Raw genomic sequence first — 55,875 nt, forward strand, 5'->3', positions numbered from 1 at the left:
GCGCGGCCCTGTCCGGCGGCCGGTGCGCGGCCCTGGCCCGCGGCCGGCGTGCGGCCCCGGACCATGAGGCGGGTGCGGCCGGTGCGGATCGAGGTGTCGATGACCTCCTGCGGGGTGGCCGAGGCCGGCACCGAGACGATCTCGTCGACCGGGATCACCAGATCCGCCAGCGGCGACTCGGGCGCCTCCAGCGCCGCCCGGAGCAGCTGCACGTCGGCCTCCTCGATGAGCCCGAGCCGCCGCGACTCGTCGACCAGGTCGCGCAGCTGCTCGGGGGTGCGCGACACGCTCATCGCGTCCCTGGGATGGACCCCGATCATGCGCAGCAGCAGGTTGGTGACCGAGTTGAGCCCGGCCAGCACGGGCCGCACGATCGTGGTGAACGCGCGGAACGGCGGCGCCAGCAACATGACCGAACGTTCCGGCCGGGCGATGGCCCACGACTTGGGCGCCATCTCGCCGATCACCATGTGCAGGAACGTCACCAGGGCCAGCGCCAGCACGAACGCCACCGCGTGCGCGGCCGTCTCCGGCAGTCCGAGGTCGTGGAACACCGGGGTCAGCGTCTGCGCGATGACCGGCTCGGACACCAGGCCCAGTCCCAGCGAGCACATCGTGATGCCCAGCTGCGCGCCGGCCAGCATCAGCGACAGCTCGCGGATCCCGGCGACCGCCGAGGCCGCGGCACGGCTGCCCTGGGCGGCGGCGCGCTCGACGCGCGGGCGCTTGGCGGCCACCAGCGCGAACTCGGCCGCCACGAAGAAGCCGTTGCCGACCAGCAGGAGCAGGGTGAGCGGGATGCCGACGGAGAGGTTCATCGGGCGGCCTCCCCGGGGTCGAGCTCGTCGGATCGCAGCCGGATCAGCTCCGGGACGTGCCGGTGGACGGTCAGGACCTCGATCGTGGCGCGGCGCGGAGGGTCGTCCAGCCGCTGCGGCGGCACGTCGACGGTGACCCGGTCGCCCGGCTCGGCGACCCGGCCCAGGTGTTTCAGCATCAGGCCCGCCACGGTCTCGTAGTCGCCCTCGGGGAGGGCGATGCCGGTCTCGTGGGCGACCTCGTCGACCCGCAGCCCGGCGTCGGTCGTCCACCATTCGCCGCGCCGGATCGCCAGGTCCTCCTCGACGTCGTTCTCGTCGGCGATCTCGCCCACCAGCTCCTCGGCGATGTCCTCCCAGGTGACGATGCCGGCGAAGCCGCCGTACTCGTCCACCACGCACGCCATCGGGCCGCCCTGCGCGCGCAGCTGGGACACCGCGTCGGGCAGCGGCAGCGAGCCGGGGAGCAGCAGCGCGGGCAGGGCCAGCTCGCGCACCACGGTGCGGGCCGAACGTTCCGGGCTGAGCGGGATCAGCTCGTCCAGCCCGACCGTCCCGACGACGTCGTCGACGCTGTCGCCGACCACGGGATAGCGGGTGTGGCCGTGCGCGGTGATGACGTCGCTGAGCTCGCTCGCCATCGCCGCCTCTGGCACCGTCACCACGTCCACGCGCGGCACCATGACCTCGTCGACGGTCCGCTCGGAGAACGCCAGCGCCCGTTCGAGCAGCTCGGAGTGCCCGGCCTTGAGGTGCTCGCCGGACTCGCCGATGATGTGGCCCATCTCCTCCAGCGTGGCGCCGTGGTGCAGCTCCTCGACCGGCTCGATGCCGACCGCCCGCAGCAGCCTGTTGGCCGAGGCGTCGAAGAGCTTGATCAGCGGTGCCGCCAGCATCATGTAGACCAGGGTCGAGGCGGCCAGCGCGCGGGCCAGCGTCTCCGCCTTGGCCAGCGCCAGGTTCTTGGGGAACAGCTCGCCCAGCACCATCTGGATGACCGTCGCCAGGGCGAACCCGGCGGCGACCGCGGTGCCGCCGACCGCCCCCTCCGGAATGCCGGCCGCCCGCAGCGCCGGGGCGATCAGGTCGGCCAGCGCGGGCTTGGCGATGAAGCCCACGACCAGGGCGGTCACGGTGATGCCCAGCTGGGCGCCCGACAACATGAACGACAGGCGCTCCATCACGCGGACGGCGCGGGCGGCCTGCCGGTCGCCGTCCTTGGCCTGGTGCGCGAGCGCCAGCCGGTCGGCGGTGACGTAGGCGAACTCCTGCGCCACGAAGTAGCCGGTGGCGGCGGTCAGCACCAGGACGGCCGCCAGCCCGAGAACGACGTTCACCTGGCTTTCCTTCCCATCCAAGATCCTTCTTACCCCGTTCGCCGGGGCGCTCGCGCGGGTGACGGTTACCCGCCCCGCCGGGGTGGAATGAACGAGGGGCCACCACCCGCGCCCGCGGTGTCCCGATCCACCGAGCGAAGGGGCGACGATGCCCAGGCCGTTCGCGTCCTCTGCCGACCTCACCGGAAAGACGCAGACACTGGAGGTCCTGGCCGACGGGGTGTACGCCCTGACCGCCGAGGGAGACCCTAACGTGGGCGCGGTCGAGGGGGAGGACTTCGTCGTCTGTTTCGAGGCGCTCGCCACCCCGGCCGCCGCCCGCGACTGGCTGGCCGTGCTGCGCGGCCGCACCGACAAGCCGATCCGCTACCTCGTCCTGTCGCACTACCACGCGGTCCGCACCCTCGGCGCGAGCGCGTTCGGCGCCACGGCGATCATCGCGCACGACCGCACGCGCGCGCTCATCGCCGAACGCGGCAAGCAGGACTGGGAGTCGGAGTTCGGCCGGATGCCCCGGCTCTTCAAGGAGCCCGAGACCATCCCCGGGCTCACCTGGCCGACCATGACGTTCTCGCGGACCCTGTCGATCGACCTCGGCGGCGACCGCGGCGAGCTTGACCTCGCCTACTGCGGGCGCGGCCACACCGAGGGCGACATCGTCGCCTGGCTGCCCCGGCAGCGCGTGCTGTTCGCCGGCGACCTGGTGGAGACGCAGGCGGCGCTCTACACCGGCGACGCGTTCCACCGCGAGTGGGCGTCCGGCACGCTCGACCACCTGGCGGGCTTCCCGGCCGAGACCCTCGTCGGCGGGCGCGGCGCCGTCGCGCACGGCCGCGCCGAGGTGAGGGCGGCCGTCGCCCAGACCCGCGACTTCCTCGACGTGATGATCCGCGAGGTCTCGGCCGTCCGCGAGCGCGGCGGCGCGCTCAAGGACGCCTTCGGGGCCGTGCACGCCGCGCTCGCCCCCTCCTACGGCCGCTGGCCGATCTTCGAGCACTGCCTCCCGTTCGACGTGTCCCGGCTCTGGGACGAGCTGGACGGCGTCGAACGGCCGCGCGTCTGGACCGCCGAACGCGACCGCCAGGTGTGGTCCGAGCTCCAGGACTGACCGGTGCCCCCGATCGGCCCGGTGCCTTCGCTCGACCCGGTGCCCGCGATGGATCCGGTCGCCGTCATCGGCGCCGGTCCGGTCGGCCTGACGGCGGCGCTGCTGCTCGCCCGCTGGGGGCTGCCCGTGGTCGTCCTCGAACGGGAGCGGGAACGTTCGCCCGAGGGCTCGCGGTCGATCTGCCAGCAGCGCGACGTCCTCGACATCTGGGCGTCGGTGGGCGCGCACGCCGTCGCGGGGGAGGGCCTCGCCTGGACGACGGCCCGCACCTACCACCGCGACGCCGAGCTGTTCTCCTGGACGTTCGCCGCCGCCGAGACGCTGCCGCCGTGCGTCAACATCTCGCAGACCCGCACCGAGGAGATCCTGGCCGAACGGGTCGCGGCCCGCTCCGACCTGATCGAGGTGCGGCGCGGCCACGAGGCCGCCGGGCTGGTCCAGGACGGCGGCGGCGTGACGGTGCGCTGCGCGGCGGGGGAGGAGGTCCGGGCCTCGTACGCGGTGGCGTGCTCGGGCGCCCGGTCCGACGTCCTGCGCTCGGCGCTGGGGGTCGGCTTTCCCGGCGAGAGCTTCGACGACCGTTTCCTCATCGTCGACCTGCGCGCCGACCTGGCGGGGTGGGAGCACGAACGCCGCTTCTACTTCGACCCGCCGTGGAACCCCGGACGCCAGGTGCTGATCCACCCCTGCCCGGACTCCTCGTACCGGATCGACTGGCAGGTGCCGCCCGGCTTCTCGCTCGACGAGGAACGCGCGAACGGCGGCCTCGACCGGCGCATCCGCCAGATCATCGGCGACCGCCCGTACGAGGTGGCGTGGGCGTCGGTCTACCGGTTCCACTCGCGCGTCGCCGACCGCATGCGGGCCGGCCGCGTGCTGCTGGCGGGCGACTGCGCCCACCTCTACGCGCCGTTCGGCGCCCGCGGGCTCAACTCGGGCGTGCCGGACGCCGAGAACGCCGCCTGGAAGATCGCGTTCGTCGCGCGCGGCTGGGCGCCCGAGAGCCTGCTGGAGACCTATCACCTCGAACGCCACGCCGCCGCCCGCGAGAACCTCGACGTCACCGCCGCCACCATGCGCTTCCTGGTGCCGCGGACCGCCGCCGAACACGACCGCCGCCGCGCCGCGCTGGCCCGCGCGGCCGCCGACCCCGCGGCGGTGGGCGACGTCGACTCGGGGCGCTTCGCCGAGCCCTACTGGTACGCCGGGTCGCCGCTGACCACGCCCGAGCCGACCCGGCCGATCACCGGGCGCCCTCCCAAGGGGGCCCTCCAGCCGCCCGCGCCCGGCGTCATCGTCCAGGACATGCCCCTCGGCGGCGCCCACCTCCGAGAAGGCCCCCGCGAACGCCTGCGCGAACGCCTGCGCGACGGCATCACCCTGCTGCTGCCCACCGCGGACGGCAAGCTGGCCGCCGCCGCCAGGTCGGCCACCGCCGCGCCGGTCGGCGTGCTGCACGCCGACGAGCTCGGCCGGGCGGGCCACCCGGGACTGCCCGGGCCCGGCGAGGCCTGGATCGTCCGGCCCGACGCCCACCTGGCCGCGACGCTGCCGCACGCGACCGCGCCCGAGGTGGCCGCGGCCGTCCGGCGGGCTAGTGGGCGGTGATCAGCACGACCCCGGCGGCCACCACGCAGGCGGCGGCGACGCGGCGGACTCCCATCCGTTCGGCGAAGAACACCGCGCCGATGATCGCGCCCGAGATCACGCCGGTCTCGCGCAGCGCCGCCACCGAGGCCATCGTGCCGCGCGTCTGCGCCCAGAGCACGATCCCGTAGGCGGCCATCGCGATCAGGCCGCCGCCCAGGCCCAGCGCGCACTGCCGCCGGTCGAGCCGTTCCAGCAGCGAAGCCCGGCCGCGGATCGCGTAGATGAGCACGACCGTGAGGGGCGCCTCCAGGGCGAACAGCCAGACGATGTACGACGCCGCGCCGCCGGCGTCGCGGACGCCGATGCCGTCCAGGATCGTGTAGGCGGCGATCGAGACGCCGGTGAGCAGCGCGGCGGCGACCGCCCGGTCGTCCACCTCGCGGGCACCGGCCAGGGCCAGCACGGCCAGCCCGCCGCACACCGCGAGCACGCCCGCGAGCTGCGTCCAGGACGGCCGTTCGCCCAGCGCCACCGCCGCGACCAGCGTCACCAGCAGCGGCGCGCTGCCGCGGGCCAGCGGGTAGACCTGGCTGAAGTCGCCCAGCCCGTACGACTTCAGCAGCAGGCCCAGGTAGGCCAGGTGCACCAGCAACGAGGCGATCAGCCAGGGCCAGGCGGCGGGCGCGGGCGGGGCGACGAAGGGCACCAGCGGCAGGATCACCAGCGACTGGCCGACGCCGATCAGCGCGAACGAGGCCCACCGGTCGGCCCCGCCCTTGGCGATGGCGTTCCAGATCGCGTGCAGGATGCCGGCGAAGATCACCGCGAGGGAGGCCGTCATGAGATCACTCGACCCCGGATCTCGTACCGCGCGCAACCAGGGCCTGCCCACACCGCCCGTGGCGGGACTGGTGGGCCGCGCCGGATGAGCCCACTATGAGGTAACGGTTCCCCTCGCGCGGGAGAGTCCATGACCGACGTCAGCCGCCCCCGTCCCCGGCCCGTCTTCGACCCGGTCGTGCCCGCCGGCGACCGCGCGCTCATGGCCGCCGACCCCGACCGGCTGGTGGCGGCGAAGCTGCCGCGGCCGCCGCGGCCCCGGCCGGGGCTGCCGACGATCCTCGCCCGGATCGCCTGGATCCCGGTGTTCGCCTTCTTCTACGGCGTGCTGCCGGGTGGCTGGATCCGGGTGTTCTTCGGCTCCGCGCTCGACGACGACACCGTGTTCGACCGGGTGTTCCAGTGGGGGCGCACCGCCATGCTCGCCATGCTGATCGTGCCCGCCGTGCAGATGTCGCTGCTCTTCGTCGGCCAGGAGGGGCCGGCGTTGCTGCTCGCCGCCGCGGGCTTCACCGGCTGGACCGTGGGCGCCGTCCGCCATCTGCGCGAGCCCGCCTCGGGCCGCGCGGCCCGCGAGCACCACGGCCGCTACCTGCTGCCCGCCGACTTCGACCGGCCCGCCGCCCAGCTGCTCGTCCGCGCCCAGGGCGCGATCGACGCCGTGCTCGGCTCCACCGCGCACCGCGAGGGCCTGCTCGACGACGTCAACAACGCGGTCGTGCTCCCGCGGCAGGAATGGGAGATCGCCTGGGCGCTCGCCGAGCACACCCGGCTGCGCCGCGAACGCCGGCGCCAGCAGCCCGAACGGCTCAGCCCCGAGGTCCGCGCGCTGCTCGAACCGCAACACCGCGCCCTGCGGCTCTCCGTAGACGCGATCACCGAGCGCATCGAGACCCTGGAGACCTACGCCCGCCGGGCCCGGGAGGCCGACGACGCGTACCACGAGTGGCAGGTGGTCAAGGAACTGCCGGAGCAGAACGCGCGCTACCGCGACCTGCTCGCCCGTACCGTCGGCCACGACCTGGCCCGCGACGAGCTCGGCCGCCTGGCCGACGACGCGCTGCTCGCCGGGACGATGCTGCGCGACTCGGTCGGCACCGCGCTCCAGGCGGGCCGTGCGCTCACCGCCGACGAGGCCCGCCCACTATCCTGATGCCGTGGATCTTCGTACCGCCCGGCCGGGTGACGCCGCGGCCGTGGCCCGGATCTGGCTGGCAGGCTGGCGCGACGGCCACCTGGGCAACGTGCCGGACGAGCTGATCACCGCCCGCACCCCGGAGTCCTTCTCCGAACGCGCCGCCGAGCGCATGGACGACGACACCCTCGTCGCCGTCGTCGCCGGCGAGGTCGCCGGCTTCGTCATGGTCGTGGACGACGAGCTCGAGCAGGTCTACGTCTCCCCGGCGCACCGCGGCTCCGGCGTGGCCACCGCGCTGCTCGACGCGGGCGAACGCCTCGTCGCCGCCAAGGGCCACCCCCGCGCCTGGCTCGCCGTCGTCGGCGGCAACGCCCGCGCCCGCCGCTTCTACCAGCGCCAGGGCTGGACCGACGAGGGCCCCTTCGACCACCACGCCCCCGGCCCGGACGGCCCCATCACCGTCCCGGCCCACCGCTACACCAAGCCGGTCGCGCCGGGTTAGTCGCCGAGGCGGGACCAGCGTTCGGCGGGGACGGGCTTGCCGCGGCCCAGCAGGGCGCTGAGGCGGCTCGCGTCGTCGCCGGAGCAGGTGCGCTGGAGGACGGCGAGGATGGCCTCGCCGGGCCCGGCCTCCAGCACCTCCGCCAGCTTGGGGACGTGCTCGGCGCGGACCGTCCACACCCACTCGTACTCCCTGAGACCGGGACCGAAGGACTCGACGCCGCGGCCCAGGTCATGTCCTTCGATCACCAGGTCGCCGTCGTCGGTGAGACGCGCCGAGAGGTGGCGGGTGCCGTTCTCGTCGCGCACCGAGCGCAGTGTCACCCTGTTCAGTGCCGTGTCCTTTCATAGGCTTCGCCGGGATTGCCCAGTCTGGCGGTGGTGCATGGCGAACGCCACATTCCGCGACTATTGGACACTGTGTAGAATTGCGGTGGCGCGATCGACCCCAGGAGGCGTAGCCCATGACGGAGACCTCGGAGACCACCGAGACCGAACGGTCCCGCCCGGCCCCCGACCACGAGGTGGTCATCGTGGGCGCGGGCTTCGCCGGGATCGGCGCGGGCATCGCGCTCAAGCGCGCCGGCGTGCACGACTTCGTGCTGCTGGAACGGGCCGACGACATCGGCGGCACCTGGCGCGACAACACCTATCCCGGGTTGTCGGTCGACATCCCCTCGCCCACGTACTCGTTCGCGTTCGAGCCGCGGCCGACGTGGTCGCGGCTGTACGCCAAGGGCCCCGAGATCAAGGACTACGCCGACCACTGCGTGCGCAAGTACGGGATCACGCCGCACGTCCGGCTCGGCAGCCACGTGACGGCCGCCCGCTACGACGAGGCCGCCGACCTGTGGCGCGTCACGCTCGACGGCGGCACCGAGGTGACCGGGCGGTACCTGCTGTCCTGCCAGGGCGCGCTCACCACGCCGAGCTTCCCCGAGATCGACGGCCTGGGCGACTTCACCGGCCACACGATCCACACCGCCCGCTGGGACCACGACCACGACCTCACCGGCCGGCGCGTCGCGGTCATCGGCACCGGCGCCACCGCGCTCCAGCTCATCCCGGAGATCGCGGACCGGGTCGAACGGCTGGACGTCTACCAGCGCACCCCGATCTGGGTCTTCCCCAAGTTCGACCCGCGGCTGCCGCGCGCCGTCCAGGAGCTCTTCCGGCGGGTGCCCGTCACGCAGAAGGCGACGCGCTGGGTCACCACCGGCGCGGTCGAGATCATCGTCACCGGTGTCGTCCATCACCGGCGGGCGCGGCCGCTGGTCACGGCGGTCGAACGCCGGTGCCTGCGGCACCTCAAGCGCCAGGTGAAGGACCCGGAGGTCCGCGAGCGGCTCACGCCCCGCTACGGCTTCGGCTGCAAGCGGCCCTCGTTCTCCAACGACTACTGGCGCACCTTCAACCGCGGCGACGTCGACCTGGTCACCGACGGCATCGACCGGATCACCGCGACCGGGGTGCGCACCGCGGACGGCCGCGAGCGCGAGATCGACACCCTCGTCCTCGCGACCGGCTTCAAGGTCTTCGACATCTCGTTCCCCATCGTGGGGCGCGACGGCGTCGAGCTGACCGCGCACTGGAAGCAGCACCGGCGGCAGTCCTACGAGGGCGCCTCGGTGCCGGGCTTCCCCAGCCTGTTCCTGGTGCCCGGCCCGTACGGCAACATCGGGCTCTCCTGGTTCCAGATGATCGACGCGCAGATCCGGCACGCGACGCGCGTCATCACCGAGGCCCGGCGGCGCGGCGCCACCCGCGCCGAGGTGCGGCGGCAGGCGCACGACCGCTACATGAGCTGGGTCGGCCGGCGGATGCCGGGCACCGTGTTCCTCAACGGGGACTGCGCGAGCGCCAACAGCTACTACTTCGACGAGCACGGCGACGCGCCCTGGCAGCGCCCCTCCTCGGTCGTCGCCGCCCGCCGCCGCAGCCGCGAGTTCCCGCTGGACGACTACGCGTTCACCGGCGGCTGACGACGCGCGCGGCACCGGCCGCGACGGTCGTGGCGAGCACCCAGCCCGCCGCGACCAGGAGGTAGGAGAGCCACTGGTAGGCCCCGGCCGGGTTGAACGCGCGCTCCTGCCCGAGGTCGACGATCGGGATCAGCAGGTCCAGCGTGTAGACGACCGGGTTGAAGTGCGGCGCCTCGTCCCGCTTGAGCGGCGCCGGCGGCTCCAGCCCGTACACCACGCCGCCGAGCGTCAGCAGCACGCCCAGCCACAACAACGCCCGCCAGGGCTGGTAGCCGTAGCCCGTCGTGACGTCCTGCAACCGGCTCCACGCCCGGATCACCCGAGTCTCGGAGCTCTGCCGGTGCCGCTCCTTGGCATGCAGCACCTTGCGCGCGTCGGCGTTCTGCCCGGTCTCGGCGTAGTGCGTGGCGAGCTGCTCGTACGGCTGCGACTCGTACCCCTCGGGACCGCGCGCCAGCCACCGCAGCCGCTCGCCCGCCGGCAGTCTCGGCTCCAGCGCCTCGTACCGCAGGCCGGTCAGCACCAGCTCGTCCGGCCACGTCGCCGGATCGTCCCGCAGCACGCCGATCTGCGCGTGCGAGAAGATCACGCTGCCGTCGAAGGGCGCCGCGGGCGTCAGGGTGAGCTCGTCGGCCTGCAGCGCGTGCGCGTCGAACGCGGTGCCGCCCGAGGCCGAGATCCGGACGTCGGCCAGGTCGAGGAACCCGCCGACGCGCAGCCGCCGCAGCCGCAGCGAGCCCTCCAGGTCGAGCCCCCTGGCGTAGACGAACGAGCCGACCTCGGTCCGGGACAGGCCGACGGCGACGCCACCCGGGTTGCGCACCCTCATCCGGGTCAGCATCAGCCGGTTCTCGATCCGGCACGCCCGTATCACGACCTCGGCGCCCGCCCGCACTTCGCGGAGGTTGAGCGAGTTGGCGGACGTGGCGTCCAGCATCAGGCCGTCGGGCAGCGACGCGCCGTCGAGGTCGGCGATGCCCGCGATCGTCGTCCCGTGCAGGGTGACCTCTCCGGCCCGCACGTCGAGGTTTTCCGCGCGCAGGCTGCCGAGCGACGCCCCGCTGAGGTCCAGCGCCGTGCCGTCCGGACAGTCGAGGCGGGCGCCCGCCATCGTCAGGTTGGCGGCGAGCCTGGCGCCGACGAGCCGGATGGTGCCCTCCGCCGCGAAGCCGTCCCAGGCCCAGACCCCGCCCTCGGCCGCCAGGCCGCCCAGGCTCAACGCGACCCCGCCGGGGTTGCGGAACCGCGAGCCCGCCAGAACCAGGCTGGCGCCCACGTGCGCGTTGTGCGCCCGGAACTCGCCCTCGACCGTCATGTCACGGGCGTCGAGCCGCCCCTCGACGGTCATCTTGTCCGCCAGGACCGGGCCGAGGCGCATGCGGTTCATCAGCAGCGGCCCGCCGACGCGCGCCCCGTCCAGCCAGAGCCCGCCCCCGATCTCGGTCCCCTCGAGGCTGAGCAGGCCGTTCAGCTGGAGCCGCGAGCACACCAGGGCGGGCAGCCGGCACCGTTCGATCCGCAGGATGCGCAGCGTGGAGTCGACGAACTCGGCCTTCTCCTCGAACTCGCACTCCGAGCAGTGCACCCCGGCCTCGACGGTCGCGCCCTTCACCCGCAGCCGCCCGGTGACGCGCGCGCCGCGCAGCCAGATCCCGGGCGAGAACCCCGGGCGCGGCGGCACCGCCCCCAGCAGGAGCCGCGTGAGCACCTCGCCGCGGACCTCGGCGCCGTCCAGATCGACCTTCTCGCCGGCCGGGAACGCGCGCCACAACGCCCGTTCCGCCTCGTTCAGCTCGTTCTCGTCCACCGAAGAAAGGACGCCCGCCCTGACCGGGTGGTTCCTGTCGTCTTACTTTGGTTGCGTTTGACCAGGTCAGAGGGAAAACCGGTTGCTTCTCCCGGGGGCGTCCCGCTTACCGTGGAGGCTATGAGTGATCTTGAGATCCGGGAGGTGCCGGAATCCGGTCTCGGGCACGTCCTCGACCTGGCCGACCTGGTGTTCCACCACCGCACCGATGACGACGACCGGGAGCGCACCCTCTGGCTGCCGCGGCGCGGTGAGCGGATCGGCGCCTACGACGGCGACGTCCTGGCCGGGCAGCTGGTGGCGCTGCCGATGCGGCTGGCGGTCCCGGGCGCGCTGCTCGGCTGCTCGGCGATCACGATGGTGGGCGTGCTGCCCACGCACCGGCGCCGCGGCGTGCTGACCGCCATGATCGAACGTATGCACGCGGACGCGGTCGCGGCGGGCCGCCCGGTGGCGGCGTTGTGGGCGTCGCAGGCGCAGATCTACGGCCGCTACGGGTTCGGGCAGGCCGACCGCGCCCTCACCGTGGAGGTCGACACCTCGCGCCCGATGGCGTTCAAGGTGGAGCCCGACCCGCGGCCGCTGCGCCTCGTCGAGCGCGACCGGGCGCCCGAGGTGCTCGGGCCGATCCACGAGCGCATGCTCCGGAGGCGTCCCGGCGGCCTCGTCCGCGACCCGGAATGGTGGGACAAGGCGATCCTGCCGCGCGTGGACGAGCACGACGAGGGCGCGACCGAGCCGCGGATCGTGGTCATGGACGGCGAGCCGGGCGGCTACGCCGTCTACCGGACCAAGGGCGACGACGCGGGCGCGGTGGTGCGGCTCGACGAGCTGACGGCCGACACCGCCGAGGTCGAGGCCGCCTTGTGGCGGTTCCTGGCGTCGATCGACCTGACCGGCAGGATCCAGGCCGGCAGCAGGCCGGTCGACGACCTGCTGCCGCTGCTGGCCGCCGACCCCGACCAGGTCGAGCTCAAGGGCGACCGGGGCGCGCTGTGGGTACGGCTGATCGATCTGCCGGCCGCGCTGGAGGCGCGGGGCTGGGCTGCCGGAGACAGCCTGGTCATCGAGGTCAGCGACACCAGGCTGCCCGCCAACGACGGCCGCTGGCGGCTGACGACCGGCGCCGCGCCGCGCTGCGAGCGCACCGGCGACGACCCCGACCTGACCGTGGGCGTCGCCGAGCTCGGAGCGGTCTACCTGGGCGGCCTCGACGTGCGCAGGCTCGTCCGCGCCGGGCAGGTCACCGAGCACACCCCCGGCGCCGCCCAGCGCCTGCACGCCGCCCTGGAGGTCCCGCTGGCCCCCCACACCGACGACAACTTCTGACCTTGGCCGACGCGGCCGGGGAGTGAGCGCCGGGGGTGGGTAGATCTCCCCCTGTGAGGATTCGCAGGGGAGAGCGGCCGTCCAAGGACGCCGCGCCGGAGCGGTCGATGGACCCGCGGCCCGGCGGGTTCGAGCACGAGGAGACCCACGACAGCGTCGTCGACGCGGCCGTCTACGTCGACGGCGTCCGCAGCGCCTCGCCCGCGAGCCTGGCCGACACCTACCAGTGCCTCCGCGAGACCCCGGGCGGCATGGCGTGGATCGGGCTCTACCGGCCGGCCGAGGAGCAGCTGCTGTCGCTGGCCGAGGAGTTCGGGCTGCACGAGCTCGCGGTCGAGGACGCGATCGTCGCGCACCAGCGGCCCAAGCTGGAACGGTACGGCGAGACGTTGTTCGTCGTGCTGCGGGCCGCCCGCTACCTCGACGACCTGGAAGAGGTCGACTTCGGCGAGCTGCACATCTTCATCGGCAAGGACTTCGTCCTGACCGTCCGGCACAGCGAGTCGCCCGACCTCGCGGTGGTGCGCAAACGGCTGGAGGAGACGCCCGAGCTGCTGTCCAGCGGCCCGGAGGCGGTGCTCTACGCGATCCTGGACGCGGTGGTGGACGAGTACGCGCCGGTCGTCGCCGGGCTGCAGAACGACATCGACGAGATCGAGACCGAGGTCTTCCGGGGCGACCCGAGGGTGTCCCGCCGCATCTACGAGCTCTCCCGCGAGGTGATCGAGTTCCAGCGGGCGACCCGGCCGCTGTCGCCGATCCTCGGCGCGCTGTCGGCCGGGTTCGACAAGTACGGGGTCGACGACGAGCTGCGCCGCCACCTGCGCGACGTGGCCGACCACGCCACCACCGTGATGGAACGGGTGGACGGCTTCCGGCAGAACCTCCAGGACATCCTCACCGTCAACGCCACGCTGGTCGGGCAGGCGCAGAACGAGGAGATGAAGCACCTGGCCGAGTCCAGCAACGCGCAGAACGAGGAGGTCAAGAAGATCTCCGCGTGGGCGGCCATCCTGTTCGCGCCCACCCTCATCGGCACGATCTACGGGATGAACTTCGACCACATGCCCGAGGCGCACTGGGCGTTCGGCTATCCGTTCGCCCTGCTGCTGATGGGCGTGACCTGCGGCATCCTCTACTTCGTCTTCAAGCGCCGCGACTGGTTGTGACCGTCAGGGGCCGGAGAAGGCGGGCGCGGCGACGAGCACCTCGCGCGCCAGACCGGCGTCGCCCTCGATCTCGGCGGGCAGCGTCTCGGGCGCGCCGCGGCCACCGAGCAGGAAGCAGAAATCGACCACGTCGGTGACGATGTGCGCCTGGGCGTCGCCCGGCGCGTCCTCGCGCACCCTGCGCGGGTCGTCGACGCTCAGCGGCACCAGCCAGGTGCCGCCGCCCGGCCCGGTCAGCGTGACCCGGACGGTCCGCCCGCCGGCGTCCGCGCCGGTCGCGAGCATCGTCCAGGGCAGCAGGCGGGCGCACAGGTCGGCCATCGGGTGCAGGTGCCCGGCGACCGGCGGCGGCAGCCTGAGCTCCGCGGTGCGGGCCGCGTCGTCGGAGTGCACCCAGGTCTCCAGGCTCCGCCCCAGCATGGCGTCGCGCACCGGGACGGGAAGGCCGTCGGGCGAGGAGGGCGTGTCGGGTGCGACCCGGGTCAGGTGCCGGCACAACACCTCGGCCTGCTCGCGCCAGGTCTCCCGGGTCTCCTCGGGCGTCCGGGCGTCCTCGTAGGCCTGCATCTCGGCGGTACGTTCCAGCGCGTCACGGCCGCACATCGGCGGGCCCAGCACCGGCGCGCCCACGTCGTCGGCGACGAGCCCGTCCTTGGCGGTCAGGTGCGCGACGAGCTGCTGCAACGTCCAGCCCTCGACGACGGTGGAGGCCCAGTCGCCGGCGGAGGCGGAGGCGAGCACCGCGTCCATGGCCGCGACCCGGCCGGCGTAGGGCGCCGCCCACGCGACGGTCGCCGTCGCCGGACGGCGGCGGGCCCGCGCGACGCCGAGGAGCGGGGCCGGGGGAGGGACCTCGTCCCGTCCCGTGGCCTCTTCGAGCGCGTCCAGGTAGAGCCGTTCCACCGGATTCATCGCACCCCCTCCTCTGCCAGCATCCCCGCGAGCTGCCGCAGTGCCTGCCGTATGCGTGATTTCACCGTACCTTCTGGGAGGCCGAGCGATTCGGCCACCTGCCTGTAGGTGCGCCCGCCCCAGTAGGCCATCTCGAGCGCCTCACGCTGCTCGGTGGGCAGGCTCCGCACCGCCTCGCGCACCCGCACCGAGTCCTCGGCGTCCAGGACGGTGTCCTCGACCGGGTCGGGCTCGCGTTCGAACAGCCGCGGGCCCAGCTGCGACGCCTTCTTGCGCTCCTCGCCCCGGACGTGGTCGACCGACCGGCGGTGCGCGATCGTGGCCAGCCACGCGCGCAGCGTGCCGCGTGCCGGGTCGAACGCCAGCGGACGTTCCCAGAAGGTCAGGAACACCTCCTGGGTCAGGTCCTCGGCGATCGCCCGGTCTCGGGTGACGCGGACGCACAAGCCGAAGACGAGCGGCGCGAGCCTGTCGTAAAGCTCCGCGAGCGCGCTCTCGTCTCCGCTGACCACCCGCTGGTGCAGCAGCGCGTCATCGCCGGGATGCCCCATGCCGGCACCACACTCCCGTCGGTCCATGGCGCGGAGTCGATAGGACGACGAGTCCGAGTCCCATCACTCCGCAGGACCGAGCATGTCATCATCGGCGCCGGATGAGGAGAGTTCGCGGAACCACTCAGCGTACGGGCTAGCCGCGCGCAGGCCCTACGGGATAAGGGCTCGCGGCCTCAGAAGCGGGGCCGGACGCAGACGGGGGAGGGAGTGACCAGCGGTGCGCCGGCCGGGGTGAGGCGGGCGCCCTCGACGCGGAAGGCGGCCACGGTGCCCGACATCTGGTTGGCGACATAGAGGAGCCGTCCGCCGTCGGCGAACTCCATGTGCCTCGGCCACGTGCCACCGCACGGCACCGTCCCGGTCAGGCTCAGCGCCCGGCCGCCCGCGCTCGTGGTGAACACCGCGACGCTGTCGTGACCGCGGTTGGTGCAGAAGACGTGGCGGCCGTCGGGCGACACCAGGATCTCGCCGGGGTGGTTGGCGCCCGTGGTGCCGGCGGGGACCGTCGGGACGACCTGGCCGGGGCGCACCCGTCCCGAGTGCGGGTCGTAGGAGCAGACGGTGACGGTGGAGTCGAGCTCGGCGGCGACGTAGAACGTCCGGCCGTCCGGGTGGAACGCGAGATGCCGGGGCCCGGCACCCGGGCGCAGCCTGGCCCGGGAACGCGGCCGCAGCCGCCCGCTGCCCAGGTCGAGCCGGTAGGTGTGCACGGTGTCGGTGCCGAGGTCGGCGACGAGCACGTACCGGCCCCACGGGTCGGTGAGGATCTGGTGGGGGTGCGGCGACGCCTGGTCGGGGTGCGGCCCGGACCCGGTGTGCCGGACGACGTCGGACGCCGGGAGCGGCGCCCCGTCCGGCCCGATCGGGTGCACGGCGAGGTTGCCGCCGAAGAAGCTCGCGCTGAGCAGGAAACGGCCGCCGGGATGAAGGGAGAGGTGCGCGGGGGAGTCACCGTGCGCGGACTGCCGCCCCAGCTCGCGCAGCGAGCCGTCGTCGCCGATCGCCAGCGCGGCGACCTGGCCGTCCTCGACCTCGCTCGCCGCGTACAGCAGGCGGCCGCCGGGAGCGGCGGCCAGCCACGACGGGCGCGGGACGGCTCCGAGCGCGTCCTCGACGGTCAGGGCGCCCGACCCGTCCGCGCGTGCGCTGACGATGCCGAGCCCGCCGGCGTCGGTGTAGGTGCCGAGATAGACGCGGCGCGCGTCACGGCCGCCCTCCGCTGTATCAGGCGCCTCCGGGGTGTCCGGCGCCTCCGCCGTTTTCGCCTGGCCGATCATGGCCACTCCGTTCGCTCGTCTCCGCTCGCTCGTCCCGGGCCGGTCGCCCGCCCGGTCAGAGGCGCACGCGGTAGACGGTGGGCGGCCGGCCGGTGCGGCCCTGCTGCTGGCTGCCGATCGGCGCGGCTATCCCGGCCCGTTCGAGCCGCTTGAGCACCCGCCGCGCGGTGCGCTGCTGGACGACCAGATGCTCGGCGACGTCGTGCGCCGTCAGGCCGTCCGGCCGGTCGGTGACCAGCTCGCGCAGCCGGGCGAGCGTCTGCGCGTTGAGGCCGACCCGGCGGGCCAGCAGCGGCAGGCTCTCGGCGCCGCGCTCGGCCGGGGGCTCGTCGCCGCCGCCCGGCTCGATCACGATGTCGACGTCGTCGGCCATCGCCACCACGCCCGCCGACGTGCCGACCGACGAGGCCCGGCCGATGGCCCGCTTGGCCAGCGACTCGGCCTCGGCCGCCGTCCGGCCGACGCCGAAGCCGATGTGCACGCTCGGATGCCGGGTGGCGAGCCGGTCGAGCAGCGGCAGCCGGGTGAACTGCTCGGTGGCCTGCTCCAGCAGGCCGCGCGTGGTCACGACCAGGTGGCGTCCGTCGGGCAGCGGCGCCAGGCTGCCGCCCAGCGTCACCACGTCGGCCGCCAGGGTGTCGTCCGGGCCGGGCAGCTCGATCAGCCCGAGCGCGACCTGGGCGTCGCCGACCTGCTGCCCGACCGTGGTCAGTACGAGCGCCTGCAGCGTGGACCGGATCGAGAAGCGCGACGGGGCCAGCCGCACGGTGTGCATCTCGGGCTCGAGCACGTGGTAGGCCGAGCCCAGGCAGGTGATGGCGACCCGGGTGTCGTGGCGTTCGCGCGCGGTGCGGTGGAACGCGGCGATGTCCTCGGAGGTGAGGCCCGACTTGTAGGGCAGCACCTGGACCTGGTCGGTGGGCAGCTTGGCCTCGGTGAGCGTCTCCATCACCTCGGTGCGCCGGAGCGTGTCGACCGAGATCCGGGTCACGTCGTGGCCCAGCCGCAGCAGCTCGACCAGCGCGCGCAGCAGCGTGGCGCCGTCGTAGGAGACGTACATGGCCGGGTGTGTGACGACCCCCGCCGCCGTGGCGGTGGTGTACGGGACGACGCCGGTGAACAACAACGCGTCGACGTCCTCCTGGGCCTCGGCGACGACCTCGACGGCCTCGCTCTCGTGCCGGTAGGCGAGGCCGGTCAGGGTGGCGCCGCCCACCTCGGCGCCCACCGCGATGGCCCGGTGGACCAGGTCCTCGGGACCCACGACACCGATGGTGACGGGCACGCTGTGCTCCTCGTATTTAGGTCCAGTCCTCAAGTAGGAGGGTAGTGCACCATCCTACGGGCATATCAGCCCGGGATCCGCCGTCCTTGACCGACCTTGGCCCAGTGCCGTAACTTCCGGACAAGACCGTAATGGCGACGGCAGGGAGAGGTATGGGAACGGGCGGCAGGCGGTTTCCCGACGTGCTCGAACCGGGCGGCCGGACGATCGGGGCCGAGGAACGCGCCGCGGTGCTCCGCGTCCTCGACAGCGCCGTGTTGTGCAGCACGTTCGGCACCGAGGGGCGCGCCCTCGAAGCCGAGATGGCCGGGCTGTACGGCCGCCGCGCGGCGGTCGCGTCGAGCTCGGGCACGGCCGCGCTGCACCTGGCCGTCGCGGCGGTGCGCCTCGACCCTGGCGACGAGGTCATCACCACCCCCATCTCCGACTTCGGAACCGTCGCGCCGATCCTCGCGCAGAACGGCGTGCCTGTCTTCGCGGACGTCGATCCGGCCACCGGCAACCTCGACCCGGCCGCGGTCGAGGCCGCGGTCACGCCGCGCACCCGCGCGATCATGGCCGTGCACCTCTTCGGCGCCCCCGCCGACCTCGCCGGGCTGCGCGCGGTCGCCGACCGGCACGGCCTGATCCTCATCGAGGACTGCGCCCAGGCGTGGCTCGGGACCACGCCCGGCGGCGCGCTCCTGGGCACCGTGGGCGACATCGCCTGCTTCAGCCTCCAGCAGTACAAGCACATCACCGCAGGTGACGGTGGTCTCAGCATCACCGACGACGACGAGCTCGCCCGCCGGATGCGGCTGTTCATGGACAAGGGCTGGGACCGGACGATCGGCCGCCTTCACCTCTCGCTCGGCCTCAACTACCGGATGACCGAGCTCGCCGCGGCCGTGGCCAGGGCCCAGCTCGCCAAGGCGCCCGCGGTGGTCGCCCGGCGCCGCGAGCGCGCTGAACAGCTGCTCGGAGCCCTGAAAGGGCTGTCCGGTATCGGCCTCCCCGACCCGGCCGGGCACGCCTGGTGGCTCTTCCCGTTCACCGTCCCCGCGACGCCGGGCAACCGCGCCTGGGCCGAGGCGCTCACCGCCGAGGGCGTACCGGCCGTCGCCGGTTATCTCGAACGGCCCCTGTACGCCAACCCGGCGATCGCCGAGGCGCCCGTCTACGGCTCGGCGCGCTTCCCGCTGGAGGGCCGCGCCTACCCGGCCGGGCTCTGCCCGGAGGCCGAGCGGCTGATCGGCCGCACGCTGGTCATCCTGCACTGGAACGAGGGTTACACGGCCGGCGACGTGGACACGATCGCGGAGGCGGTTCAGCGGGCGCACGGCCGGCTCGCGTGAGGATCGCGTTCGCCGGGCTGGCGACGGCCTTCCATCCGGGCACCGACGCCCGGTTGCTGCGCGCCCGCGGCGTCACCGACCTGGTCGTCTGGTCCGGCGAGCCGGAGGCGGACGCCTTCGCGGCCGAGCACGGCGCCCGCCGCGTCCCCGCGCTGGACGACCTCGTCGCCGCCCGCCCGGACGCCGCGATCGTCACCTGCCGGCCCGACACGGTCCCGCGGGTCGTGCGGAGGCTGACCGGGGCCGGCGTCCCGGTCTTCGTCACCAAGCCCGCCGTCGCCACGGGGCCGCAACTGCGCCTGCTGGACGAGATCGCCGGGCGGCGGGCCGATCGGCCGGCGGCGCCGGTGTCCACGTGCTCGGTGCTCCGGTTCGCGCCGGACGTCGTCCGGCTCGCGGCGCGCCTGGAGGGCCTGCCGGTGCTGGGCGTCCGGGTCACCGTCCGGCACGCGATCGGCGCGTACCTCACGCCCGGACGCCGCTGGCTGGACGACCCGCTGCGGGGCGGCGGCACGCTGGCCACCATGGGCCTGCACGGCGTCGACCTCGCCTCGGCCCTGCTCGGCCCCGGGCTGGCGGCCCGCTCGGCCACGCGGGCGGTGAACGTTCACTCGGAGACCCTTTCGGAGGACACCGGGACCATCGGGCTCGGCTGGCCGGACGGCCGGTACGGGGTGGTGGAGGTGCTGGGCGCCACCGAGGAGGAGTGGTACGAGGCCGCCGTGCACACCCCGGGGGAGACGCACACCGTGCGGTTGTCGATGGACGGAGCGGCGGAGACGTCCCTGGAGGAGCACTTCGGGTACGCGGGCACTCTGGACGCCTTCCTCGGCGGGCTGGACGCGGGCGTCCCGGCCGTCCCGTGGGAGACGAGCCGCGAGGTGCTCACCGCGCTCCTCGCGGCCCGTTCGCTCGCCGCCCGAACCTGACCGGCCATCCGCGGCCGGCCTAGAGCGCCGCGGCGGCGCGGAGTTCCTTCAGGCAGCCGATCACCAGGTCGCGTTCGGACGGCGGCAGCGCGGGCCCGTACGGGTCGTGCGCCGCCGCCTCGGGGAGCAGGCCCTCCCAGACGGCCGCCCACAACATCCGCTGCACGTAGCCCTCGATCGGCGCGTAGAACGTCGCCGCCGCGAACCGGTCGAGCCGGTCGGACGCCTCGACGAACCGGGCGTGGTCGCGGGCGGTCCAGGCGTCCAGCACCCGCGCGCTCAGCTCGACCTGCGCCGCCGCGATGCCGACGAGCGCGGTGTCGGCGCCCCACATGAACGAGGGGCCGAACATCCGGTCCTCGCCGGTGATCGCCAGCTTGCCGGTGCCGCGGCCCGCCCAGATCGCGTCCTGGCAGCCGATCGCGCTGTCGAGCGTCGCGGTCTTCACGCCGAGCATCGCCGGCAGCGCCAGCAGGTCGCGGATCAGCTCGGGCGGGTACGGATAGCCGCCCGCCTCGCCGTGCAGGTAGAAGCCCACCAGCGGCAGCCCGCTCTCGGCCGCCACCCGCTGGTGGAGCCGGACCGCCTGGGCGTGGCCGTCGGGCTCGCCGCCCAGCGCGGCCAGCGGGTAGACCATCACCGCGTCGGCGCCCAGCCCGGCCGCGCGGACCGCCATCGCCACCGTCTCGTCGGCGGCCTCGGCGAGCGTCGCGGCGGCGGCCGAACGCGGCACGCCGACGCCCGCCACGATGGGCGCGGACGTGGCCTGCCGCCAGGTCGACAGGACGCGGGCGCGGTCGTCGTCGGACAGATGGAGGCCGCGGCCGGTGTGCGCCCAGACGGCCAGGCCGCCGACGGGCCCGGCGGCGATCCGCGCCGCGTACGCCTCGAGCGCGTCGTAGGCGACCACGCCCCGCTCGTCCATCGGGGTCACCACGGCGGGCAGCAGCGTGCCGCGCAGCCGGTCGACGAGGTCGTGCATCGTCGGTTCCTCCGTTCGGGTCGGAGAGGGTCGGAGAGGTCAGAGATCGTGGCCGAGGCCGGGGGTGAGCGGGACGTCCACCCAGCCGTCGGCATCGGCGAACGCGGAGGGCGCCAGCGGCTCCGCCTCGACCAGCAGCGGGCCCACCAGGTCGGCGGGCACCGTGGCGCCTGGCAGCGCGGCGGCCAGGTGCAGCGCGGCCAGCGTCGCGACCCCGAGCTCGGGCATCGAGCCGATCTTGACGGCCAGCCCGGCCGCGTCGGCGATGGCCGCGATCTGCAGCGCGCGGTGCAGCCCGCCCACCTTGAGGATCTTGATGTTGAGCACGTCGGCGGCGCCGCGCCGGACGATCTCCAGCGCGTCCTGCGGCGACTGCATGCTCTCGTCGACCATCACCCGGACGTCGAGGCGCTCGCGCAGCCGGGCCAGCCCCGCCACGTCCCAGTGCGGCAGCGGCTGCTCCAGCAGTGACAGGCCCGCGTCCGCCATCCGCGACAGCGCCGGCAGCGCCGACAGGTCGTACCCCTCGTTGGCGTCCAGGCAGAGCTCGGCGTCGGCGGGCAGCGCGGCGCGGACCGTCCGGATCAGCTGGACGTCGCGCTCGGGATCGTGGCCGCCCTTGACCTTGATGTGCCGGAACCCGCGCGCGGCGTACTCGGCCGCCTCCGCCGCCATCTCGTCCAGCGTGCCGAGGCCCACCACCCAGGCGATCTGCACCCGGTCGCGCACCCGGCCGCCCAGCAGCGCGTGCACCGGCCAGCCGGCGAGGCGGCCTGCCAGGTCGTGCAGGGCGATGTCGAGCGCCGCCTTGGCGACGTGCTGCCCGCGCAGGGCGGCGTCCATCGCGACGTGCGCGCCGGCGCGGTCGAGCGGGTCGAGGCCGATGAGCGTGGGCGTCAGGTGCTCCTCGATGGCGGCGGCGACGCCCGCCAGCGTCTCGCCGGTGTAGGCGGTCATCGGCGACGTCTCGCCCACGCCGACCGCGCCGTCCGCGGTCTCCACCTCGGTGACCAGGCTGACCAGTTCGGTGCTGACCCCGCTGCTGATCTGGAACGGCCGGCGGTAGCGGGCCCGCACGACCCGGGTGCGGATCGCGGTGATCGGGTCGCCGGTGGCGGACGGACGTCCGCCGGGCCGGGGGAGGGCGACGCTCAAGGCCTGACTCCTCTGTTGGGGTCGCAATGAAGGAGCAAATGATTTACGGTCTAGACCGTAAGTACCGTGGTCGGTGGATGTCAATGCCACCGAGGACTGGAGGGTCGCGTCCATGCGCCTGGGCCTTTATCTCAACCTCTACGGCGACGCGGCGGACCGCCCGTCCCTGGCCGACGCCGTCGAGCAGGCGCGGCTGGCCGAGCAGGCCGGCTTCGAATGGGTCGTGCTGGGCGAGCGCCATCTGCACCGGCCCGGCTACCACGAGATCCTCACGTCGCTGACATGGCTCGCCGCGCACACCGAGCGGATCGGGCTGGCCACCGCCGGGATCGTCGCGCCGCTCTACCACCCGGTCGTGCTGGCCGAGACGCTCGCGCACATCGACGTGTTGTCGGGCGGGCGGCTGACGGCCGGCTTCGTGCTCGGCTACCGGCCCGAGGAGTTCGCCCTGTACGGGGTCGCGCAGCGGGAGCGGGTGGCCCGGTTCGAGGAGTGCCTGGAGCTGCTCACGCGGCTCTGGACCGAGGACGAGGTCACGTTCAAGGGCAGGTTCACGCAGGTCGAGGAGGCCTTCCTGGCTCCGCGCCCCGTACGGGCTCCGCGCCCGAGGTTGTGGAACGGCGGCCGCGTCCCGGCCGTGCTGGAGCGCACCGCGCGCATGTGCGACGGGTGGACGACCTCGTTCAACGAGCTCGACGCCGACCTGCCCGCCAAGATCGAGGAGTACCTGGGGTACGAGCGCGGCCCGGGCACGCTGGGCGCCGACGTCATCGTCTGCCGCGAGGGCTACTGCGCGCCGACCTCGCAGCAGGCCAGGGAGACGCTGGAGGGCCCGCTGCGCGGCCTCTACGACGCGTACACGGGCTGGAAGCGCACGTCCGCGGACGCGGGCCGCTACGCCCAGGGGTGGGACGAGATCGCCGACCGGAGCGTCATCGGCTCGCCGGGGCAGTGCGCGGAGCGGCTGGAGCACTACGCGGCGATGGGCGCCGACGGCGTCGTGCTGCGCGTCCAGCCGCCCGGAATGTCGCAGGCGGACACGCTCCGGGCGATCGAGGCTTTCGGTCACGTGATTTCCGGCTGAGACCGGAACTCGCGGCGGATCTTGGCTGCGGCGGACACGATGTCGGCGAGCGCGTCCTCGTCCGCCATCAGGAGGTTCTGCCGCAGCCAGACGACCGAGTCCTCGGCGGCCTCGGCCACCGGGCACGACGTTTCACCGGCGTGCGGGCGCAGCGCGGCCTCCCGGGACAGCGAGCGGTACCCGGCGTCCAGCGGCACGCCCTCGGCGGCCATCGCCGCGATGAAGGCGGCCTTGGACCGCCCGCCGAACGCGGCCCTGTCGTACCGCACGATGCCCAGATGGCGGCTGTGCCGGGTGGTGCCGTCCGGCCCCGGCAGCAGGCTCAGCCCGCCGACCGCCTCCAGCTCCTTGGCCAGGAACGCGGCGGCGCGCTCGCGGGCGTGCACCTGGCCGTCCAGCAGCGCCAGCTGGGGCGTGAGCACGGCCGCCTGGAACTCGGTCATGCGCAGGTTCCAGCCGATCTCCGGATGTTCGTACCAGCCGCCGTCGAGGCGCCGCCCCACGTTGTGCAGCGACCAGAGCCGCTCGTGCAGCGCCGGGTCGCCGGTCACCACGATGCCGCCCTCACCGGCCGTCATCGCCTTGCTCGACTGGAAGCTGAAGCAGGCGGCGTCGCCGAGCGCCCCGGCGGGCCGCCCGTGCCGGGAGGCGCCGTGCGCCTGCGCCGCGTCCTCGACGAGCGGGAGGCCGAACGCCGCGAGGCCCTCCATGTCGGCGGGCGCGCCCGCCAGGTGCACCGGCATGATCGCCTTCGTGCGCGGCGTGACGGCACGTTCCACCGCGGCCGGATCGAGGTGCAGCGTGCCGGCGGTGACGTCGGCGAGGACCGGCCGCGCCCCCGCCAGCACCACCGAGGTCGCGCTGGCGACGAACGTGTAGGCGGGCACGACGACCTCGTCCCCGGGGCCGACGCCGAGGGCGCGCAGCGCCAGGAACAGTCCCACGGTGCCGTTCACGACGCAGACGCCGTGCGGCGCGCCGACGGACCCGGCGAACGCCGCCGCGAACTCCGAGACCTTGGTGCCGCTCGTCGCGCCCCACTGGCCGCCGTCCAGCACCTCCAGCAGCAGCGCGCGCTGCTCGGGGGTGGCGGGCGGCGGCCAGGCGGGCCAGCCGGAGGTGCGGACGGGGGTGCCGCCGTCGAGGGCCAGCGTCATCGGGTTCCCTCCAGGAGCCGGGTCATCGTGCCGAAGAGGAGCAGGTCACGGTCGGCCGGGTCGAGCGGCGCGAGCACCACCCGGCCGAGGCCGACCCGCAGGTCGAGGAAGAGCGCGTCCGAGCCGAACACCATGCGGTCGGCGCCGGCCACCGCGACCAGCCGCGCCAGATGCCGGGCCGTCATGCGCGAGCCGCAGATCTCCAGCACCACGTTCGGGCACCGTTCCGCGACGTCCGCGGCGGCGGCGAAACCGGACGGCCAGAGCCCGGCGTGGCCCATCAGCAGCGGAACCGTCGGATGGCGCGCCGCGACGGTCGCGAAACGTTCCGGGTCCGACCAGGGCGAGCCGTGCTGGCCGTGCGACAGCACGATCGCGCCGTGCGCGGCGGCGATCTCGAACGCGGCCTCGTAGCCGGGCCCGTCGAGCGGGTGCTCGTGCGTGTCCGGATGGAGCTTCACCCCGACGACCCCGGGCCGGGCGAGCAGGTCGCGCAGCCGGGCGGGCCCTTCGGGGTCGTGCGGGTCGTGGACGGCGTAGCCGAGGAACCGGCCGGGCCACCGTGCCAGCTCGGCGAGGAGCAGCTCGTTGCCGGCGCGCGCGTCCGGGCCGACGCCGAGCAGGTGGGAGACGCACATGGTGGCGACGCCGCAGCGGTCCATCACCGCCACGAGCCCGTCGGACGAGGCGTCGGCGACGGCGAAGTTGAACCAGCCGCCGAGATGGCCGTGCGCGTCGATGACCTTGCCGTGCCAGGCCGGGTCGTTCATGTGCGGCCCCCGGTTCGTGCGGCGTCCCGCGGGGGTGCGGAGTCCCCGGGGAGCCCGAGCAGGGTGCGGGCGTTGCCGCCGGCGATCAGCGCGACGTCGTCGTCCGGCAGGTCGAGGTGGTCCAGCTGGAAGCGCGGCCCGGCGTCGTCGCTCACGGGCGCGCCCGTGCCGAACCACACGCGGTGCGCGCCGTGGCGGCGGGCCAGCCACTCGACGCTCTGGTGCCCGTTCAGCGTCGCGGTGTCGACGCCGATCCGCGGGTGCGCGTCCATGAGGTCGGCCAGTTCCCGCAGGGCGCGGTAGCCGGTGTTGACCAGCACGACGCGCAGCCGGGGGAGCAGCGTCGCCAGACGGTGGATCTCGCCGAAGCCCGCCGACTCCCAGCCGAGCAGCACGGTCGTGCCCCGGTCGGCCAGGTCGCCCGCCAGGGCGAGGCCGTGCGGCCCGGTGAGGGCGAAGCGGTGCTCGGCCGGGCAGAGCCGCACCAGCCGCGCCGTGCTCGGGCCGGTGCCGAGCGGCCCCGGCACCAGGACGGGCACGTGCACGAGCCGGCCCGACGCCGGGGGAGGCGCGCCCGCGACGGGATCGTAGAAGAGCGCGTGGGAGTGGACGGTGCAGGCCAGGTCGATGCCGAGCCGGTCGAGCTCGGCGACCAGCCCGGCCTCGTCCCGGCTCGGCACGTCGTCGGCCGGGATCGGGCCGAGCACCCGGTTGATGTCGATGATCACGGTCCGGTCAGCCCTTGAGGCCGGTCATCGCGATGCTGTCGGTGAGGTAGCGCTGGAGCAGGCCGAACACCAGCAGGCTCGGCACCACCGTGATGGTCGCGCCCGCCATGATCTGGTTGATCGGCACGTTCTCGCTCTGCAGCGTGGCGAGGCCGACCGTGAGCGTCTGCATCTCGCCGGACTGGCCGATGACCAGCGGCCACAGGAAGTCGTTCCAGTGCCACAGGAAGACGAAGACGCCGAGGGTCGCCAGCACGGGCCGCACCAGCGGCAGCACGATCGTGGTGAAGACGCGCCACTCGGACGCGCCGTCCATCTCCGCGGCCTCGAACAGCTCGTCCGGCAGCTGGACGATGAACTGCCGGATCAGGAAGATCGCCTGCACGTTCGCCAGCGTCGGGATGATCATGCCCCAGTAGGTGTCCACGCCGCCCAGCCGCGAGATCAGGATGTAGGACGGGATGAGCGTGGCCTGGAAGGGCACCATCAGCGTGGCCAGCAGCGCCCAGAAGATGGCGTCCCGGCCCGGGAAGCGCTTCTTGGCGAAGGCGTAGCCCGCCATCGACGCGAACAGCAGCGTCAGCACGACCGAGACCAGCGAGAAGATCAGCGAGTTGAGCGTCCAGCGCGGCACGTCCGAGCTGGAGAGCACGTGCTCGAAGTTCGCCAGCGTGATCCTGTCCGGCAGCAGCGCGTCCGGGAAGGTCTGCCCGCTCTCCGGCGCGAACGCCACCAGCACCATCGCCGCGAACGGGGTGATGGTGACGATCGCGGTGAGCACCAGCAGCACCGGCAGGGTGAGGCGCCCGGTGCGGGCCGCCGTGCGCCGTGCGGCGTCTTTGCGGGGGGCCTTCGCGGGGGACTCGCGGGTGAGCGTCGCCATGGCCGTCAGTCCTCCTTTCCGAGGAACCGGCGCTGCACGAGCGAGATGACCAGGACGATGGCGAAGATCACCAGCCCGATCGCGCTCGCGTAGCCGAAGTCGAAGAACTTGAAGCCGGAGTCGTAGAGCATGTAGACGAGCGAGTAGCTGGACCGCACCGGGCCGCCGCCGGTCATCACGTACATCGCGTCGAAGACCTGGAACGCGGTGATCGTCTCGATCACCAGCACGAAGAACAGCACCGGCCGCAGCAGCGGCAGCGTGATGTGCCGGAACCGCTGCCACGGCCCGGCCCCGTCGATCATCGCCGCCTCGGTGTAGGAGCGCGGGATGGCCTGGAGCCCGGCGAGCAGGATCAGCATCGAGTAGCCGAAGCCCTTCCACGCCGAGGTGAGCGCGATGGACGGCAGCACCAGCTCGCTGTTCTCCAGGAACTCGACCGGGCCGAGGGACGCCAGCCCGAGCAGCCCGTTGATCAGGCCGTCCTCGGCGTCGTAGATCCACTTCCAGATGACCGCGGCCAGCACGATGCTGGTCACGTACGGCAGGAAGAAGATCCCCCGGAACAGCCCGCGCCGCCACACCACCCGGTGCAGCATCATCGCGGTGCCGAGCGACATGAGCACGGTCAGCGGCACGAAGATCACCACGTAGAGCAGGGTGACCGTGAGGCTCTCCAGGAAGAGGTCGTCGCCGCCGAGCCGGGTGTAGTTGTCCAGCCCGACGAACGTCCACTCGCCGCTGAGCCGGTAGTCGGTCAGCGACAGGAACAGGGCGCCGAGGACGGGGCCGAACCGGAAGACCACGAACAGCAGGAGCATCGGGGCCGCGAACAGCAGTCCCACCCGGGCCTGCCGTCTCCGTCGGGCGCGCCCGCCGCCGCCGTACGGCGCGGGGGCGGCGCCGGGCTCGGGCGGGGCCTTCTCGGCGGTGTCGCCCGGCGGGGACACCGCACCGGGTGCGGGGCTGGTCGTCGGCACAGGCGCCTCCAGAGGTCGGTGGCCCGGGCCGCCGCGGCGGCCCGGGCCCGGGCGTCGTCGTTAGCGCTGCCTCGCCAGCAGTTCGTCGCTCTGCTCGGCGGCGTCCTCCAGAGCCTGCTTCGGCGTCTTCTTGCCGGTGAGCGCGGCCTGGATCTCGGTGCGCAGCAGCGCCATGACCTGCCGCGCCGCCGGGTTGGCGTCACCCGAGTAGGTGTACTGGAGCGCCTCGGCGAACTTGGCGGCGCGGGCGTTGGGCGGCGGCACCTTCACGTCCGTGCGCGGGGACAGGAAGCCCGAGGCGGTGCCCAGGCTGGTGATCTGCTTGGGGTCGGTCATGAACGTGAGGAACTTGTCCGTCGCCTCGGTGTTCTTGGACCGCGCGTTGACGGCCAGCCCGCCGGGGAGGCCGAAGCCGACCCGCTTCTTGCCCTGGAGCGGCATGCCGACGATGACGTTGTCCTCGCCCCACGCCTTGGCGGCGACCTCGGCGTCGGCCGGCACGTTCATCAGGCCGGCCGCGACCTCCTGCTTGCCGAGCGCCTGGTCGGTGACCACGTTCTTGTTGGTCAGCGCGCTCTTGGGCACCGAGCCGTCCTTGTAGAGGTCGGTGAGGAACGTCAGCGCCTCCAGGCCCTCGGGGCTGTTGAACGCCGACTTCTTGCCGTCCGGCGAGAAGACGGTGCCCCCCGCCTGCCAGAGCAGCGGGTAGAAGTTCATGTTGAGCGAGGCCTCGGGGGAGGCCGAGTAGTCCAGCGTGGCCACGCCCTCCGCCTTGAGCTTGGGCGCGGCGGCCTTGATCTCGTCCCAGGTCTGCGGCGGGGACGTGATGCCGGCCTTGTCCAGCAACTTCTTGTTGAAGATCATGCTGGTCACGGTGTGGTAGATGGGCGCGGCGTAGAGCTTGCCGTCCACGCTGAGCGCGTCGAGCGCGCCCGGCAGGAAGCTGCCCTTGATCGGGGCCACCGCGCCGTCGACCGGCTTGAGCGTGCCGTTCTTGACGTACTGCGGGACCTGGTCGGGACCGAGCAGGACGATGTCGGGCCCCTTGCCGCCGGAGAGCGCGGTGGCGACCTTCTGGTCGCGCCCGTCCCACGGCTGCAGTTCGATCTTGAGGTCGGTGCCGGCGTTGGCGGCCTCGAAGTCCTTCTCGATCTTGTTCCAGTACGCGGTGTTGGCCTGGACGTCGGTGATGACCGGGTACATCCAGAGGGTGAGCGAGTCGCCCGAGCCTCCGGAGGAGCCTCCGCACGCGGCGGTGAGCCCGGCGGCCATCGTGAGTAGGGTGAGCGACGCCGTGAGGCGGCTGACACGGATCTTCATCGGACCCCTTAGTTGGGATATGGGCACGGGGGCAGGGGGCGACGCGCCAATAACGGTCTAGGCCGAAAGTAGCCGCGCCGGATTTCGGGTGTCAATGCTTGATATCGATCCGGAACATCTCGGCGCCCTCGCTGAAGTACAGCGGTCCGCCCTCGCGCACCGAGATCCGGCGGTGCGGATGGTCCACCACGAGCTTCGGTGCGTGAGGTGACCTGGGAGTGAGCCGGTAGATCTTGCGGCCGTCCAGGCTCGCGTAGAGCGCCCTGCGGGTCGCCACGATGTCCCCGCCGGTGCCGTTGGTGCCGAGCTCGATGCGGCGGACCACCTTTCCGGTCCGCGGGTCGAGGGCGAAAACGTTCTTCCCCGCGATGCCCCACAACTTTCGGTCAGGGCCGATGACGACGGACCCGACCGTGGGCGCGCCGGGCGCCGGCGTGACCTCCCACAACTTGCGGCCCCGCGCGACGTCGTAGGCGAAGACCGCGCCGTCGGCCCTGGTCGGCGGGGTGGTGCCGAGGCCGCCGTAGATGGACGTCCCGCCGTAGACCACGCCGCGCGAGGCGGTGAGGCCGTGGACGCTCTCGTCCTGCACGATGTTGCGCATGACCTGCTTGCCGCCGGTCGCCGGGTCGTACAGGACCAGCGCCCCGCCGAGCCGGTCTCCCTCGGGCACCGTGCCGATCGCGATCTTGCCGTCGACCTGGGCCAGGGCCTTGGCGCGCATCTGCAGGTCGGGCTTGAGGTTGAGCACCTGCCGCGGGTTGTCCGCAGTGCCGGGCGGGCCCGGCGAGTACTCCGGGCTGCTCCACGGCAGCGCCGGGTCGTACCGGTAGACCCGGGCCTCGGGGTAGGCGCCGATCCAGACCTCCCCGGTGCCGGTCTCCATGATCGACTCGATCTGGGAGAACCGGTTGAACGTGGCCGCGCCGGTGGCCGGGTCGACCAGCGACAGCCCGCCGTTCAGGAACCCGCCCGCGTAGGCCCGCGTCCTCCCGGCCGCGAGCGACATGATCTCGATGGGCTCGCGGCGCACCTGGGAGGGGAGGATCGCCGACTTGCCGGTCTGCGGGTTGTAGCGGAACATCTCGCCGCGCCAGAGCGTGCCCACGACGCTCTTGCCCGGGTAGTCGGGCAGGTCCAGCTCGGCCCATCCGATCGAGCGGGCGTTCTGCACCCGCCCGGTGAACGTCAGCCCGGTGCCGGTGAGCGTCTTGGCCACCGGGTCGTACCGCTTCAGCTCGCTCTTCTGGATCAGGTAGATCTCGCCGTCCGCGCCGGGCGGCGCCACGTCGAGGCCGTGCGCGTCGGGGATCTCGTCCACCCAGGCGCGGGCCGCGATGTCCCACACGTACATCGGCCCGGGGAACGCGGTGCCGATCCGCACGTACAGCCGCCCGCCGTAGGCGTTGATGTCGTAGACCTGCTGGTCGGGGTCGGTGAGGCCCGGGGGCGACGGCAGCTCGACGGCCTGCCCGGTGGCGGTGTCGAGCTCGGCGATGTGGGCCTGCGCGTACGAGCCGGTGTAGATCTTGCCGCCGGCGTGGGCGATGCTCTTCACGTACCCCTGCCCGGGGACGGGCTGGCCGTAGTCGCGCACCTGGCCGGTGGCCGCGTCGTAGCGGAAGACCTTGCCGCCCGGCGACGTGCCGCCGTACACGTTGCCCTGGTCGTCGGTGGTGAGGCGCCAGATGTACGGCTGGCCGGGGATCGGCTGGCCGAGGTCCTCCACGGTGTCGCCGGCGCCCGGCCGCCACCGGTAGAGGCGCCCGTTCTGGTAGGTGCCGGCGTAGATGGAGCCGTCCGGCGCGGCGGTCATCGCCCAGCCGCCCTCGCCGCCGGGCAGCGGGGCGGTCACCAGGCGTTCGCCGGTCGCCGGGTCGAGGGCGTTGAGGTAGGCGGGCTTGCCGGTGGAGATGTTCCACAGCGCGGGCTCGCCGCCGGGGCCGGGCGCCACGACGCCGCCGATGAGCAGCACGTCGCTCAGGGGCGCGCCGAGGGAGACGGGCTGCGGCGGCGCGGGCGGGGCGCCGGCCAGCGCCGGGGCGGCGGGGGCCGCCGTGCAGGCGAGGGTGGCGAACGAGGCGGTCGCGATGGTGCGCTTCAGGCGCATGGGGCCTCCAGGTCGTTCCGATTACGGTCTCGACCGGAATTGAGACACGGTGAGATTCAGTCCGTCAACCTTGACTGAAGCCCGAGGTAAGAGCCCGTGGAGCGGCATGACTGTGAGCTGGCGCTGTGACTTTCGGCCTTGACCGATTGATAGACGGTTGCCATTTTCGTCACATGAGACGCATCCAAGCCCTCCTGGCCGCGCTGACCTTCCTGGTCGCCCTCGCGGCCGCCGTACCGGCCCGGGCCGCCGCCGGGCTCGAGCAGCTTCCCCCGTTGCCCCTCGGCAGCGTCACCACGCCCGGCGGCGCCGTGGTGACGGGTCCCGACGGCGGCTCGTACCTCTACACCGTCTCGACGGTCTCGGCCGGGAGCGCGCTGTTCTCGGTCATCGACACCCGTACCGGCAAGCGCAAGGTGGAGCTCCCGCTCCCGGGGGCGCTCGGCACCTGGGCGGTGACGGCGGCGCCCGACGGCACCGCGTTCATCGGCGGCTACAGCCAGGGCAAGATCTTCCGCTGGACCTTCGGCGCGTCCACCATGACCGACCTCGGCGTCGCGCTCGCGGGCCAGACGACCGTCTGGGCGGTCGCGCCGGACGGCAAGGGCGGCTTCTTCGGCGGCACCTCGCCCGGCGGGCGGCTGTTCCGGCACGACACCGCGTCGGGCACGATCCGCGACTACGGGCAGCTGGTGGCGGGCGAGGAGTTCGTGCGCTCGCTGTCGGTCGCGCCGGACGGCACCGTGTACGCCGGCGTCGGGGCGCACGCCCACGTCGTCGCCGTCGACCCCGTGAGCGGGGCGAAGAGGCCGCTGCCGCTGCCGGCGGGCCTGGACACCGACCAGTTCGCCTATGACGTCAAGCTCGCCGGGCGCTACCTGGCCGTACGGTTCGCCGCGTCCGCCGGGGCGGGCGAGCTGCGGCTGTACGACCTGGCCCGCAAGAAGTGGGTGAAGCACGTCCCCGGGGTCACCGGCATCGGCTTCGCCAAGCACGGCCACGACCTGTACTTCGTGGCGGGCGCCGGCGAGGTGACCGCCCTGGACCTGCGCGACCTGCGCACCCGCCGCGTCGCGCGGATCGACTCCGGGGCGCTGCTGCACGCGGTCGGCATGGTGTCCGGCGGCGACCTGCTGGTGAAGGCCAACCTCGGGGGCGCGCTCTGGCGGGTGACGCCGCGCACGGGCGAGGTCCGCGCGTTCCAGGCCGAGCTGACCGAGCAGCCGACCTCCGTACAGTCGCTGACCACCGGGCCGGACGGCAAGATCTACGGCAGCGGCTACCTGTCCGGTGGCCTGGCCAGCTACGACCCGGCCACCGGTACCGCCGTCGGCCACAAGGGCGTCGGGCAGATGGAGGGCATGGTCACCGTCGGCGGCAAGCTCTACCTCGGCGAGTACCCCAAGGCGCGGATCCTCGAATACGACCCGGCGCAGCCCTGGGCGCCCGGCACCAACCCGCGGCTGGTCCTCGACCTGTCCCCGCAGCAGCAGGACCGCCCGTTCGCGATGATCAATGCCGGGGGCAAGCTCGCCGTCGGAACCGTGCCCACGTCCGGCGTGCTGGGCGGCGTGCTGGCCATCTACGATCCGGCCACCGGGACCTCGCGCGTCATGCGCGACGTCGTGCCCACGCACAGCGTGCTCGGGCTGACCTACCACGACGGGGTCGTCTACGGCACCACCTCGGTGTGGGGTGGCAACGGCGTCGACGCGCAGGAGTACGACGCCAAGCTGTTCGCCGTCGACGTCGCCACGGGCGAGACGCGCTACACCACCGTGCCCGTCCCCGGTGAACGTTCCTACAGCGGCCTCACCGTGGACGACAAGGGCCACATCTGGGGCTTCTCCACCTGCACGGTCTTCGAGTTCGACCCGGTGCAGCGCACGACGCTGCGCACGGCGAAGTACTGCGACTACAACTGGGACACCGTGCACCACGTCTGGCGCGACGGGTTCCTGTACTTCGACGCCACCGACGGCAAGCTCTACGGCAAGGCGCAGGCGAAGGTGTTCCGGATCGACCGCGACACCCTCGCCTACACCAAGCTCTTCAACCAGCAGATCTCGGTCCTGACCCAGGCGCCGAACCGTGATCTCTACATGTCGCGCGAGGCGAACTTCTTCGTCTACCGCAAGTAGGCCCCGACGATCCGGCCCGAGCTAGAGGGGGAGGCCGAACAGGTCGGCGGCGTTGCGCCAGGCGACCTGTTCGGCCACCTCGCCGGTGAGGTTCGCGGCGGCCACCGCGCCGAAGGCCGACGCGGGATCGATCAGGGTCGAGTCGGTCCCGAACAGCAGCTGACGCGGGTCGACGGCCGCCGCCACCTCGGCGAAGCGCCCGGCCGGGGCGTGCGACCAGCACGGCTCCAGGTAGACGCGGTCGCACCCGTTGGCCGCCTCGATCGCGTACCGGAAGCCGTCGGCGCCCATGTGTCCCGCGATCACTTTCAGGCCCGGGGTCTCCTCGCACAACGCGGCGAGGTCGAGGACGGAGGTGCCCCAGGTGTGCACGAGCGCGGGGCAGCCGAGCGAGGCGAGCAGTTCGAGGGCGTCGCGCATCTGCGGCGAGGTGACCGGCGAGCCGGTGTAGTCGGTGTGGATCTTCGCGCCGACGAACCGGCCGGTGGGCAGGTAGGCGTTCAGGTCCCGCTCCGCCTCGGCGAGCCGGCGCGGGTTGACCGTCACGTAGCCGTACAGCCGTCCGGTGCCCTCCAGCGCGGTGTTCTCCAGCGCGGTGTTCTCCAGGACGGCGGCCAGGGACCGGTTGCCGCGCGGCGCGTCGTAGATGACGGCCTCGGTCGCCGACACGATCGCCAGGTCGATGCCGTAGCGGTCCATCGCCGCGAGGTTGACCTCGGCCACGTCCATGGTGAAGAACCAGGGGCCCCAGTGGGCGTGCACGTCGATGATCACGAGGCGGCCCCGAGTCCGAGGAGGCGGCGGGCGGTGCCGCCCGCGACGGCGGCGACGGCGTCGGGGGAGAGCCCGCCGGTGGCCAGGCGCAGCAGCGGGACGGCCGTCTCGGCGTGCGGCGTGCGCGACCCGAAGACCATCCGGTCCGCGCCCAGATGGGAGGCGACGAGCTCCAGCGCGTTGGGCGAGTTGAGCAGCCGGGTGGAGGTGTGGAACCCGGGCTCGTCGGCCGCCGCCACCAGGAAGTCGCCCAGGTGGTAGAAGTGCGTGTCCAGGAAGACCACGGTCGCGCCGATGCCGCTGAACGGCCGCCAGAAGCGCCGCACGTCGCCGCCGGTGAGCACGGCGAGCCCGTGCGCGGCGGCCCGCCGTGCGACGTGCCGGACGGAGGGGAAGCCGGCCTCGACGTTCTGCTCGTCCGGGAAGAGCCTGATCGCCCGCACCGGCGCGGCGGCCAGCCGGTCGATCTCGGCCGCGGCGCCGATCGGGTCGCGCAGGTCGACCGTGCCGACCGGCACCACCCGGGCGTCCTCGGCGGCGAGGGCGAGGACCTCGTCGTTGCCGGACGCCGTGTCGAACAGCGCGGCGCGCAGGCTCGCCACCGCCCCGGCCGCGACCCGGTGCTCGGCGAGCGTGCCGAGGACCGTCGCGGGCGTGCCGGGCGGGCCGTCCCGGTCCGGGTAGGCGCCGATCAGGACGTCGAGGTCGAGCGTGACCGCGAGGTCCCCGATCAGGCGTTCCGCCGAAAATGCCGTCACCGAACCACCCTCTCCTTGATACCGGTCAAGACCATAACGGTGGCCTCACAAGGCATCAAGGTGCGAATAACCGTTGACGTCCCCTCAGGTGGTCATTACGGTCCAGACCATAAGTTTCCATGAGGAGGTACGGCATGCCCTCCAGCCGACCGGCCCGGGCCGCGATCGTCTCCGTCCTGCTGACGCTCGCCCTGGCCCAGCCCGCGCACGCGGCGCCCTCGCGGGCGGCGCCCGCTGCCTCCTGCGAGGCGCCGCGCCACCGGACGTTCGGTCCCGCGTCGCTGACCGGCGCGATCGTCGGGGCCACCGTGCACGAGGGGAAGGCGTACGTCGTCACCCGGGGGCTCAAGCCGCCGCTGCTCGCCGAGATCGACCTGGCCACCCGGAAGGTGGTCCGCGAGGTCCGGCTGCCCGACGCGCCCGCGACCGGCGAGGCCGAGGGCGCCTGGGCCACCACGGTGTCCGGCGGCAAGATCTATGTCGGCGCCTATCCCGTGCCCGACCTCTACAGCTTCGACCCCGCGACCGGCGCGGTCGAGCACCTGCACTCGTTCGGCCGCAACGGCGGGTTCGTCTGGAGCCTGGCCACCGCGCCGGACGGGACGATCTACGCGGGCACCTACCCCGACGGCAGGGTCTGGGAGTACGTCCCCTCGACCGGCGCGGCCCGCGACTTCGGCGTGCTCGCCGCCGGCGAACGGTACGTGCGGGCGGTCGCCGCCGACGCCGACAACGTCTACGCCGGCCTGCTCGACAAGGGCCGGCTGGTCGCCGTGAGCAGGGCCGACGGCACCGTTCGCGAACTGGCCCAGGGGGCCACCGGCATCGGGGCGGTGGCCGAGAACGGGGACCGGGTCCTGGCGGCGTCCGGCACCACCCTCTTCGACGTGCGCAAGGACGGCACCGACCGGCGCGCCGTCGACCTCGGCGGGGTCAGCCTCGACACGATCACGTTCGGCGCCGACGGCACCGCCTACCTGGCGTCCCGGCCGAACGGCACGATCTACCGCTACCGCACCGGCGACGCCGCGCCCACCGAGCTCGGCACGCCGCGGCTCGGCGAGGAGACGCGCCGTCTCGTGCCGGACGGCGGCACCCTCACCGGCTTCTCCGGCAGCGGCGGCATGTGGTCGATGGACCTGGCCACCAAGGCCGTCACCTACACCGACCTCATCGACGCCGGCCTGACGACCGGCTCCGAACGGCCCCAGTCGATCCTGCTCGACCACGGCCGGCGCGCGCTCTACGTCGGCGGGCACTACTCGGTCACCGTGCACGACCTGCGCGCCGGCGGGCAGCGGCGGATCTGGGTGCCGGGCGAGCCGAAGGCCATGGTCCGGCGCGGCGGCAAGATCTACGCCGAGATCTACCCGAGCGGCCAGATCATCGAGCTCGACCCGCGTTCGGGCACGATCCGGAGCCTGGGTTACCTGGGGCAGGGCCAGCAGCGGCCGTGGGACCTGGAGTACGACCCGCGCACCGACAAGCTGCTCGTCGCCACCGCGCCGCTCGGCGCGAACCTCAAGGGCGCCCTCTCCGTGGTCGATCCCGACACCGGCGACAAGCAGGTGTACGTGGACGTCATCCCCGACCAGAGCCTGATGAGCCTCTCGCTCGACTCCGCCAGGGGCGTCGTCTACCTGGGCGGTGACGTGCTCGGTGGCGGCGGCACTCCGCCGGTCAAGACCTCCGCCTCGGTCGCGGCGTTCGACCTGAGGAAGCGCACGGTGCTCTGGCAGGCCGACCCGGTGCCGGGCCACCGCACGTTCCAGGACGTCAAGGTGCACGGCGGGGTGCTGTACGGGGTCTACAAGCGCACCGCGAGCTGGTTCGCGATGGACCTCGCCACCCGGACGATCAAAGCGCAGGGGCCGCTGCCGGGGTACGGCGAGATCCAGGTGCACCGGGGGCAAGTCTTCACCTCGACCTACTTCGGAGGCGGCAACGTGCACCTGCTGAGCACGACGGGGGCCACGCACCTCGCCACCGGCCTGGGCGACGACTGGTACACCAACCCGGACCTGGCGTTCGAGCCCGGGTCGTGGAACGCGTGGGCGCTGATCGGGCGCGACCTCGCCAAGATCCGGCTCGACCCGGGCTGCCCGCTGCTGACCATCCCGTCCGGCGGCTGACCGTCCGGCCGTCCGGCGTCCCCGCGGCCGGCCGGCGGGGACGCCGAGGCGCCGGGGCCCCGCCCCTTCTTCCCCGGGCGGGGCCCCGGCACGGTCAGCGCCCGGAGATCGCGATGCGCACCAGGTTGCGTCCCTTCAGCCCGTAGAGCGCGCGGCGCGAGGGGTCGAGGGCGAGCTTGGGCTCGCCGCCGAACCACTCGCCCGCCAGCCCGTCGACGATCTTCACGACCGTGAAGCCGGCCAGGTCGATCCGGTACACCGCCTCGCCGTCGGTCGTGTACGCCCGCCGGCCCACGACGTGCAGGTCGGATCCGCGCGTCCCGGCCTGCACCGTCCGGGTCACGCGCCGCGTCCGCAGGTCGAACTCGAAGACCAGCCCGGTGTTCGTCACGCCGTAGACGGCCCGGGCGGTGTGCGCGACGCCGGGGATGACCTTCGCGCCCGGCACCGGCTCCACCTGCCACGCCACCCTGCGCCGCCGCAGGTCGTAGGCGGCGAGCCGGGCCGTGGTGGTGACGGGCGGCAGCCCGAGCCCCTCCTGCACGTTGGTGCCGATGTAGGCGACGCCGTTCCGGCAGGTCACCGCGTACAGGCTCTGCCGTTCGATCACACCGCGGTGCGTCTCGAACCGGCCGGTGCGCGGCGAGTAGAGCGACAGGGCGCCGTTGATCTGGCCCGGCTCGGGTTGCGTCGTCATCGCGATCAGGCCGGTCACCGGGTCGTGGGCCAGGTCGCGCGGCCGGTCCTGCTGGTTGCCGGTCTTGGCGAGGAGGACGGCCTCGGCGTCGCCGGGCCGGTGCGAGTAGAGCAGCCCCTGGGTGTAGACGCCCAGGTAGGTGCGGTCTCGGACGGTCAGCGCGGTCTTGGGCTCGCCCGGGATGCCCAGCCGGGTCCTGGTGCCCGCGGCGACGTCGTGGACGTCGGCGCCGCCCTTGCCGCCGACGTAGACGCGGCGCCCGTCGGAGTGCACCGACATCGGCTGCTCGGGCGCGGCCCTGAACCCGCGCTGGACCAGGCTGACGTAGCCGAGCTCCCCGGTCGCCGGGTCGAAGACGAAGACGGCCCCGTCCTGCACCCCGTAGACCTTGCCGTCGTGCGCGAGCAGCCGGTGCGTGGCCGCCTCGGGCTGCGCGACGCCGAGCGTCTCCACCTCGCCGCCGTCGAGCGCGCAGCGGTAGAGCGCGCCGGACGGCCGCCCGGTGAAGTAGACGAAGCCGTCGTGGAGCAGGACGGACGGGATGTACTTCTCGGCCGTGGTGAGGACGCGGTGGTCGGCCGGGTCGGCCTTGGACATCACCAGGACCTCGCCGTTGGACGAGATGCCGCCGGCGATGTGCGTCGCCGAGACGTCCAGGCTGGCCACGAAGTCGCGGCCCGCCAGCGCGGCCGGGATGACGTCGCGTTTGGCGCCGGTCGCGCGGTCGATCGTCACCAGGTGGGCGTGCGCGCCGACGCCCGCGTAGACGGTGGTCTCGTCGGCGGCGATGCTGCGCACGTACGCCTCGCCCTCGACCGTGACGCCGAGGTCGCGGCTCGCGCCGGTCGCCGGGTCGTACTCCACGACGCGGCCCGGCTCGGAGATGGCGAGGTAGACCTTGCCGTCGGGGGAGGCGGCCAGGTTCCAGATGAAGTGGTACGGGTACTCGCCGACCCGGGTGGCCGTGCCCGTCAGGGTGTCGAGCCGGTAGAGGTCGGACCGGCTGTGCGTGCCCACGTAGACGTCGGTGCCGACCTTGCACATCGCCCAGACGCCGATGCCGGTGGGGATGTCGACGTGGGCGGTCACGGCGTCGGCGGCCAGGTCGTAGACGCCGACGACGTTGGGGGAGAGGCCGCGGGTGCCCGCGTACAGCACCCCGTTCACGAACTCGCCGTTGCCCAGCGGCGTGCTCACGCTGGCGGGGCCGAGGTCGGTGACGGCGCCCTCGGCCCCGCCCGGGCCGGGCGGGCCGGCCGTGCCGGCCGGGGCGTCGGCCAGGGCGAGGTCGGGGGAGAGCAGCGGCAGTCCGCCCGCGACGGCGGCTGCCTGGAGGAAACGACGGCGGTGGATCACAGGGGAGACCCTTTCGGTCAGGACCGTAAGTCGCCTCCCAGGTTAGCGATCATCTCCGTTCCGGTCAGGACCCTAATTCGGATCGGCCGGTCACGGGCCGATCCGCTGACCGGACACCTGGTGGCAGCCGATGCGGATGCCGTCGCGCCAGGACCGGGCCTCGCCGAGGACGGTCACCGACCAGCCGTGCCCCGTGCCGCTCTCGAACGCGTCGGCCTGGAACGCCACGACGCTGTCGCGGACGGCCCGGCTCAGCGAGGAGCCGAGACCGGTGTGGATGACGACCGTCTCGCCGTCCAGCCGGAACCCGACCGGCCGGATGGCGGGCAGAGCCTGCTCGGTGAACACGATCCTGCCGATCGGCACCGAACGCATGAGCGCGAGGGACTCGGCGCGGCCGAGCGCCTCCGTGGAGTTCCCGTCGTCCTTCATGCCCCCCAGCCTGCGCCGTCAGTGGCGGGACCAGCAGGGGCGAACGTCCCGGCCGGGTCCCGCTAAGGGCCCTCGGTCACCCGGATGCGGGCGGCGAACGCCGCGGCCTGGGTGCGTCGGCTCATGCCGAGCTTGGCGAACAGGCCCGACACGTAGTTCTTCACGGTCTTCTCCGCGAGGAACATGCGGTCGCCGATCTGCCGGTTGGTCAGCCCCTCGCCGATGAGCGACAGGATCTGCTTCTCCTGGTCGGTCAGCGTCATCAGCGGGTCGCGGCGTTCCTGGCGCTCGCGCAGCCGCTGCAACATCCGCGCCGTGCTCCGCGGGTCGAGCAGCGACTGGCCGGAGGCCACCGTGCGCACCGCGCCGACCAGGTCGGAGCCGTGGATCTGCTTGAGCACGTACCCCGCCGCCCCGGCCATCACCGCGTCGAAGAGGGCGTCCTCGTCGTCGAACGAGGTGAGCATCAGGCAGGCCACGTCGGGCATCAGGGACCGGATGTCGCGGCACACGTCGATGCCGGTGCCGTCGGGAAGCCGGACGTCGAGCACGGCCACGTGCGGGCGGGCCGCCGGGACGCGGGCGACGGCCTGGCCGGCGGTGCCGGCCTCGCCGACGACCTCGATGTCGTCCTCGGCGGACAGCAGCGCCGTGATGCCGCGGCGGACCACCTCGTGGTCGTCCACCAGGAAGACCCGGATGGGGTCGGGAGCGGCGCCGGACGCGGGAGCGGGCTGACCGGTCATGGGCTTCGGTGTCCTCACATCCAGGGGGTACGGCGACGATAGAACCTCATCGGTCACGGAGGGTAGTGCGGAACGTCCTCAGAGCGAGGGACTTTGGTCCTGCCACGGACATCGAGGGGAATTCCCGAGATAATGGCGGGCGTGGTGGCGGAGACACGACCCGGCGAGGATCGTGAGCCCCCGATCCTGCCGCAACCGCGACTGGACGATCTGCTCGCCGAGGACGGCGAGCGGCTCACCGAGTTCATCACCGTCGGGGCGGGCGAGGACGACATCGAGGCGATCGGGCACCGGCCGCACGGCCACGGGCTGCTCGGCCTGCTCATCAGGGAGCCGCGGCCGCTGCGGCTGCCCGACATCGCCCGGCACTCGCGGCGCGTCCGGACAGGGCGGTGCGGCAGGTCGGCGCTCGTCCGGTCAGGACTCGTGCAGCACGCGCCGGGAGGCGCGCTCGCGGCCGGCCGCGGCGAGCAGCGGCGTGGCGACCGTCCAGAAGCTGATCTGGACCGTCCACATCGCCTCGGCGAGCGAGTTGAACATCCACAACCGCCGCCGCAACGCGGGCGCGTCACCGGCCGCCGCGGCGGCCAGGACGTCGTCGCCGGCCGAGCGCAGCCGGGTCAGCCGGGCGGACAGGAAGCGGGCCGCCGCCGACGGCCCGTCACCGCGCGCCGCGACCGCGCCGACCACGGTGTCCTGCGCGGCCTCGGCCTCGGCGAGCACGACCAGCAGGGCCCGTTCGACGGCACCGGTGGAGGCGGGCGCCAGCAGCACGGACCCGGGCTCGGCGGCGAGGACGCGCAACGTCGTCAGGTGCGGGGCGCAGCGCCGGTGGTGCTGGCGGAGTTCGTCGGTCATGCACACCGGGGTCGTTCCTCCTTCGGCCGCGGGCCTCTGGCGCTCTGCCGTCCATTCCACGGCGCCCGGGGGTCTTCCGGCCAGGGACCTAGGTCCCTGACCCGCGTCCGGAGGGCCCGCGTTCGCGGTCATGCGCGCACCCCCACGCCCGCCAGGAGCTGACCGTGCGGCGGCGGGAGCGCCCGCTCGCCGGGCCGCCACGCGGCGGTGACCACCAGCCCGGGGTCCAGCAGTTCGAGGTCGCCGAAGAACGCCCTGATCTCGTCCCTGCCGCGCAGCGCCAGCGGTGCGACGCAGGCGCCGGAGAACAGCTCGACGATCTGGGACGCGGCGGGCGAGGCGTCCCCGGTGGCGTGCGAGAGCACCAGCGCGCTTCCCGAGGACATCAGGCCGCGCAGCCCGCCGACGATCCGCGCCGGGTCGTCGGCGTCGGGGAGGAAGTGCAGGACGGCGGTGAGCAGGACCGCCACCGGCTCGTCCCAGTCGAGCACCCCGCCCCTGGCGACGTCGCCCAGCAGCTCCTCCTGCTTGCGCAGGTCGGACTGGACGACGGCGACATTGCCGTCGTCGGCGAGCAGGGCGCGCGCGTGCGCGAGCACGGTCGGGTCGTGGTCCACGTACACCACCCGAGCGCCGGTGGCGTGGCGGGCGGCGACCTGGTGCACGTTGTCGCGGGTCGGCAGCCCGCAGCCGAGGTCGAGGAACTGCCGCACGCCACGGTGGGCGAGGAGGGCGACGGCGCGGGTGAGGAAGGCGCGGTTCTCCCGCGCCGAGGTGACGAGCTCGGGCTGGACGGTGAGCAGCCGGCCCGCCAACTCGCGGTCCGCGGCGTAGTTGTCCTTGCCGCCGAGCAGGTAGTCGTACAGCCGGGCCGGGCTGGCCGGTTCGGTGACACCGCGCGCGGCCCCCCATCCGGGACCGGCGGCCGTCACCCGCGGCGGCCCGGTGCGGCCGGCGGGACGGCCGGGACGGCCGGCGGGGTCGATGGGTTCGGTCGGGTCGGTAAGGCTCATCGTCGCGTGTCGGTCCAGGTGACGGGGAGCTGGTAGAGGCCGCGGACCGACGACCCCGCCTTCCATTGCAACGCCGACTCCGGTGCGGCGAGCCGCAAGCGGGGGAACCTGCCCAGCAGGCCGCCCAGCGAGACCTGGAGCTCGAGCCGTGCCAGGTGCGCGCCGAGGCAGTGGTGGATGCCGTGCCCGAACGCCAGGTGCGGGTTGTCGGGCCGGTCGAGGACGAGGGACTCGGGGAAGGGGAAGACCCGTTCGTCGCGGTTGGCCGCCGGGCGCGCCACCAGGACGGTGTCGCCGGAGCGGACCAGCACGCCGCCCAGCTCGACGTCGACGGTGGCGACGCGCGGCATGCCGGTGTCGGAGCCGGGCGGCACGAACCGCAGCAGCTCCTCGATCGCGGTGGACAGCAGCTCCGGCCGGTCCGCGAGCCGCGCCCACTCGCCGTCGAGGCTCAGCAGCGTGTACGTGAGGTTGGTGATCTGGCTCGCGGTGGTCTCGTAGCCCGCGACCAGCAGCCCGGCGCCGAGGCCGACCAGCTCGCCGGGACCGAGCCCGCCGTCCTCGCCGTCCTCGTCGTCCGCGTGGGCCAGCGCCGACAGCAGGTCGTCGCCCGGGTCGGCGCGGCGCCGTTCGATGAGGTCGCCGAGGTAGGCGTCGAGGGCCTCGTGCGCGTCCCGTACCTCCGCGGGGGAGTAGGCGGAGATCGTCAGGAACGCTTCCGACCAGCGCTGGAACCGGGTCCTGTCGCCCGGCGGCACGCCGAACAGCTCGCAGATGACGGTCACCGGCAGCGGCAGGGCGAGCCGTTCGACCAGGTCGGCGGGTGCGCCGTCGTGCTCCATCGCGTCCAGCAGCCGGCCGGCGGCCTCCTCGACGCGGGGGCGCAGCTCCTGGACGCGCCGGTGGGTGAACGCCCGCGCGGCGTGGCGGCGCATCCGGGTGTGCTCGGGCGGGTCCATGTCGGCGATGAAGATCTCCCGGCGCGGCGCGCCGGGGGATCGGCCGGCCGCGCGCGCCCGGCTGAAGACCGGGTCGGACAGGACCTGGCGGGCCTCCTCCCATCCGGTGACCAGCCATGCCCCGGTCCCGTCGGGGAGCCGGACCGGGGCGACGGGGGAGCCGCGCCGGATGCGGCCGTACGCCGGATCCAGCTCGAGCCGTTCGCGGCTGAAGCCGGCGACCGGCAGCGGCGGTGTCGTCGTCATGTTCACCCTTCTCGGGACCCTCCGTGGCGGGAACGGGGCAGGAGCATGAGTGTGGGTCTTATCCGGAAATCTTCAAGGAATGCCGACGCTAGGCCGTAAAGGTGAGCGAAAGGTGAGCGGAACCGGATTCGGTCTCGGACCGGCACCTCCGCGCGACCATCGGCAACAGGAATCCTTACTCGTTCTGACTCCTGGCCACATCCGGCCATGATTGTCTCCGGCGATGTTCACTAGCTTGGGCTTCTCGAGCGGGCATGGAGAGGCTGCGAGAGGGTCAGTGGAGTTTCGAATTCTTGGGCGGCTGGAGATCCGTACCGACGATGGTGAACCGGTCGCGGTCTCCCAGCCGCTGATCCGTTCGGCGATCTGCGTGCTGGTGCTCAAGGACGGCCAGGCGCTCTCGCCGGACCAGCTGCGGGCGCTGCTCTGGGAGGGCGACTCCGACGGCGGCCGCGGCGGCGCCGTCAAGACCTGCGTCGCCGGCGTGCGGCGGGTGTTGTCGGCCGACCGGGTGCCGCCCGGTCACGGCGGCTACCGGCTGCGCCTCGGCCCGGGGGACGCCGTCGACCTCCGCACGTTCCGCGACCGCCTCGTCCAGGCCCGCGAGGCGCGGGACATGGGCGACGACCCGCTGGCCGCCGAGCTCTTCGAGCGCGCGCTCGCCCTCTGGCGCGACCCGCCGCTGGACGACCTGCCGGTCACGTCCGCGATGTCGGGCATCGTGGCCGGGCTGCTGGCCGAACGCCGGCTGGCGCGCGAGGAACTCGTCGAGACCAGGCTCGCGCTCGGCGGGCACCGCGCGCTCGTGCCCGGGCTGCGGGCCTGGGTCGGCGACGATCCGCTCAACGAGCACCTGTGGGCGCAGCTCCTGCTGGCGCTGTACCGGTCCGGCCGCAAGACCGAGGCGCTGCAGTCGTACGACGAGGCGCACGACATGCTCGAGCATGCCGCCGGCACCGAGCCCGGCCCGGTGCTCCAGCGCATGTGGCACCGCATCAAGGTCGACGACCCCGACCTGTGCCCCGGGCCGCCCCGGCATCCCGGGCAGGCGGCGTCCGCGCATCCCGCGCACGGCCCGCGCGCGCCGCGGCAGCCGCTCGCGCGCCAGCTGCCGCCCGACGTCCGCGACTTCACCGGGCGCGACTTCGAACGCGGCAGGCTGCGGCAGCTGCTGGGGTCGGCCGCCGGGGCGACCGCGCCGCCGGTGGTGCAGATCAGCGGGCCGCCCGGCGTCGGCAAGACCTCGCTGGCCCTGCACGTGGCCCATCTGGTCACGCCGTCGTTCCCGGACGGGCAGCTGTACGTGCAGCTCGCCGGCGCCTCGCAGGCGCCTCGCGATCCGGCGGCGGTCCTCAACGAGGTGCTGCGGGCCATCGGCGTCGCGCCCGCCGACATCCCTGAGACGCTGCGCGAACGTGCCGCCCTCTACCGGTCGCGGCTGGCGGGCAAGCGAGTGCTGGTGGTCGCCGACGACGCGGCCGGGCCCGAGCAGATCCAGCCGCTGCTGCCCGGCACCCCCGGCTGCGCGATCCTCATCACCAGCCGCAACCGGACGCTCAACCTCGACGGCGCGCACCTGCTCGGGCTCGAACGGCTGAGCCGGAGCGAGGGCGTCCGCATGCTCGGCCGCATCATCGGCCCGCTCCGCGTGGCCGCCGACGAGGAGGCGGCCACGGCCGTGGTCGCCGCGTGCGACGGTTTCCCGCTGGCGGTCCGCATCGTCGGCGCGCGGCTGGCGGGCCGCCCGAGCTGGCCGCTCGCGCACATGGCCGGGCTGCTCACCGACCCCGAGCGCAGGCTCGACCACCTGGTCGCGGGCAACACCGCCGTGCGGGCGCTGATCGAGGCCAGCTACCGGTCCCTGGACGAGCGGGCGCGGCGCGCGTTCCGCATGCTCGCGCTCGCCGGCCCGCACGACTTCGCGCCCTGGGTGGTGGGCGTGCTCCTCGACGACCCCGGCGCGGAGAAGGTCGTCGACGACCTGGTCGACAAGAGCCTGCTGTCGGCGGTGGGCGTCGACCAGGTCGACCAGCCGCGCTACCGGCTGCACGACCTGCTGCGCGACTACGCCGCCGAACGGCTCGCCGACGACGCCGAGGCCGAGCCGGCCCTCGAACGGCTGACCATCGGCTGGCTCGAACTGGTCGACCACGCCGACGCGCTGGTGCCGCGCGACCCCCACTTCCCGCCGCCCGCCCGGTTCACCCCGCGCATGGCCGTCACCGACGACCTGGTCAAGCGGCTCATCGAACCGGACCCGGCCGCCTGGTTCGCCAGCGAGCTGACCAACCTGCGCACCGCCGTCACCGCCGCGTGCTCGGCCGGCCGGTTCAGGCTGGCCACCGGGCTCGTCCTGCGCATGGCCTCCCACCTGCACTCGCACCACCTGCACGAGGACGCCGAACACCTGTGGCGGATCGTCGCGGCGGCGGCCGAGCGCGAGGGCGACGCGCCGGCCGCGGCCCGCGCCCGGTTCCGCGCCGCCAAGGTGATCGCGGCCGACCGGGGGAGGCCCGCCGACGCGCTGGCGCTCATCGACGGCTGCGTGCGGGTCTTCGCGCAGACCGACAGCCGCCAGGACCTCGCCCGCGCCCTGGAGCTGCGCGCGTACAGCATCCAGCTGCTCGGCCGCCCGCACGCCGCGCGCGACGACGCCGAGCAGGCGCTCCGGCTGGCCCGCCGCGTCGGCGACCCGCACACCGAGTTCGCCGCGCTGCGGGTGCTGGGGCTGGTCTTCAGCGAGACGGGCGAGCCCGAACGCGCGGTCGAGGCGTGCACGGAGGCCCTGGAGATCGCGCGCGAGCTCGGGGAGGCCGCCTACCAGAGCATCGCGCTCTACAGCCTGGTGCGCGTCAACCTCGCCGCCGGCCGGCTCGGCACGCTGCCGGCGCTCTGCGAGGAGGGGCTGCGGCTGACCGAGGGCATCGGGCACGCGCTCGCCAATGCCCACTTCCACGAGCAGTGGGGCTATGCCCACCAGGGGCTGGGCCACCACGAGCAGGCCGTCGCCCATCTCGAGACCGCGGCCGGGGTGTTCGCCGCGCAGGAGGCGGCGGGCGCCCGCGCGGCCTGCGGCGAACGGCTGGCGCGGAGCTACGAGGCGCTCGGCCGCCACGAGGACGCCCGGACGGAGCTCGAACGCTGCCTCGCCGCGTTCGCCGAGCTCGGCCGGACCGCCGACGAGCGGCGCGTCCGCACCGTGCTGGGCGAGCTCAGCCCGCCGCCGGGGGTCAGGTGAGCGCCTTCGCCGGCCGCTCCTCGTCGATCTGTTCGATCGGCACGCCCGCGGTCTCCGGGATGCGCAGGATCGGCACGATCGCGATCGCCGCGGCCCCCATCAGGTAGTAGGCGGGCCAGTTCTTGTCGCCGGTCTTGTTGATCAGCGCTTCGACGATCACGCCGGCGGTGCCGCCGAACAGGGCGGTCGAGACGTTGTAGCCGATGGCGAACGAGCCGTACCGCACCCGGGTCGGGAACATGGCCGGGAACGTGGAGCCGATGACCGACAGGATCAGCGCCAGCAGGAACGCGACCATGAGGAAGCCGATGACCAGGGCCGCCAGGTTGCCGCTCTGCATCAGCCGGATCGCCGGATAGCTCAGCAGCAGGAACCCGATGGCCGACGCCAGCAACAGCGGTTTTCGCCCGATGCGGTCGGACAACATGCCGAGCGGCACCAGCACGCACAACTGCGCGAGCTCCACCCCGATGATGATCATCGTGGCGGTGTTGGCACCGATCTGCAGATGCTCGGTGAAGTACGACGGCATCGTGGTGAGCAGCATGTAGTCCGCGACGTTCAGCAGGATCACGATGCCGATCAGGTTGAGGATCATCGGCCAGTAGCCGGCCAGCGTCTCCTTGAGCGGGATCTTGTCGGGGACCTCGCCGCGCTCCTCCAGCCTGCGGAACGCGGGCGGCTCGTCGAGCTTGGACCGCAGGTAGAGGCCGATGATGCCGAGCGGCAGCGCGAGCATGAACGGGATGCGCCACGCCCAGTCGTGCATCGCCTGGGTGCCGGCGATCAGGCTCACCGTCAGCACCAGGCCGTTGCCGAGGATGTAGCCGGTCAGCGTGCCGACCTCAAGGAAGCTGCCGTAGAACCCGCGTTTCTTCGTCGGCGCGTACTCGGCGATGAACGTCGCGGCGCCGCCGTACTCGCCGCCGGTGGAGAACCCCTGCACGAGCCGGAGCCCGAGCAGGATGATCGGCGCCGCCAGGCCGATGGCGGCGTAGGTGGGCAGCACGCCGACGAGGAAGGTGCACGTCGACATCAGCAGGATCGTGATGGCGAGCACCCGCCGCCGGCCGATCTTGTCGCCCAGCGGGCCGAAGAACGCGCCGCCGAACGGGCGGACGATGAAGCCGATGGCCACCAGCGCGAGCGACTTGAGCACCGCGTTGGAGTCACCGGGGAAGAAGACCTTGCCGATGATCCCGGTGATGGCCCCGGAGGTGAACACGCCGTAGTCGAACCACTCGACCGCGTTGCCCATCGTCGAGGCCATGACCGCGCGCCGTACCGTCGTCGGGTCGGCCTTGGGCTTGCCCGATCCGGCGGGGAACGGTGATGCGGCGGCGGCGCTCGTCATGGTCTCAACCTCTCTAGCGGTCCCGGTCCGGCGCGGTGCGGCGCCGGACGTAGAGGATCGTGCCGAGCCAGAGCAGCGTGGCCTGGACGCCGAGGAAGACGCCGAGCGCGCCGAGGAACGTCCCCTGGTCCATGGCCAGGAAGACCTCGTCCCCGGCCTCGGCGGGCCGCAGCACGGTCGGCGGCGTCCACGGAGCGACCGGCGTGGCCTGCTGCTCGGGCGCCGCGGGAACCCACGGCATCCCGTTCGTCCCCGGCACTCCCTGCACCCCCGGCGTCCCGGGCACTCCGGGAGCCCCGGACGTGCCCGGCGCACCCGGTGTCCCCGGCGCCGCGGGCGTCGCCGCCGGCGCGGGCACGGGATCGGAGCTCAGGCCGGGCGGCGGCGTCGGAATGTCCAGCGACGGCGCGGTGACCGGATCGGGCAGGCCCCGCGCCGACAGCGCCGGCGCCGCCCCCGCGAGGAGGAGCCCCGCGGCCAGCGATCCCGCCGTGAGCGATCCCGCGCCGAGCGCGACCGCCCTCCGGCCCCGTCCTCGCCGCGCCGTCCCCCCGGTCGCGCCCACGTCCCGACGTCCCCCGCTCGCCTCGCTGATCGTCGTTACCTACCTGCCACAAGATCACAGATCGTAACCGTCGTGACACGGCATTCCTCGCGGCCCCGCCGACGGGGCCGCGATTCAGGCGAAGCGCTCGCGGAGCTCGGGAAGCAGATGGGCCTCCGCCCACGCGCGGAACTCCTTCTGCCGGTCCGGCCCCGTCTGGCAGAACGAGATGTGGGTGAAACCGGCGTCCTTCCACTGCTGGACGGCCCGCACGTACCGTTCGATGTCGTCCCCGCAGGGCACCGCCTCGGTCACGTCCTCCGGGCGCACGGTCTGCGCGGCGGCCTCGAAGGCCTTGGGCCCGGGCAGCTCGGCCATGACCTTCCAGCCCGGCGCGGAGAAGCGCCAGATCCGGTGCGCGCGTCCGGTGGCCTCGTCCAGGTCGGTGCCGTACGACACCGGGATCTGCCCGTACACCGGCTTGCCCTCGCCGCCGCCGGCCTTGAAGACCTCGACGACGTCGCCGAGCGGCTGGTCGGAGACGAGGGCGTCGGCGTGCTCGGCGGCGAGCCGGCCCGCGCGCGGCCCGGCCGCGGCCATCCCGATCGGCACCGGCCGGTCGGGCAGGTCGAAGATCTTGGCCGAGTCCACCGTGTAGTGCCTGCCGTGGTAGTTGACGTAGTCGCCGCCGAAGAGCGCCTTGATGATCTCGACGGCCTCCGCGAACATCTCGTGCCGGATGTCGGCCGACGGCCAGCCGCGGCCCACGACGTGCTCGTTGAGGTTCTCGCCCGCCCCCAGGCCGAGCGTGAAGCGCCCGTCGGAGAGCACCCCCACCGTCGCGGCCTTCTGCGCGACGACCGCGGGGTGGTACCGCATGATCGGGCAGGTCACGAACGTCATCAGCGGGATCCGGTCGGTGGCCTGCGCGAGCGCGCCCAGCACGGACCAGACGTAGGCCGAGTGCCCCTGCTCCTCCAGCCAGGGGAAGTAGTGGTCGGAGATGACCGAGTAGTCGAACCCGGCCTCCTCCGCCCCCACCAGGTCGTCGACCAGCTGTTTTGGTGGTGTCTGCTCGCAGAGCAGCGTGTATCCGAACTTCATGCCCTCTCGCCTACCCGGATGGATGGTTTGATTCAGGCGACCGTGCGGGGCTCGTCGCCGGAGACCAGGCGCAGCCGGACGACGGTGGGAAGCGCGCGGAGGTCGAGCGAACCGCGCAGCCGCGTCACCGCCTTCTCCTCGATGCCGGCACGGAGGGCGTCGAGGTCGGCGCGCGCCCCGTACGCCACGTTCAGCATCAGCCGCGGATGCCCGCCGTCGCCCAGCAGCCGGGCCCGCGCCCCGCGGACGCCCCGCAGCGCCTCGATCTCGTCCTCCAGCGCCGAGGTCACGGCCTGGGCCGAGACCCTCGTCTGGCCGGCCGAGTCGTCCGGTTCGAGCGTGAGCCCCGGCAGCTTGTCACTGCGCGCCTGGGCGAGCAGCCAGGCGATGCCCACCAGGGCCAGGACGCAGGCGCCGGCGGCCACCACGGGCCAGAACCACGCGTGCGTCTGCGGGAACCCGCGCAGATCGGACGTGAGCAGCGGCTCCGAGGCGGCCCCCGAGCCCCACGCGCCGAACGCCCGCGCCAGGATCGCCGCCCCGCCCGCGAGGAGCAGGAGCCCCACCAAGGTCAGCCCGGTCCGGTTGATGAACGCGGCCCTGCGGTCCATGGTTCACGCCCCCTTGTGCCGCACCCGCACGGTGACCGTGCGGGACGGTTCGGTCCCGAGTTCGTCCAGGCGGGCGCCGACGGCGTCCCGGACCCGTTCCTTGAGGTCGCCCGACTCGCGGACCGGGGACGCCACCGAGACGACGACCCGGCGCCCGCGCGCCTTGACGCTCTCGACCCCGCTGACCATGTCGACGCCGGCGGCGGCCGAGGCGACCGCGGTGCGGAGCCCGCGCTTGGTGACGCCCATGACGAGGTCGGGGTCCGCCGTGCGCAGCCTGATCAGCCCGGTGTGCCCGGGCAGCAGGCCCGCCAGCAGCGCGAGCAGGCCGAGCAGCGCCAGCACGGCGCCCGCCGCCATGACCACGTCGTCGTTCCAGGCGGTCTCGGTGAGCCAGGTGGTGAACCGCTCGTACGGGACGAGCCGCGCGGGCCGGTCCAGCAGACCGGAGATCACCTCCACGGCCACGACCGTGCCGGCGCCGGTCAGCGCGATGGCCGCGATCAGCGCGGGCCAGACGCGGCGGGGCCGGAAGACCCGGCGGGCGGCCCGGCGGGCACTGCGGTCGGCCTCGCGCGGCGGCGCCGTCGCGGCGCGTCCCTGCGTGTTCGGCAGCGGTCCCGCGGCGGTGGTCATGACACCCGCCTCCCCCTGGCCGGCTTCTCCGAGGTGAGCGCCGCGACGTCGATGTCCACCGGCCCGACCCGCAGGCCGGTCAGCGTCCCGAGCCGCTCCTGGATGTGCAGGCGCGCCTGCCGGGTCACCTCGCGGACGGACGCCGGATAGGCCACCGAGACGCGCACCCGCGGCCTGACGACGTCGCCGTCGGCGGACGCCGAGGCGTGCGGCGGGCGGCCGCCCACGCGCACGCCGAGCACCGCGCCGTCGACGCCGCCGACCCCGGGAGTCTCCGCCGCGGCGCGGGAGGCGATGGCCTCCAGCACCCGCTCGGAGATCTCGGTGGTGCCGCGGTCGGCGGCGAGCCGGGCGGTCATGACGAGGACCTCCCGCGCTGGTTCGCCGAGCCGAAGAGCCCGCTCAGGTCGAGCTCGCCCTCGATCACGCGGCCCGCGAGGAAGCCGAGGATCCCGAAGACCAGGACGGCGATGAACGCGCCGAACCCGCCGAACCCCGCGGCCAGGCCGAGCACGGTCCCGTACCCGAGCCCGGCCAGCGGCCAGATCTTGAAGTCACGCATCGTCTTCTCCTCCCTCGCCGGCGACCACGTCACCGACGATCACGTGCACCGGCCGGTCGCCGGCGAGCGGCGCGACGGCCGCCGCGACCGCGTCGGCGGTCTCGGTGACCGGCCGGTCGAGCGTCACGACCACGCCCACGGCGATCTCGTCGCCGTGCACGGCGACGCCGCGGAGCGGCAGCCCCCGCCGGTAGGTGACGGTCGCCTCGGCGGCCGACAGCCGGACCACGCCGTCACAACCCGCGGCGGCCGCGGCGATCCGCTCGGCAAGGTCGCCGGCCGACGGCGCGTCCACCGCGGTCATTGGACCCGCGGCTCCCTGTCGGCGTCGGCGTCATCGTCGTTCTGGTCGTCGTCGGGCAGGTGGATGTCGTCGACGGCGATGTTGACCTCGACGACGTCCAGCCCGCACATGCGCTCGACGGACCGGATCACGTTGTCCCGCACGGCCTGGGCGAGCGCCGGGATGGCCACGCCGTACTCGACGACGAGGTCGATGTCGACGGCCGCCTGGCGTTCGCCGACCTCCACCGCGACGCCCTGCGCGACGCTCTTGCCCATGCCCGGGATGTGCTCGCGCATCGCGCCCATGGTGCGGCCCATGCCCGCGCCCATGGCGTACACCCCGCCGATCTCGCGGGCCGCCATTCCGGCGATTTTCGCGACGACGCCATCGGCGATGGACGTGCGCCCGTTGTCGGATGCGAGCCCTTCCGGCTTGGCCTTGGAAAGGCCTCCGGAAGTGCTTCCTGAGGTCTCGGTGGCCGGCTGGCGCGGCACTCCTGAGCTGGAACGATCCTTGGTCGTGGTCTGTCCGTTGCCCTGACTCACGATGTTCTCCCCCCGAACGTTACGTGAACGAACAGTGGGTTCATACCCGGAAGTCAGACAATATGCAGTCGAACACAAAGAATGGCGTAATTTGTCCAACGGTGCCATTCTCTTGTGCTTGCCGTGGGGTCCGGCGGGCGGGGGGATGGGGATCGCCGGGCGCGCTTCGCGCGCGAGTACCACGACGCTCGGCATGACAGGAGGGTTTACCTGCTGTCGTGTCCGCATCCGGACACTTGGGCCGCTAAGTGCTTTGAGGCCCTTGCGTCGTTTTAGGGCCAAATGTTTCATCGTGAGCGTGCTTCACGTTCCCCTCGCACAGAGAGGTGCGGGGGTCCTCGCTCCCAGGAGGCACGTGTAGATGAGCAAGCCCAGACCCGAGGCCGCGCCGATCCGGATCGTGGAGAGCCTCACCCGTTCTGGCGGACCCGGCATATAAGCCGAGGTCGCGCGCTCGCCGTCGGCGCCCGACGCCGTCGCTCCCCAGCGCGTTCCCCAGTGTCAAGCCGATCGCTCCCCTCGCCGGACGCGCGTCGCCGTGCCTTCGCGCGCCCGGCCGTCGTTCGCCCCCCGCTGGAGGTTCCTCCGTGTACACCCGCCGTACGACCGCCATCGCCGCCGCCACCGGGCTCGCGGCCACCGCTCTCGCCGCCGCTCCCGCCGTCCAGGCCGCTCCCGCCGCTCCCGCCGCCCCGGCCCGGACGACCGCCGCCCAGACCAATGCCGCGCACACCGCCCTGGCCGCGCAGCTCGGCGCCCGCTCCGGCGGCGCCTACGTCGACGGTTCCACCGGCCGCACGGTCGTGACCGTCACCGACGCGGACGCCGCCGCCACGGTCCGGGCCGCCGGCGCCGTGCCCAAGCAGGTCACCCGCAGCGGCTCCGACCTGAAGAAGATCAAGAACGCGCTCAAGGGCGGCATGGTGGACGGCACCGCGCTGTCCATCGACACCGCCGCCAACCAGGTGGTCTTCTCCGCCGACCGCACCGTCGGCAAGGCGGGGCTGGCCAAGCTCAGGAAGTCCGCCGCCAAGTACGGCGCGGCCGTCCGCGTCCGGCAGTCGGCGGGCGAGTACCGGATGTTCACGGCCGGCGGCGAGCCCATCTACACCTCGGGCGGCCGGTGCTCGCTGGGCTTCAACGTCAAGAAGGGCAGCGAGTTCTTCTTCCTGACCGCGGGCCATTGCGTCGCGCTGGCGGGCCCCAGCTGGTTCGCCGACCAGGGCCAGACCCAGAAGCTCGGGGACGCGACCGGCAGCAGCTTCCCCGGCGACGACTACGCCATCGTCAAGTACGACGCCGCGCCGGCCGACACCCAGGGCGTCGTCAGCCTCTACGGCGGCGGCACCCAGGACATCACCGGCGCCGGCGACCCCACCGTCGGGCAGGCCGTCACCCGCAGCGGCAGCACCACCCAGGTGCACGACGGCGAGGTCACCGGCCTCGACGCGACCGTGCAGTACCAGGAGGGCACCGTCGAGGGGCTCATCCAGACCACGGTCTGCGCCGAGCCCGGAGACAGCGGCGGCGCGCTGTTCGCCGGCGGCACCGCCCTCGGCCTCACCTCGGGCGGCAGCGGCAACTGCACGTCCGGCGGCGAGACCTTCTTCCAGCCCGTCAGTGAGGCGCTGAGCGTCTACGGCGTCGAGGTCTACTGACCGCGTAGAGATCTCCAGCGGTCCGGAGACCTCGCGGCCGGCCCCGCTCGGGCGGCCCTCCCATCCTGCCGGAGGAGGGCCGCCCGTTCTCGCGTTCAGAACAGCGCCGGGGGCTCGGCCGGCTCGGGCTCGGGGAGCGGCGGCAGCCCCGGCACCCGCTCCGCGACCTCCGCGTGGAAACGCCGCGCCAGGTCCAGCGCCTCGGCGTTGTCGGGGGTGTGCACGAAGAACGTCGGCGAACGGCCCTCCCGCAACCAGCCGGCGACCACGTCCACCCAGAACCGCCAGCCCTCGACCGTGCGGGCCGCGTCGTCGCGGCCGAGATAGCGCACGATCGGCCGGCCGGTCAGCGCGCGCGACCGCCGCGGCACCCGGGGCTTGCGCGTCCAGGCCTCACGTTCGGCGTCGGTGGTCGGCGGGCTCTGGAACATCGTCACCGTGTCGAACGGCACCCACTCGACGTCCAGCTCGCTCAGGACCCGCTCCAGCGGGCGCGCGCCGCGTTCCTCGAAGAACGCCCGGTGCCGCACCTCGACGGCGTACCGGTGGGTGCGGGGGAGCCGGCGCAGGAACGCGGCCAGGCCGCCCACGTCGGCCGGCGTGAACGAGCCGGGCAGCTGCACCCACACCGCGTGGTTGCGCGGGCCGAGCGGCTCGACCGCCGCCAGGAACGCGCGCAGCTCCTCGTCGATCCCGTTCAGCCGCCGCTCATGCGTGATCGACTTGGGCAGCTTCACCACGAACCGGAAGTCGGGATCGGTCTGCTCGGCCCACGTCTCGACCGTGCTCCGGCTCGGCGTGGCGTAGAACGTGGTGTTGCCCTCGACCGCGTTGCACCAGGTCGCGTAGGAGCGCAGCCGCTCCTTGGGGCGCTGCGGCAGGAACCGTCCGTTCCACGGCGCGTGCGTCCACTGTGCGCATCCGACATGAAGCATGCCTGAACGCTAGCCCGTCAGATACCGGGACAACATGTCGACCACTTCGTTCTCGAACCGCTCCACGTCCGCCGGGCGCTCCTGGGTGAAGAAACGGTGGACGAGCGACTCGACCGCGTTCACGACGATCCGCGCGGCCATCGGCACGTCGGCGACGGTCACCCGGGGCTCGGCGGCGAGGAGGACGCGCACCGCCGCGATGCCCCGCTCCTCCGCCGCGTGCAGGAACGCCAGCAGCTCGGGCGGCCGGGGCGCCTGCTCGAACAGCACCCGGTGCAGGGCCGGATCGTCCCGGTGGTTGTCGACGGCCGCGCGCACGAACAGCCGGATCTTGTCCTCCAGCCGTTCGGGCAGCGGGCCGCCGTCCAGATGCCGCTCGATGGCCGCGATGCCCTCGCGGGCGTGCGCGGTGGCCAACTCGACCAGGATCGCGTCCTTGTTGGGGAAGTACTGGTAGAGCGAGCCGATCGAGTGCCCCGCCGCCTCGGCGATGCGGTTGGTGGTGCCCGCCGCGTACCCGTGCTCGGAGAAAACGCGAGCAGCCGCGGCCAGCAGCCGCTCCCGCGTCTCGACGGCACGTTGCTGACCGGGCGCCTTCCTGGGGCGCAGCCTCCTGTCCGGCACGGTCCCGCGACCTCCTCCGACCTGGGCGAAAGCGAGTAGCCAAGAAACCGAGCAATTGCTCACAATCGTACCGAGGTCAACCCTAGCCGCAGGAGGTCATCGTGGCCGTGTCCGCATTGTCGATCTATCTGGTCTGGGCGTCGCTGGCGTTCGGGCTCCGTGCCTGGGTGCAGTGGCGCCGGACGGGCGACGCCGGGTTCCGCGGCGGCCCCCCGTGGGTCCGTGCGCTCTTCGTCGGGGCCGCCCTCGCCGGCGTCGCCGGGCCGGTCGCCGAACTGGCCGGCCTGGACGCGATCGGAGTCCTGGACCGGCCGACGGTCCGGGGCGCCGGGCTGGCGGTGGCGCTGTGCGGCGTGGCCGCCACGGTCGCCGCCCAGTGGTCGATGGGAGCGTCCTGGCGCGTGGGCGTGGACGAACGCGAGAGCACCTACCTGGTCACCACCGGGGCCTTCGCGCTGGCGCGCAACCCCATCTTCACCGCCATGGGCGTGACCGCGGCCGGGCTGGCGGCCATGACGCCCAACCCGTTCTCCGTGGCGGGCCTGGTCTTGATGATCACGATGGTGCAGCTCCAGGTCCGCGTGATC

General features: G+C 73.4%; 52 protein-coding genes (2 of these 52 cut by a window edge). 15 read left to right on the forward strand and 37 right to left on the reverse strand.

The window, feature by feature from the left end; translation table 11 throughout:
- Both ABZ810_RS20325 and ABZ810_RS20330 read right to left on the reverse strand, forming a co-directional pair.
- Positions 1-818, reverse strand: the 5' portion of a protein-coding gene (locus ABZ810_RS20325; protein WP_358405068.1) for a CNNM domain-containing protein. Its footprint begins 331 nt before the window's first position; the window shows 818 of its 1,149 coding nt (coding positions 1-818); it begins with the start codon at positions 816-818; its stop codon lies beyond the left edge, outside the window.
- The gene (locus tag ABZ810_RS20330) at positions 815-2,155 is read right to left on the reverse strand and encodes a hemolysin family protein (protein WP_358405071.1); all 1,341 of its coding nucleotides are present in this window, start codon (positions 2,153-2,155) and stop codon (positions 815-817) included. Before ABZ810_RS20330 ends, ABZ810_RS20325 begins: the two co-directional genes overlap by 4 nt.
- A gap of 148 nt (positions 2,156-2,303) precedes the next feature.
- On the opposite strand from ABZ810_RS20330, the gene ABZ810_RS20335 reads away from it, so the two are divergent.
- Positions 2,304-3,263 (forward strand): MBL fold metallo-hydrolase, encoded by a 960-nt coding sequence (locus ABZ810_RS20335; RefSeq protein ID WP_358405074.1) that lies wholly within the window; start codon positions 2,304-2,306, stop codon positions 3,261-3,263.
- 3 nt (positions 3,264-3,266) lie between these two features.
- Positions 3,267-4,871 carry an FAD-dependent monooxygenase gene (locus ABZ810_RS20340; protein ID WP_358405077.1) on the forward strand — a complete coding sequence of 535 codons (1,605 nt, stop codon included), beginning with the start codon at positions 3,267-3,269 and terminating at the stop codon, positions 4,869-4,871.
- On the opposite strand, the gene ABZ810_RS20345 is transcribed toward ABZ810_RS20340, so the two are convergent.
- Positions 4,858-5,694, reverse strand: coding sequence for a DMT family transporter (locus ABZ810_RS20345; RefSeq protein WP_358405079.1), 837 nt, complete (start codon positions 5,692-5,694; stop codon positions 4,858-4,860). The two genes, ABZ810_RS20340 and ABZ810_RS20345, sit on opposite strands and share 14 nt — an antisense overlap.
- Before the next feature lie 129 nt (positions 5,695-5,823).
- On the opposite strand from ABZ810_RS20345, the gene ABZ810_RS20350 reads away from it, so the two are divergent.
- Positions 5,824-6,846, forward strand: coding sequence for a hypothetical protein (locus ABZ810_RS20350; protein WP_358405081.1), 1,023 nt, complete (start codon positions 5,824-5,826; stop codon positions 6,844-6,846).
- 4 nt (positions 6,847-6,850) lie between these two features.
- Positions 6,851-7,333: a GNAT family N-acetyltransferase gene (locus ABZ810_RS20355; RefSeq protein ID WP_358405082.1), complete on the forward strand. Its 483-nt coding sequence runs from the start codon at positions 6,851-6,853 to the stop codon at positions 7,331-7,333.
- Here the strand turns inward: ABZ810_RS20355 and ABZ810_RS20360 are convergent.
- Entirely contained in the window at positions 7,330-7,641 is a 312-nt protein-coding gene (locus ABZ810_RS20360; RefSeq protein ID WP_358405084.1) for a hypothetical protein, read from the reverse strand. The two genes, ABZ810_RS20355 and ABZ810_RS20360, sit on opposite strands and share 4 nt — an antisense overlap.
- A 155-nt stretch (positions 7,642-7,796) precedes the next feature.
- Between ABZ810_RS20360 and ABZ810_RS20365 the strand changes: the two genes are divergently transcribed.
- Positions 7,797-9,314 carry an NAD(P)/FAD-dependent oxidoreductase gene (locus ABZ810_RS20365; RefSeq protein WP_358405085.1) on the forward strand — a complete coding sequence of 506 codons (1,518 nt, stop codon included), beginning with the start codon at positions 7,797-7,799 and terminating at the stop codon, positions 9,312-9,314.
- Here ABZ810_RS20365 and ABZ810_RS20370 read toward each other — a convergent pair.
- The gene (locus ABZ810_RS20370; protein ID WP_358405088.1) at positions 9,301-11,121 is read right to left on the reverse strand and encodes a hypothetical protein; all 1,821 of its coding nucleotides are present in this window, start codon (positions 11,119-11,121) and stop codon (positions 9,301-9,303) included. The genes ABZ810_RS20365 and ABZ810_RS20370 overlap by 14 nt on opposite strands.
- A 120-nt stretch (positions 11,122-11,241) precedes the next feature.
- On the opposite strand from ABZ810_RS20370, the gene ABZ810_RS20375 reads away from it, so the two are divergent.
- Positions 11,242-12,450 (forward strand): GNAT family N-acetyltransferase, encoded by a 1,209-nt coding sequence (locus tag ABZ810_RS20375; protein ID WP_358405089.1) that lies wholly within the window; start codon positions 11,242-11,244, stop codon positions 12,448-12,450.
- A gap of 53 nt (positions 12,451-12,503) precedes the next feature.
- The gene (locus ABZ810_RS20380) at positions 12,504-13,619 is read left to right on the forward strand and encodes a magnesium and cobalt transport protein CorA (protein WP_358405091.1); all 1,116 of its coding nucleotides are present in this window, start codon (positions 12,504-12,506) and stop codon (positions 13,617-13,619) included.
- 3 nt (positions 13,620-13,622) lie between these two features.
- Here the strand turns inward: ABZ810_RS20380 and ABZ810_RS20385 are convergent, their stop codons facing one another.
- The 4 genes from ABZ810_RS20385 to ABZ810_RS20400 all read right to left on the reverse strand — a co-directional run bounded on the left by ABZ810_RS20385 (position 13,623) and on the right by ABZ810_RS20400 (position 17,647).
- Complete coding sequence (locus tag ABZ810_RS20385) at positions 13,623-14,531, reverse strand: maleylpyruvate isomerase family mycothiol-dependent enzyme (protein WP_358405093.1); 909 nt, start codon at positions 14,529-14,531, stop codon at positions 13,623-13,625.
- Positions 14,528-15,082: a sigma-70 family RNA polymerase sigma factor gene (locus tag ABZ810_RS20390; protein WP_358405095.1), complete on the reverse strand. Its 555-nt coding sequence runs from the start codon at positions 15,080-15,082 to the stop codon at positions 14,528-14,530. Before ABZ810_RS20390 ends, ABZ810_RS20385 begins: the two co-directional genes overlap by 4 nt.
- Positions 15,083-15,258: 176 nt before the next feature.
- A complete protein-coding gene (locus ABZ810_RS20395; protein ID WP_358405097.1) occupies positions 15,259-16,362 on the reverse strand; it encodes a lactonase family protein in 1,104 nt (367 codons plus the stop codon).
- Between the two features lie 55 nt (positions 16,363-16,417).
- A complete protein-coding gene (locus ABZ810_RS20400; RefSeq protein ID WP_358405098.1) occupies positions 16,418-17,647 on the reverse strand; it encodes a hypothetical protein in 1,230 nt (409 codons plus the stop codon).
- Between the two features lie 152 nt (positions 17,648-17,799).
- Between ABZ810_RS20400 and ABZ810_RS20405 the strand changes: the two genes are divergently transcribed.
- Both ABZ810_RS20405 and ABZ810_RS20410 read left to right on the forward strand, forming a co-directional pair.
- Complete coding sequence (locus ABZ810_RS20405; RefSeq protein WP_358405100.1) at positions 17,800-18,981, forward strand: DegT/DnrJ/EryC1/StrS family aminotransferase; 1,182 nt, start codon at positions 17,800-17,802, stop codon at positions 18,979-18,981.
- Entirely contained in the window at positions 18,978-19,910 is a 933-nt protein-coding gene (locus ABZ810_RS20410; RefSeq protein WP_358405102.1) for a Gfo/Idh/MocA family oxidoreductase, read from the forward strand. Before ABZ810_RS20405 ends, ABZ810_RS20410 begins: the two co-directional genes overlap by 4 nt.
- Before the next feature lie 19 nt (positions 19,911-19,929).
- Here the strand turns inward: ABZ810_RS20410 and ABZ810_RS20415 are convergent, their stop codons facing one another.
- Both ABZ810_RS20415 and ABZ810_RS20420 read right to left on the reverse strand, forming a co-directional pair.
- Complete coding sequence (locus ABZ810_RS20415) at positions 19,930-20,892, reverse strand: dihydrodipicolinate synthase family protein (protein ID WP_358405105.1); 963 nt, start codon at positions 20,890-20,892, stop codon at positions 19,930-19,932.
- Between the two features lie 39 nt (positions 20,893-20,931).
- Positions 20,932-22,047: an enolase C-terminal domain-like protein gene (locus tag ABZ810_RS20420; RefSeq protein ID WP_358405106.1), complete on the reverse strand. Its 1,116-nt coding sequence runs from the start codon at positions 22,045-22,047 to the stop codon at positions 20,932-20,934.
- Between the two features lie 112 nt (positions 22,048-22,159).
- Here ABZ810_RS20420 and ABZ810_RS20425 point away from each other — a divergent pair, with 112 nt between their 5' ends.
- Positions 22,160-23,131 carry an LLM class flavin-dependent oxidoreductase gene (locus ABZ810_RS20425; protein ID WP_358405108.1) on the forward strand — a complete coding sequence of 324 codons (972 nt, stop codon included), beginning with the start codon at positions 22,160-22,162 and terminating at the stop codon, positions 23,129-23,131.
- Here the strand turns inward: ABZ810_RS20425 and ABZ810_RS20430 are convergent.
- The 7 genes from ABZ810_RS20430 to ABZ810_RS20460 form a co-directional block, all read right to left on the reverse strand.
- Positions 23,113-24,288, reverse strand: coding sequence for a DegT/DnrJ/EryC1/StrS family aminotransferase (locus tag ABZ810_RS20430; protein WP_358405109.1), 1,176 nt, complete (start codon positions 24,286-24,288; stop codon positions 23,113-23,115). The two genes, ABZ810_RS20425 and ABZ810_RS20430, sit on opposite strands and share 19 nt — an antisense overlap.
- The gene (locus tag ABZ810_RS20435; RefSeq protein ID WP_358405111.1) at positions 24,285-25,058 is read right to left on the reverse strand and encodes an amidohydrolase family protein; all 774 of its coding nucleotides are present in this window, start codon (positions 25,056-25,058) and stop codon (positions 24,285-24,287) included. The genes ABZ810_RS20430 and ABZ810_RS20435 overlap by 4 nt, the downstream gene beginning before the upstream one ends.
- A complete protein-coding gene (locus ABZ810_RS20440; RefSeq protein ID WP_358405112.1) occupies positions 25,055-25,786 on the reverse strand; it encodes an amidohydrolase family protein in 732 nt (243 codons plus the stop codon). Before ABZ810_RS20440 ends, ABZ810_RS20435 begins: the two co-directional genes overlap by 4 nt.
- Positions 25,787-25,793: 7 nt before the next feature.
- Positions 25,794-26,669: a carbohydrate ABC transporter permease gene (locus tag ABZ810_RS20445; protein WP_358405114.1), complete on the reverse strand. Its 876-nt coding sequence runs from the start codon at positions 26,667-26,669 to the stop codon at positions 25,794-25,796.
- 5 nt (positions 26,670-26,674) lie between these two features.
- Positions 26,675-27,649: a sugar ABC transporter permease gene (locus ABZ810_RS20450; RefSeq protein WP_358405116.1), complete on the reverse strand. Its 975-nt coding sequence runs from the start codon at positions 27,647-27,649 to the stop codon at positions 26,675-26,677.
- A 60-nt stretch (positions 27,650-27,709) separates the two neighbouring features.
- Complete coding sequence (locus ABZ810_RS20455; RefSeq protein ID WP_358405119.1) at positions 27,710-28,969, reverse strand: sugar ABC transporter substrate-binding protein; 1,260 nt, start codon at positions 28,967-28,969, stop codon at positions 27,710-27,712.
- 91 nt (positions 28,970-29,060) lie between these two features.
- Positions 29,061-31,079 carry a PQQ-binding-like beta-propeller repeat protein gene (locus ABZ810_RS20460; protein WP_358405122.1) on the reverse strand — a complete coding sequence of 673 codons (2,019 nt, stop codon included), beginning with the start codon at positions 31,077-31,079 and terminating at the stop codon, positions 29,061-29,063.
- Between the two features lie 173 nt (positions 31,080-31,252).
- Between ABZ810_RS20460 and ABZ810_RS20465 the strand changes: the two genes are divergently transcribed.
- Complete coding sequence (locus ABZ810_RS20465; RefSeq protein ID WP_358405125.1) at positions 31,253-33,220, forward strand: hypothetical protein; 1,968 nt, start codon at positions 31,253-31,255, stop codon at positions 33,218-33,220.
- Positions 33,221-33,241: 21 nt separating this feature from the next.
- On the opposite strand, the gene ABZ810_RS20470 is transcribed toward ABZ810_RS20465, so the two are convergent.
- Entirely contained in the window at positions 33,242-33,994 is a 753-nt protein-coding gene (locus ABZ810_RS20470) for an amidohydrolase family protein (protein ID WP_358405128.1), read from the reverse strand.
- Positions 33,991-34,752: an amidohydrolase family protein gene (locus ABZ810_RS20475; protein WP_358405131.1), complete on the reverse strand. Its 762-nt coding sequence runs from the start codon at positions 34,750-34,752 to the stop codon at positions 33,991-33,993. The genes ABZ810_RS20470 and ABZ810_RS20475 overlap by 4 nt, the downstream gene beginning before the upstream one ends.
- Positions 34,753-34,886: 134 nt before the next feature.
- On the opposite strand from ABZ810_RS20475, the gene ABZ810_RS20480 reads away from it, so the two are divergent.
- The gene (locus tag ABZ810_RS20480) at positions 34,887-36,884 is read left to right on the forward strand and encodes a hypothetical protein (RefSeq protein WP_358405134.1); all 1,998 of its coding nucleotides are present in this window, start codon (positions 34,887-34,889) and stop codon (positions 36,882-36,884) included.
- A gap of 94 nt (positions 36,885-36,978) precedes the next feature.
- Here the strand turns inward: ABZ810_RS20480 and ABZ810_RS20485 are convergent, their stop codons facing one another.
- The 6 genes from ABZ810_RS20485 to ABZ810_RS20510 form a co-directional block, all read right to left on the reverse strand.
- Positions 36,979-38,937, reverse strand: coding sequence for a hypothetical protein (locus tag ABZ810_RS20485; RefSeq protein ID WP_358405137.1), 1,959 nt, complete (start codon positions 38,935-38,937; stop codon positions 36,979-36,981).
- 90 nt (positions 38,938-39,027) lie between these two features.
- Entirely contained in the window at positions 39,028-39,369 is a 342-nt protein-coding gene (locus tag ABZ810_RS20490; protein ID WP_358405139.1) for a pyridoxamine 5'-phosphate oxidase family protein, read from the reverse strand.
- Between the two features lie 62 nt (positions 39,370-39,431).
- The gene (locus ABZ810_RS20495) at positions 39,432-40,115 is read right to left on the reverse strand and encodes a response regulator transcription factor (protein ID WP_358405142.1); all 684 of its coding nucleotides are present in this window, start codon (positions 40,113-40,115) and stop codon (positions 39,432-39,434) included.
- A 417-nt stretch (positions 40,116-40,532) separates the two neighbouring features.
- Positions 40,533-40,973: a hypothetical protein gene (locus ABZ810_RS20500; protein ID WP_358405145.1), complete on the reverse strand. Its 441-nt coding sequence runs from the start codon at positions 40,971-40,973 to the stop codon at positions 40,533-40,535.
- 128 nt (positions 40,974-41,101) lie between these two features.
- Complete coding sequence (locus tag ABZ810_RS20505) at positions 41,102-41,986, reverse strand: SAM-dependent methyltransferase (RefSeq protein ID WP_358405148.1); 885 nt, start codon at positions 41,984-41,986, stop codon at positions 41,102-41,104.
- Positions 41,983-43,191, reverse strand: a complete 1,209-nt coding sequence (locus ABZ810_RS20510; RefSeq protein ID WP_358405150.1) for a cytochrome P450 — start codon at positions 43,189-43,191, stop codon at positions 41,983-41,985. The genes ABZ810_RS20505 and ABZ810_RS20510 overlap by 4 nt, the downstream gene beginning before the upstream one ends.
- Before the next feature lie 277 nt (positions 43,192-43,468).
- Between ABZ810_RS20510 and ABZ810_RS20515 the strand changes: the two genes are divergently transcribed.
- Positions 43,469-46,429: a BTAD domain-containing putative transcriptional regulator gene (locus tag ABZ810_RS20515; protein WP_358405152.1), complete on the forward strand. Its 2,961-nt coding sequence runs from the start codon at positions 43,469-43,471 to the stop codon at positions 46,427-46,429.
- Here ABZ810_RS20515 and ABZ810_RS20520 read toward each other — a convergent pair.
- From ABZ810_RS20520 to ABZ810_RS20560, 9 genes are all read right to left on the reverse strand, one after another.
- Entirely contained in the window at positions 46,422-47,783 is a 1,362-nt protein-coding gene (locus ABZ810_RS20520) for an MFS transporter (RefSeq protein WP_358405155.1), read from the reverse strand. The genes ABZ810_RS20515 and ABZ810_RS20520 overlap by 8 nt on opposite strands.
- A gap of 13 nt (positions 47,784-47,796) precedes the next feature.
- Positions 47,797-48,348, reverse strand: a complete 552-nt coding sequence (locus ABZ810_RS20525; RefSeq protein WP_358405158.1) for a hypothetical protein — start codon at positions 48,346-48,348, stop codon at positions 47,797-47,799.
- Positions 48,349-48,462: 114 nt separating this feature from the next.
- A complete protein-coding gene (locus tag ABZ810_RS20530) occupies positions 48,463-49,431 on the reverse strand; it encodes a TIGR03557 family F420-dependent LLM class oxidoreductase (protein ID WP_358405161.1) in 969 nt (322 codons plus the stop codon).
- A gap of 32 nt (positions 49,432-49,463) precedes the next feature.
- Complete coding sequence (gene amaP, locus ABZ810_RS20535) at positions 49,464-50,042, reverse strand: alkaline shock response membrane anchor protein AmaP (RefSeq protein WP_358405164.1); 579 nt, start codon at positions 50,040-50,042, stop codon at positions 49,464-49,466.
- A 3-nt stretch (positions 50,043-50,045) separates the two neighbouring features.
- Positions 50,046-50,678: a DUF6286 domain-containing protein gene (locus tag ABZ810_RS20540; protein WP_358405166.1), complete on the reverse strand. Its 633-nt coding sequence runs from the start codon at positions 50,676-50,678 to the stop codon at positions 50,046-50,048.
- Positions 50,675-51,037: an Asp23/Gls24 family envelope stress response protein gene (locus tag ABZ810_RS20545; RefSeq protein WP_358405169.1), complete on the reverse strand. Its 363-nt coding sequence runs from the start codon at positions 51,035-51,037 to the stop codon at positions 50,675-50,677. Before ABZ810_RS20545 ends, ABZ810_RS20540 begins: the two co-directional genes overlap by 4 nt.
- A complete protein-coding gene (locus ABZ810_RS20550; protein WP_358405525.1) occupies positions 51,034-51,225 on the reverse strand; it encodes a hypothetical protein in 192 nt (63 codons plus the stop codon). Before ABZ810_RS20550 ends, ABZ810_RS20545 begins: the two co-directional genes overlap by 4 nt.
- Before the next feature lie 7 nt (positions 51,226-51,232).
- The gene (locus ABZ810_RS20555) at positions 51,233-51,544 is read right to left on the reverse strand and encodes a hypothetical protein (protein WP_358405171.1); all 312 of its coding nucleotides are present in this window, start codon (positions 51,542-51,544) and stop codon (positions 51,233-51,235) included.
- A complete protein-coding gene (locus ABZ810_RS20560; protein ID WP_358405527.1) occupies positions 51,541-52,020 on the reverse strand; it encodes an Asp23/Gls24 family envelope stress response protein in 480 nt (159 codons plus the stop codon). The genes ABZ810_RS20555 and ABZ810_RS20560 overlap by 4 nt, the downstream gene beginning before the upstream one ends.
- Before the next feature lie 638 nt (positions 52,021-52,658).
- On the opposite strand from ABZ810_RS20560, the gene ABZ810_RS20565 reads away from it, so the two are divergent.
- On the forward strand, positions 52,659-53,729 hold the full coding sequence (locus ABZ810_RS20565) for a S1 family peptidase (RefSeq protein WP_358405174.1): 1,071 nt from the start codon (positions 52,659-52,661) through the stop codon (positions 53,727-53,729).
- A 95-nt stretch (positions 53,730-53,824) separates the two neighbouring features.
- Here the strand turns inward: ABZ810_RS20565 and ABZ810_RS20570 are convergent, their stop codons facing one another.
- On the reverse strand, positions 53,825-54,664 hold the full coding sequence (locus ABZ810_RS20570; protein ID WP_358405177.1) for a DUF72 domain-containing protein: 840 nt from the start codon (positions 54,662-54,664) through the stop codon (positions 53,825-53,827).
- Between the two features lie 9 nt (positions 54,665-54,673).
- Positions 54,674-55,288, reverse strand: a complete 615-nt coding sequence (locus ABZ810_RS20575) for a TetR/AcrR family transcriptional regulator (RefSeq protein WP_358405180.1) — start codon at positions 55,286-55,288, stop codon at positions 54,674-54,676.
- Between the two features lie 101 nt (positions 55,289-55,389).
- Here ABZ810_RS20575 and ABZ810_RS20580 point away from each other — a divergent pair, with 101 nt between their 5' ends.
- Positions 55,390-55,875: the 5' portion of an isoprenylcysteine carboxylmethyltransferase family protein gene (locus ABZ810_RS20580; RefSeq protein ID WP_358405182.1), read on the forward strand. Its footprint extends 105 nt past the window's final position; the window shows 486 of its 591 coding nt (coding positions 1-486); its start codon is at positions 55,390-55,392; its stop codon lies beyond the right edge, outside the window.

It is taken from the genome of Spirillospora sp. NPDC047279 (assembly GCF_040643285.1).
Lineage (GTDB): Bacteria > Actinomycetota > Actinomycetes > Streptosporangiales > Streptosporangiaceae > Spirillospora.

Bases quoted from the DNA above. Each gene is read 5' to 3' on its own strand.
- ABZ810_RS20460 (WP_358405122.1), bottom strand. From the start codon at position 31,079: ATGCGCCTGAAGCGCACCATCGCGACCGCCTCGTTCGCCACCCTCGCC.
- ABZ810_RS20365 (WP_358405085.1), top strand. From the start codon at position 7,797: ATGACGGAGACCTCGGAGACCACCGAGACCGAACGGTCCCGCCCGGCC.
- ABZ810_RS20500 (WP_358405145.1), bottom strand. From the start codon at position 40,973: ATGACCGACGAACTCCGCCAGCACCACCGGCGCTGCGCCCCGCACCTG.
- ABZ810_RS20455 (WP_358405119.1), bottom strand. From the start codon at position 28,969: ATGAAGATCCGTGTCAGCCGCCTCACGGCGTCGCTCACCCTACTCACG.
- ABZ810_RS20490 (WP_358405139.1), bottom strand. From the start codon at position 39,369: ATGAAGGACGACGGGAACTCCACGGAGGCGCTCGGCCGCGCCGAGTCC.
- ABZ810_RS20555 (WP_358405171.1), bottom strand. From the start codon at position 51,544: ATGACCGCGGTGGACGCGCCGTCGGCCGGCGACCTTGCCGAGCGGATC.
- ABZ810_RS20545 (WP_358405169.1), bottom strand. From the start codon at position 51,037: ATGACCGCCCGGCTCGCCGCCGACCGCGGCACCACCGAGATCTCCGAG.
- ABZ810_RS20385 (WP_358405093.1), bottom strand. From the start codon at position 14,531: ATGAATCCGGTGGAACGGCTCTACCTGGACGCGCTCGAAGAGGCCACG.
- ABZ810_RS20540 (WP_358405166.1), bottom strand. From the start codon at position 50,678: ATGACCACCGCCGCGGGACCGCTGCCGAACACGCAGGGACGCGCCGCG.
- ABZ810_RS20415 (WP_358405105.1), bottom strand. From the start codon at position 20,892: ATGCACGACCTCGTCGACCGGCTGCGCGGCACGCTGCTGCCCGCCGTG.
- ABZ810_RS20445 (WP_358405114.1), bottom strand. From the start codon at position 26,669: ATGGCGACGCTCACCCGCGAGTCCCCCGCGAAGGCCCCCCGCAAAGAC.
- ABZ810_RS20405 (WP_358405100.1), top strand. From the start codon at position 17,800: ATGGGAACGGGCGGCAGGCGGTTTCCCGACGTGCTCGAACCGGGCGGC.
- ABZ810_RS20480 (WP_358405134.1), top strand. From the start codon at position 34,887: ATGCCCTCCAGCCGACCGGCCCGGGCCGCGATCGTCTCCGTCCTGCTG.
- ABZ810_RS20425 (WP_358405108.1), top strand. From the start codon at position 22,160: ATGCGCCTGGGCCTTTATCTCAACCTCTACGGCGACGCGGCGGACCGC.
- ABZ810_RS20530 (WP_358405161.1), bottom strand. From the start codon at position 49,431: ATGAAGTTCGGATACACGCTGCTCTGCGAGCAGACACCACCAAAACAG.
- ABZ810_RS20520 (WP_358405155.1), bottom strand. From the start codon at position 47,783: ATGACGAGCGCCGCCGCCGCATCACCGTTCCCCGCCGGATCGGGCAAG.
- ABZ810_RS20510 (WP_358405150.1), bottom strand. From the start codon at position 43,191: ATGACGACGACACCGCCGCTGCCGGTCGCCGGCTTCAGCCGCGAACGG.
- ABZ810_RS20435 (WP_358405111.1), bottom strand. From the start codon at position 25,058: ATGAACGACCCGGCCTGGCACGGCAAGGTCATCGACGCGCACGGCCAT.
- ABZ810_RS20495 (WP_358405142.1), bottom strand. From the start codon at position 40,115: ATGACCGGTCAGCCCGCTCCCGCGTCCGGCGCCGCTCCCGACCCCATC.
- amaP (WP_358405164.1), bottom strand. From the start codon at position 50,042: ATGGACCGCAGGGCCGCGTTCATCAACCGGACCGGGCTGACCTTGGTG.
- ABZ810_RS20350 (WP_358405081.1), top strand. From the start codon at position 5,824: ATGACCGACGTCAGCCGCCCCCGTCCCCGGCCCGTCTTCGACCCGGTC.
- ABZ810_RS20335 (WP_358405074.1), top strand. From the start codon at position 2,304: ATGCCCAGGCCGTTCGCGTCCTCTGCCGACCTCACCGGAAAGACGCAG.
- ABZ810_RS20390 (WP_358405095.1), bottom strand. From the start codon at position 15,082: ATGGGGCATCCCGGCGATGACGCGCTGCTGCACCAGCGGGTGGTCAGC.
- ABZ810_RS20395 (WP_358405097.1), bottom strand. From the start codon at position 16,362: ATGATCGGCCAGGCGAAAACGGCGGAGGCGCCGGACACCCCGGAGGCG.
- ABZ810_RS20375 (WP_358405089.1), top strand. From the start codon at position 11,242: ATGAGTGATCTTGAGATCCGGGAGGTGCCGGAATCCGGTCTCGGGCAC.
- ABZ810_RS20430 (WP_358405109.1), bottom strand. From the start codon at position 24,288: ATGACGCTGGCCCTCGACGGCGGCACCCCCGTCCGCACCTCCGGCTGG.
- ABZ810_RS20505 (WP_358405148.1), bottom strand. From the start codon at position 41,986: ATGAGCCTTACCGACCCGACCGAACCCATCGACCCCGCCGGCCGTCCC.
- ABZ810_RS20570 (WP_358405177.1), bottom strand. From the start codon at position 54,664: ATGCTTCATGTCGGATGCGCACAGTGGACGCACGCGCCGTGGAACGGA.
- ABZ810_RS20345 (WP_358405079.1), bottom strand. From the start codon at position 5,694: ATGACGGCCTCCCTCGCGGTGATCTTCGCCGGCATCCTGCACGCGATC.
- ABZ810_RS20465 (WP_358405125.1), top strand. From the start codon at position 31,253: ATGAGACGCATCCAAGCCCTCCTGGCCGCGCTGACCTTCCTGGTCGCC.